This is a genomic window from Chryseobacterium tongliaonense (genome assembly GCF_041224435.1).
Taxonomy (GTDB): domain Bacteria; phylum Bacteroidota; class Bacteroidia; order Flavobacteriales; family Weeksellaceae; genus Chryseobacterium; species Chryseobacterium tongliaoense.
Map to the genome: position 1 here is coordinate 1 of NZ_JBGFFD010000014.1, position 57,671 is coordinate 57,671.

Consider the following 57,671-nt stretch of genomic DNA (forward strand, 5'->3'; position numbering starts at 1 on the left):
AGATTAAAAGATTAAAAGATTAAAAGATTAAAAGATTAAAAGATTAAAAGATTAAAAGATTAAAAGATTAAAAGATTTTCCCTAAACACCAATTATCAATTATGAATTATCACCCCTCACTCATAATTCATAACTTATAACTTATAGCTCATCACTCTTCTTCACCATCACCTTATCAATCCTCGTCCCATCCTTATCCACGATTTCCAGCAATAAATTTCCGATCTTTATCCGGTCACCGGTTTTAGGAACCTTATCCGTAGTACTGATGAACAATCCTGAAATACTGATGAAGTTTTTTTCGATCTCCTCATCTATTTCAATGTTGAAATACTTTTTAAAATCATAAATAGAACATTTACCATCAACCAGCCAGGAGTTTTCAGTTCGTTTGATAATTTCCGGCTCATTGTCGGATCCGTCAGGAATATTGCCGACGAGGTCATCCAGAATATCATTCAGGGTAATAATCCCTTTTGTAGTCCCATACTCATCAATCACAATGGCAACGTGGGATTTATGGTTCTGAAAATTTTCCATTAAAGGATAGATCAATGAGTTTTCACTTACAAATATGGCTTTTCTGAGGTGTTCTCTCAAATTGAAATTACCGTGGTCAAGATCAAACAGATCCCTCATTTTTACAACACCAATGATGTTGTCTATATTATTGTCGTTGGTGACAGGATAAACGGAAAACGAACTGTTTTTAATTTTTTCTTTTACCGTCTGATAGCTGTCATCCGCATCTACCGCGATGATTTTTGAGTTGTGGGTTGCCATAGAGCTCACCTTTCTGTCACCCAATTCAAAAACATTTTTTAAAACATCGTGCTCCCTTTCTTCAATTACACCGCCTTCCTTACCTTCCCGGATCATTGATTTTATTTCTTCCTCCGTGATCGTGTCTTTTGCATCATTCCGGATTCCGAAAAGTTTTAAAAAACCCTCATTCGTTATCGTGAGGAGCCATACAAAAGGAGAAGCCAGCATCGACAGCCAGTACATCGGCCGGGCAATAAACATCGAAATCTTTTCAGGAAACTTAAGGCCTAATCTTTTAGGGATCAGCTCTCCGAAAACAATAGATAAAAATGTAATAACCACCACGACCAGAAATGAAGCGATCTCTTTGGAATAGTGGGAGAATACTTCATATTTTGAAATAAATTCCGCCACATCTTTTGTTATTCTGTCGCCGGAATAAATACCAAGCAGAATTCCTATTAAGGTAATCCCGATTTGTACCGTTGAAAGAAACTGATTCGGATTCTCTGCAAGCTCCATAGCTTTCTTTGCACTGGAATTTCCTTTTTTCTTCTCGGTTTTTAATTTGAAACTTCTTGATGAAACCAGTGCCATTTCAGACATTGAGAAAACTCCGTTGAGCAAAATGAGTAAAATAATGATGATGATCTCCATAATAAATATAATTAAGATCTGAGGTTCTTTATAAATATAAAAATTATTTTAATCAGTTTCAGGGGTTTAGCATTTTTTAACAGAAAAAACAAGTATCTAAAGGGTTTTTGGCATTTTTATTGTCAAAAACAAAAACGTTATCAGAAACCAAAATCAATTATATATTCAATTTTGAAGTGGCCGCTCAGAAGAGTGGCCATTTTTTATTTTATCGATTCCTTTTATTTTATATTTAAAGTCTTGTTTGAATTTTATAATTTTGAAAAATGGAAAGTTCAGAATCATTACAGGAATTCTATCAGCGTACCCGGGCAGAGATTTTTCCTTCCGGCCTTTTAAACTCAGGGTTAGGGCATTTCAATGTTTTTACCCGCGATAACTGTTCGCTGGTAACGCCTTACAGCAGAAGAGATTATTATAAGATTTCACTGATTATCGGAAAAGGTAAGCTTCATTATGCCAACAAATGGATCAAAGTAGACCGGCCCGCTTTGTTATTTTCAAACCCTGTAGTACCGTATTCATGGGAAGCAGATGATGAAAACCAGACCGGATGGTTTTGCCTTTTTACCGATCAGTTTTTGCAGAACGGGAACCGCCTGGGGCACCTTCAGGATTCGCAGCTTTTTAAAATAGGAGGATCGCCGGTATTTTTTGTTGATGAAGATCAGCAGGAATCTGTCTCAAAGATTTTTATCAAAATGACAGAAGAAATACAATCGGATTATGTACACAAATATGATATGTTGAGAAGTTATCTCCATATACTGATGCACGAAGCCATGAAAATGCACCCTGCGGAAAACTTCGAACCTTATCAGAACGCTTCACAACGGGTAGCTTCATTGTTTATGGAACTATTGGAAAGACAGTTCCCGATAGACAGTCCGGAAGCTTATCTGAAGCTGAAAACACCCAATGATTATGCGGAAAGTCTTTCCATTCACGTCAATTCTTTAAACCGTTCTGTGAAAGAAATGACAGGTAAAACCACGACTCAGCAGATTACATCAAGAATAATACAGGAAGCCAATGCGCTTTTAAAACATACAGACTGGAACGTTTCTGAAATTGCTTACGGCCTCGGATTTGAAGAACCTGCGTATTTCACCAATTACTTTAAAAAACAGACAGGAATCACACCCAATGTCCTTAGAAGCAGCCTTGTTTGAATTTTATAATAATTCGTTTGAATTATATATCATAAACGGAAAGCCGTTGTTATAATTTTGTTCCTGTAATTTAAAATCACAAACCATCATGAAATTTAGAAAATTAGGAAACACAGAAGAGCAGTTATCTGCTATCGGTTTAGGATGTATGGGAATGAGCTTTGCCTATGGCCCTACAGATGAGCAGGAAAGTATCAATACTTTACACAAAGCTTTAGATTTAGGGGTGAATTTCTGGGACACGGCAGATATGTATGCCAACGGAGAAAATGAAAAGCTGATTTCCAAAGTTCTCGTTCCGAACCGTGATAAGATTTTTATCGCCACCAAGTTCGGATTCAGGTTTAAAGATGGGAAAGCCAGCCACAGCGGAGCTCCCGGAACCTATTTTGACGGTTCACCGGAGTGGATCAAGCAGGCCGTAGATTTAAGCCTTCAGAGACTCAAAATAGATACAATAGACCTGTATTATGCCCACAGAGTTGATCCGAATATTCCTGTTGAGGAAACCGTAGGAGCAATGGCAGAACTGGTAAAAGCAGGAAAGGTAAGATATCTGGGATTATCTGAAGCTTCTGCAGAATCTATCAGAAAAGCAAATAAAATCCATCCAATTACCGCTCTGCAGTCGGAATATTCTATCCTTACGAGAGATGTGGAAAAGGAAATTTTATCCACGATCAGAGAGCTTGGAATTACCCTGGTTCCCTATTCACCTTTAGCAAGAGGGCTTTTTTCCAATATCAATGAAGCTCAGAATTTCAGTGATGACGATTTCAGAAAATCATTACCGAGATATCAGGCTGAAAGTCTTGAAAACAATAAGAATTTAGCAAAAGAATTCAATGATTTTGCAGCTTCAAAAGGAGTGAAGGGAACCCAGCTGGCTTTAGCGTGGGTGCTTAATCAGGGAGATGATATTATTCCGATTCCCGGAACAAAACGGATCAAATATTTAGAAGAAAATATTGATGCAATTAATATCAGTCTTTCACCATCCGACCTGGATACCATTGATTCCATCCTGAAAAAATATCCTAATATAGGGGAACGATACAGCGAAGGCTCAATGAAACTTGTCAATAACTAAGATATAAATATTAAAATCCGGGTTTCTGATTCATTCGGGAATCCGGTTTTTATGAAAAGATGTAATGAGAGAAAATGAGAACTCTTAAAGAAAAAAATCAGTTTATAGCTACTGTTTTAGCTTTCGCGGTGATTCCGATGTCGGGTCTGGCAACGGATATTTACCTTCCTTCCATGCCGAGTATGGCAACAGAACTTCATTTGCCGGAAAGCAGTATTCAGCTTACCTTATCCATATTTTTAATCAGCTACGGACTGACCCAGTTTTTTGCAGGAAGTGTAGTTGATTCATTCGGACGGTACAAGGTATCCATTTTTTCCCTGGCTTTATTTGTCGTTACCTTTCTGATTACGGCAATTACTCAGAATATTATTGTTATTTATGCGATGCGGGTATTACATGGTGTTTTATCCGGTTTTGCGGTCGTTTCCAAACGGGCTTTCTTCGTCGATGTATATGAAGGGGAAAAGCGGAAACATTATTTAAGCATCATGACAATTGTCTGGTCGGTAGGGCCTATTATAGCACCTTTTATCGGTGGATACCTGCAGAAAAATTTCGGGTGGCAGTCCAATTTTTATGTTTTGGCAGGATACAGTTTGCTGCTTTTGATTTTAGAGCTGATTTTTTCAGGAGAAACTTTAAAAATAAGAAACCCGTTTCATATTGATTTCCTGATCAGGGAATACAATTCGATGTTCAAAGCCAAAGACTTTTTCTATGGAATGCTGATGTGCGGGCTGAGCTATGCGATGGTGATTTTTTTCAATCTTTGCGGAGCCTTTATCATTGAGCATAAAATGGGATATTCTGAAGTGATTGCAGGCTATGTATCACTTATCCTGGGATTGGCCTGGATGACAGGTGGTTTCCTGGGAAAAGCTTTGATCAATAAAGCATTTTTACCTAAAATCAGGTATGCCAATTTTATTCAGCTTATTTTGATTATTGCCATGTTTGCTTTCTCCTATTATGTAAGCAATATTTACAGCCTGGTGGCGTTTGCATTTGCCATTCACGTAACGGCAGGCTTTATATTCAATAATTATTTTTCATATTGTATCGGAAGATTTCCCAATTCAGCAGGAATTGCCGGTGGTCTCACCGGTGGAGTAGCCTTCATCATCACATCAGCGGTAAGCTATGGAATTGTAGCCGTAATTAAGCCTGAAATTCAGCTGCAGGTTGCCGAAGGGTATTTTGTATTAGGCGCTTTAGGGTTATTGATCCTGAGCATGATAAAATTAAGAAAAGCACATATTTGATATGAACAGAAGAGAACTTTTAAAAAACGGACTTTTAGCAGGAGCTTTCAGTGTAATCCCTTTTACGGGAGCTTTTGCCAATACTAAAGAAATGAGTTTGGATCCGGAAAACGACCTTTCAGGATTTAAAAAAATACAACTCGGAGAGCTGGAACTTTTTATTCTCACAGACGGATACATTCATGAAGAAAATTTATTATCATTTGCCCCGCGTGGAACTGTATCTGAATTAAAAACGATTCTTAAAGATAACTTTCGTTCCGAAGATTTTATCGATATGGCGATGAACGTTCTGCTCGTTAAAACTAAAAATAGACTGATTTTAATGGATGCCGGAATGGGTATTTTTGCTGATACAAGAACCGGATTCCTGTTAAAAAGCCTGAAAAAAGCGGGTTTTTCGCCTGCCGATATTACAGATGTATTTTTATCCCATGCTCATCCGGATCATATTGGTGGAGTAGTGGATAAACAAAATAAACCTGTATTTTCCAATGCCAATCTGTTTATTTCCCGGATAGAACATGATTTCTGGATGAAAGCTACTATTAAAGATTTCAGCAACAGCGCTTTGAAAAACCAGCCTGAGTTTCTGAATCAGATCATTCCGGCTGTTCAGAATATTTTAAAAACCATTAAGCCTAAGCTGAAATTTTATGATATTGATAAGACATTGTACGATCATTTCAGTTTTCAGCCGGCTCCGGGTCATACTCCCGGACTGACCTTGGTGAATATAGCTTCAGGAAATGAAAAACTATTATATATCGCAGACCTGATACATTCTGATGTGGTTCTTTTCCCGCATCCTGATTGGGGATATTTCGGAGATACCGATCTCGATATAGCATCTGAATCACGAAAGAAAGTTCTTACCCAATTGGCTGAAACCAAAGCCCGGGCTTTTGCGTATCATTTGCCATGGCCGGGATTAGGCTTTACCAAAAAGAAAGCCGGTGCATTTGAATGGTTTGCGGAAAGTTTTATGAATTAAAAAAATAACAAGTTTAACCATTAAGTAAGATTAAGTTATTAAGAAGATTAAGGTTAAACTTGTTATTTCGTAAATGCATAACAACTGTATCAAAAACGAATATTAAGAATATTGAAATTTAAGATCACTTATCCTGAATTTTTAAGACATAATAAATCTTAAGCAAAGCAAACTTAATATTCTTAATAACTTAATTAAATCCTTAATGGTTTTAAAATATTTTTTAACTAAAAAATCCAGGATTTGTTTTTTTGAGTCAAAGCTTTTATCATTAATTTAAATTTTCTACGACATAGTTTCAACAATAAATCCTCTCTATACCGGGAGGATTTATTTTTTAACTTTCTTGTACTTAATGGTTCAAAACTTATTGAACACTAATATCACTAATATTCCTCACAAATAACACGAATAAATCAGCGTTACATATTGTGCTATTCGTGAAGTTATCAGTGCTATCTGTGGTTAAAAACTATATTTCGCCAAAGACCACTTCAGGACTGTAAAGCTTCCTGAACATTGCATAAGTAATCGAAAGCACCGTAAATGCAACAACAGCATCAATTGTTGCCGGAAACCCGAGGACCGCTACTTTGGAGAAAAATGCGAAGATAATGTCAAAGAACATTCCTGCAAATACCCATTCTTTCAGCCTCAGCAATTTATTAGGAATCAGAAGGACTATAATACCTGAAAGCTTAAAAACGCCAAGAATATAAATAAAATGGGCAGGGTATCCCAATTGCTGCGTAATATCCCATACTACAGGATTTTTTGTAAGTTCAAAGAATCCGCTTGCCCCAAACCATAATGACATAAAAATAGCGCCTGACCAATAGATGATTTTTGTTGTTTTTGTTTTCATTTTTTTATTGTTTAAGTTGTTAATGTTTATATTTTTTGTTAATTGCAAAGGCGCAATGCATGTTCAATATGATGCCTTTTAAGACGCAGGAAAATCATAGATTTTCAATGGTTATAATTCACCATTTTTGTCATTCCGCAGGAATCTAAGCTCTCAATTTTATCCTTAATATTTTATCGCAGATAAAACCCTTGCGTCTTAAAGCATGATCTAGGTAAAAGATTTTGTGCCTTTGCATTTAACCCATTTTCTAGTTAAATAAAGCTTTTGCAGAACCCGTAATTTCTCCCGTCTTAGTATTTTGAAGAAACCCGATAACTTCCCAGTCATTAGCATTGAAATTTTCAGGTAACGGGAATCCGTTTGTTCCTTCCGAACCGTTTTTTAAAGAGATTTGATTTTGTTTGTGCACAATCTGCCAATGAATCAGGTGACGGCCTTCATTTTCCCCTTTAGCAACTTGGGTGGAAGATTTTTTTTCCACTAAAGTGATCAACAGCTTATTTTGAACGTTGGTATCCGATACTTTATAGTTGACTTTAAGTTGTTTAGAGACAGAAGAAGCCGTTAAATCTATTTTGATGTTTTTTGTGCTGTTTAATGCTTTAGAAATTGCGTTTTCTGCAGCATCTCCATCCGAGCCTACAAACTGCTGTTTTCCGTTGACAATCAACTGAGGTGTATAAACCTGTGAATTAAGTAGTCTGCTGTATTGTTGCTGGCGCTCAGAATTTTCCGGAGTACTGAAGCGGTCTTTCCATCCGAGACGGTTCCAGTAATCAACATGGTAAGCTAAAATATAAACCGGTTTTCCTTTCCATTCCTCGTTGATCTGTCCTATTAAGGCGTCTGCCGGCGGACAACTGGAGCAACCTTCGGATGTGAATAATTCCAGAACGGCAAAACCGTCGTTTCCGGACATGTTCTTCTGAATCTTCTTGTTTGTGCTTTTCGTTTGTACAAATGCGGAAATGATGAACATTAACGCTACAAATGCACCTGCTGTAAATAGTTTTCTAGATATCATTTCTTTTAATTTTGATTCAAAAGTAGACATCCGGAAGAGGCAAAAGAATACAAAAAAGGGTCAACCAGACAATTTGAAAGGTGAACCCGGAAAATATAAGATTGAACTTTTTTGTTGACTATCGGTCTTCGAGCCAGGAGAAAAAGCTGTGTGTTTTTTCTTTATTGATAAGCAGCTTTTCAGGAGTTTCCACAGAAAGCTTTACGTAAATTTTTCGTTGAAAATAATGTTCCATTTCTTTGATGGCGCTGAAATTAACGATATACTGCCGGTTAACCCTGAAGAATTGCTTGGGAGAAACCAGCTCAGCCACCTGCCCTAAAGATTGGGTAAGCGGAAACTGTTGCTTGTCAAAAGTCATGAGATGTGTTATTTCATTGTGAATATAGAAGTAAGCAATATTTTCGGTGAGGATGGTGGTGTATTTCTGATTTTTAAAAACGAGGAAACTGCTTTTGGTAGCGGTTTGAGGCTGGCTTATTTTCTGAAGAAGAGCTTCCAGGTCCGGGAGTTCCGTTTTCTGAAAGAATTTTTTCAGTTCGTCAACCTTTCTTAAAGCTTCTGCAATATCCTCACGTGAAAAAGGCTTTAGAACATAATCAACACCCTTGCTTTTAAAAGCATCCAGCATATACTGGTCAAATGCCGTACAGAACACCACCGGGCAAGTGATTTCCACCTGCTTAAAAATTTCAAAAGAAAGTCCGTCCGAAAGGTGGATATCCATAAAAATGAGATCCGGCTTATGATCTTTGGATAGTGCTTCCACACTGGTTTCTATGCTGTCATAAACCCCGGTGACGGAGGTTTCGGGTTTTAGCTCTTTGATTAAATTCTGCAAAGATTTTGCAGCTCTGAATTCGTCTTCAATAATGATGATATTCATGGATTAAAGGAAGTTTTATTTGAAAAATCTGGTTGTTGTCTGTAATATCAATTTCCTGCATTAGCAAATGCTTGTAACGCATATTCACGTTATTCAGTCCGACTCCTAAAGAATCTTCAGCTGCCAATTTGCGCTGTATCGGATTTTCAACAATAATCTTTTGATCAGAATTGTATATTTTGATATGTAATGGTTTGCTCTGTGAAACAATATTATGCTTAATGCAGTTTTCTACCAATAATTGTAAAGTAAAAGGCGGAATCAATGTTTTTAATGTTTCCTCATCCAAAGTGTCGGTAAAAGTAAAGCCGTCACCAAAGCGGGCCTTCTGAAGGAAAAGATAGGCGTTGAGTATTTTCATCTCTTCCTGAACGGTAATAAGATCCAGCTTTCTGCTCTCCAGGGTAAAACGGTAAAAATCGGATAATTTAATGATAAAATCCACCGTTTCTTCATCATGCGTTTCAACCATCGATTTTAAAGTGTTGAGACTGTTGAAAAGAAAATGCGGATTGACCTGCTGTTTCAGTAATTCATACTGAGCGCCGAGATTATCGCTTTTAACTTTTTCCAGTTCAAGATGAACCTGTTGTCCGGCATAATTATTTTGAACCAGATTTAAAAACATATAAAATACCAGGTTGATCAGGATTCCCCTTACTTCTACCATCAGCATTACCGGACCGAAATTAATATGGGATAAGATCAGCTGCTGTACCCATGCAAGGCCAAACATTACCACCATTCCCAGTGCCAGTACAATTAAAAGCCTGGAATAGGAAATTCCCTGACGCCTTTTGCCATTACGGTTCATCAGGTAAATGTTGAGGTACCACATCACAACGGCAAATGCGCTGGTAATTGCAGCATTTACAACAGCTTCCGGCAGATTGAAATCATGGGAGGCAAGCTGGGGAACGGATGAAAGGACTCCCAAAAAGATGGAGCTTATCCAGATGACAGCCTGTGATATTTTTATTTTTTGTTGCTGCATTAAAAAATTACAGATTTTAAAGATGTTAAATTAATATTTTTAAATGAAATTATGGGAAATGAGAATTGGAAAGTGAATGGTGAATGGTCAATTTTGCTGCGCAAGTCAATTAATACATTAAAAAATTCACAAGCGAAGCGAATTGACCATTCACCATTCATACTATCCCCAGATCTACGGCCTTACGACCGGTTTGTAAGTCATGATATAGGCTATCCTTTCTTCTTTGTCAGGATTAATCTTATCTTTTTCTGACAGATTCTGTACCTGATAAGAAATGGTTCCCTTCTGATCTGTCTGAACGGTTTCTATATGTAAAAGCTCACCTGTGATCGTACCCCCTGTATATTGCGGATTTTCATGATATTTCCAGGTAACCAGCTTTAATTCTGAACCTTTGGCGGGGCGGGTATTTCCGATGGATAAAGACTGAAGTGCTTCCCGGTTTCCATACAATGCAGACATGGTTTCCTTCTTTGGATTTAATGAATTGGAAATAAACTGCAGGTTTCCCGGATCGAAAACAATACGCTGCAAATCTTTATCCGGTTCATCAATTTTACAGGCGGTGAATAGGGCTAAGCTTGACAGGAGTATAAATACTATTTTTTTCATTTTTTCTGAAGGTTTTTAATTAATCTTTCTGTATTTACTTTCATGGGAACATCAAACAGGTATCCTGTTTTTTCGGCTAACTGGCGATGGCACGCTATACAGGATTCTTTCGCAAAAGATGCTGTTGTTCCGGTCGGGTGAAGATCATTTCCTGAAAATTTGGCAAATCCCCAACCTTCAGTATCCGTATATTTTTTTGAATCTTTTACCATGAACTGAGCATTGACAAATTCTCCCGGTCTTATTTCCCCGTCAGGTTGTTCCTGTTGTTTCCAAACCGATTTTACAACGATGCTTCCATCCGGCCACGGGTGAAAATTTTCTGTTTCCACTGCTTTTACGGCAATATCATTTCCATAGATAACCCGGATAGAATGGTCAAACAGAGTGCTCATGCTGATCACTTTCCAGTTTTTAAAATCCGGGGTATATTTTACGCCGTTTAGAGATACAGGAAGATTTTCCGGATTGGCAACTGAACCTGTTCTGATATCCTGATGCGGATCTTTTTCTTCTTTTTTTACCGGTACAATACCTGACAGCGAAAGGGTGTACTTCCGGATCACTGCAATATCCTTATTTGAAATTTTAGCTGACGGATGGAGGAGTGTATATTCATGAAGCGGCATTTTGCCGGCCTGCATCATATTCAGAATCGCATACATATTCCCTTTATGCTCTCCCGGAGAAACCTTTTCCCATTCCGAAAAATTCAGGACTTCTCTTGCTCTTTCCACATCTTTATTGACGGCCCAGGAAATGGGGGCAAGCTTGTCGTACCAGCTTAGTTTTTGTTCATTGGAATGACAGTTAAAGCATGATTTTTCCAGAATAGCAATCACTTCACGCGGAGCCTCAATTTTACCGGTAACAGGTTTCCCTTCGATAGGTTGATTGAAAAGCTGTAACCCTGCAAAAATTCCCAATACGGCTAAAAATAGAATAGCGATAGGCTTTACCGTTCTTTTTTTCTTTATTGAATCCATAATAGTTTTTTGTTTTTTATGGTTCAAAAGTAAAGACAGGAAGGAAGGTTTGAAATCTAAAGAACGCTCAACCGGACAAATCGAAAGGTGAATCCGGAATTTTTTAAACTTAGCAGATAAAATAAAAATACCGAAAATAAGAATTACCGGTATTTTTTTAATGGATAAGATTTTTTTACAGGATCATTCCGCCATCAACGATGATTTCAGTTCCGGTGATAAAGCTTGAAATCTGATCATCAGATAAATAGACCACAAGCTTGGCTACATCTTCTGCAGTTCCCATTTTCTTTAACGGGATTTCACTGATCAGCCAGTCATTAATTCCTTCTAAAGTTTTTTCATCTAAACCTGCCTTGTTCAATATTTCAGTTTTAGTAGGTCCCGGACTTACCATATTCACTCTTATCTTTCTCGGAGCCAACTCTGCGGCAGCTGTTTTAGCTATGGAATTCAATGCAGCTTTACTGGCCTGATAAACCGAGCTGTTAGGCTTATAGGTAGAAGCGACAATGGATGATAATACGACTACCGATGCACCATCATTCAATAAGGGAATCAACTTGCTTAAAGTGAAATAAGCACCCCTGAAATTGATATTCATGACACTGTCGAAATTTTCGATGTCCATGTTTTCAATAGAGCTTAATGTTCCTGTAATCCCGGCATTGATAAAGAGAATATCTACTTTTCCATACTGATTTTCTATTTCTTTGTGGAGTAAATTAATATCCTCCAGATTAGACTGGTCTGCAATAAAGGGAATTGCACCCAACTCTTCAGCCGCTTTTTCCACGGCTTCTTTTCTTCTGCCTGTAATGATTACTTTTGCGCCTTCAGCAATTAATTCTTTTGCCGTTGCATATCCGATCCCACTGTTTCCGCCGGTTACTACAGCCAGCTTGTTATTAAATTTATTCATTTCTTTTAAATTTTTGACAAAGTTATTTCAAATTGGTATACTTTTGTAATCAGTATAACGGAGTATACCAGTATCATTAATTATATCACTTAACTTTGCAGATATGGAAAGAGATCAGACAGAAGAATTGAGAGCATTGCAGGATACCCTTTATTTTATCGGGGGAAAATGGCGGATTCCTGTGATTAATGCGATTTGTAACGGCAACAGGCGTTTCCGTGAGATTGAAAGAAGCATCCCCGGAATCACGACAAGAATGCTCTCCAAAGAGCTGAAAGATATGGAACTGAATAAACTGGTGAAACGTACCGTTTATCCGGATACACCGGTTTTAATCGAGTATGAACCTACAGAATACTGCCGGACCTTCGGGAAAATCATTACGGAAATGATCAATTGGGGACGGGAACACAGGAGAGTGATTGTAGAGGATCGGTAGGTTGTAAATAGGTATTAGGTTGTAAGAGAAAGTAAAGAATTATTAAATTAAATCAGCTGGTGCCATGAAAAAAGCCCCTTAAAAAAGGAGCTTTCATTTTATTTTATATTCCGGAGATTAAATTCCGTCAATGATTTCATTTAAAACAGTGCTTGGTCTCATTGCAGCATACGTTTTGTACGTGTCAGTTTTGTAGTAACCGTCAATATCCTGAGGCTTTCCTTGAGCTGCGATTAATTCTTCATTAATTACCGCTTCATTTTCCTCCATTGCCTTTGCAACCGGAGCAAACTGAGCAGCCAATTCAGCATCAACAGTCTGGTTAGCCAGAGCTTCTGCCCAATACATGGCTAAATAGAAGTGAGAACCTCTGTTATCGATTTGTCCTACTTTTCTTGCCGGAGATTTATCAGTAGCTAAGAATTTAGCGTTGGCTTCATCTAAAGCATCTGCTAAAACCTGAGATTTTTTATTTCCCTGAGTCTGGGCTAAATGTTCTAAAGAAGCCTGTAAAGCAAGGAATTCTCCTAAAGAATCCCATCTCAGATAACCTTCCTCTAAGAATTGTTCAATGTGTTTAGGAGCAGAACCACCGGCTCCTGTTTCAAATAAACCGCCACCGTTCATCAATGGAACAATAGAAAGCATTTTTGCAGAAGTTCCAAGCTCAAGGATCGGGAAAAGGTCCGTTAAATAATCTCTCAATACGTTTCCGGAAACAGAAATCGTATCTTTTCCTTCTCTTGCTCTTTTTAAAGTTTCAGTCATGGCATCTTTCACATCAAGAATTCTGATGTCAAGACCTGTCGTATCATAATCTTTAAGATATTTTTCTACCTTTTTGATGATCTCTCTGTCGTGAGCTCTTCCTTTGTCTAACCAGAAAATCGCAGGTGTATCAGATAATCTTGATCTGTTTACTGCCAATTTTACCCAGTCCTGGATCGGAGCATCTTTAGTCTGGCACATTCTGAAGATATCACTTTTTTCTACCTTTTGAGAAAGAAGAATGTTTCCTGCTTCATCCTGAACTTCAATTGTTCCGTCAGCAGTAGCCTGGAAAGTTTTATCATGAGATCCGTATTCTTCAGCTTTTTGAGCCATTAAACCTACGTTCGGAACAGAACCCATCGTAGTAGGGTCCAGCTTTCCGTGAGCTCTCATATCATCAATTACAGCCTGGTAGAAACCGGCATAAGAACGGTCCGGAATGATCGCTACCGTATCTTCTTCCTTACCTTCCTTGTTCCACATTTTACCGCCACCTCTTACTAAAGCAGCCATAGAAGCATCAACAATAATATCAGAAGGCACATGGAAGTTGGTAATTCCTTTATCAGAATTTACCATGGCTACTCTTGGTCCGTTTGCTAAAGCGGTTTCAATAGCAGCTTTAATTTCAGCTTCCTGAGCATTTCCTTTGATTTTTTCAAAAAGATCAGCAAGACCGTTATTAGGGTTGATATCCAGAGACTTGAAAGTATCGGCATATTGAGTGAAAACATCTTTGAAGAAAGTTTCTACAATCGCCCCGAAAATAATAGGATCGGAGATTTTCATCATCGTAGCCTTAAGGTGGGCGGAAAGAAGTACATTTCTGTTCTTAGCTTCTTCAATAGCTTCCTGTACAAAAGCTTTCAGAGCGTTAAGGTTCATTACGGAAGAATCAATAACTTCTCCGGCCTGAAGACCTGCTAAATCTTTCAATAAAGTTTCTGAACCGTCATTTCCTTTGAATACGATTTTATATTGAGTAGCATTTTCAAGAGTGGTTGAAGTTTCTGTACCATAGAAATCTCCGTTGTTCATGTGGGCAACATCAGTTTTGCTGTCAGAAGCCCAGTCACCCATTCTGTGTGGGTTTGCTTTAGCATAATTTTTAACAGCTTTCGGTGCACGTCTGTCAGAATTTCCTTCTCTCAACACAGGATTTACAGCACTTCCCAAAACTTTTGCATATTTAGCTTTGATTGCTTTTTCTTCATCATTTTTAGGCTCTGCAGGATAATTCGGAACTGCGAAACCTTTAGACTGTAATTCGGCAATGGCTTCATCCAGCTGAGGTGCAGATGCAGAGATGTTTGGCAATTTAATGATATTGGCGTCCGGTGTTGTCGCTAACTGGCCCAATTCAGCCAAAGCATCACCGATTTTCTGGTCGTCTTTTAAAAATTCAGGGAAGTTGGCTAAAATCCTTCCTGCCAAAGAAATATCAGGAACCGCAATTTCGATATTTGCTGATTTTGTAAATGCTTTTACAATAGGTAAAAAGGAGTGTGTAGCCAGCATTGGAGCCTCATCCGTTAATGTGTAATAGATTTTTGATTTTTCTGACATTATACTGTTATTTATTATTTGAAATTTTAAAGTCCCACAAATTTAGTTAAAATTTAATTTTTTCAGATTAATCCTAAATAAGATTTTCCACTTTAAGAATTATTTAACCATTATTTCAAAGAAAATACAGCTCAATTTGAGTAAATTTGAAAAACTTAAAAAATAAAATTATGTCAACGACGATCACTTTAAAAGGAAATGAAGTACACACCATAGGAACGCTTCCGGCAGTAGGAAGCACAATCAGGGATTTTGCACTGGTAGACTCAGGTCTCAATGTAAAAACTCTTGAAAACTTTGATGGGAAAAGAAAAGTATTCAACATTTTCCCAAGTATTGATACCCCTACCTGTGCAGCTTCTTCCAGAAAATTCAACGAAGAGGCTTCAGGTTTAGACAATACAGTAGTAATCAATGTTTCTAAGGATTTACCTTTTGCATTGGGAAGATTCTGTGCTGCCGAAGGTTTGAATAATGTTGAAACCCTTTCAGATTTCAGAAGCAGTTTCGGGGATGATTATGAAGTGACTATTACAGATTCTCCTTTGAAAGGCCTTTTAAGCCGTGCTGTGATCGTTACAGATGAAAATAATAAAGTGATTTATACAGAACAGGTTCCTGAAATTGCTGACGAGCCTAATTATGAGGCAGCATTATCAGCTTTAAAATAAACAATAGAAAAATTCAGTTTCTATAAAACCTTATGAAATCTTTCGTAAGGTTTTTTTATTTAATAGCACGATTGCTGAAGTGTTTTCCGATACTATTTTATGGCTTTTTATGGATTAGAATTGATCTGGGTTAAGAGCATTTCTTATGCTGGATTAAGGGACAGTACCATTTTTTGAATGCAACTTTGCATTATAAACATTTAATAAAAAATGCCCTATGAAAGTTCTGACCTTAATTTTTAGCATATGCTTACTGACAACAGTAAATTTTGCGGCTGCTCAAAACAGAAAATCAACCAACAAAAAGAATAGTATAAAAATGGAAAAATCAGCAATCGAGAAACTGCTCTTCAGCTATCAGGATGCTTTAAATGCCTCCGATGTCAACAAAGTTTTACCCTTGTATACCCAGGATGGGATATTTATGCCACAAGGAGGTCCTTCAGCAATAGGACAGGAACAGTTAAAAGGATCTTATGAATTTGTATTTAAAAATTTACAGTTAAATATTAAATTCCATATCGATGAGATCGTAATTGTAAACAATGATTATGCTTTTGCACGCACGATATCAAGAGGTACACAATTGGTGCATGCTACAGGAATAACCGGAGCTGAAGAAAACAGGGAGCTGTTTATTTTACAGAAAGAGAATGCGCAATGGAAAATTGCCCGCTATATTTTCAATAAAATGAAATAATAAAACCCAATACAATGAATAAGCCTTGTGATTTTTGCGTAATTTCACAAGGCTTTTTAATGATAAAAATTCTATGTATGGTAAAAAGAATTGTTGCCAATGTAAAAACCGGAGATTTGTCGAAAGCAGATAGGTTTTATCATGAGATTTTAGATCTTGATATTCTGATGGATCATGGTTGGATCAAAACTTTCGGAAACGATGAAGAATCAAAGGTCCAGATAAGTTTTGCCATTCAGGGCGGAAATAATACCGAAGTTCCGGATCTTTCAATAGAAGTAGATCATGTGGATGAAATATATGAAAAAATGAAAGCTTCAGGATTTGAAATAATATACTCCATTACTGATGAAGATTGGGGCGTACGGAGGTTTTTTGTAAAAGATCCGTTTGGAAATGTAGTTAATATTCTTTCTCATCAATAAAATATAAATATGAAAGCAGAACAGGTTATTCCCATTCTCAGAATTTTTGATTATCAGAAAACGGTTGAGTTTTATGTAGACTGGCTGGGTTTTGAAATTGTGTGGGAACATCATTTTGAAGACAATACTCCCGTGTACATGGAAGTGAAGAAAAATAATATCATTCTTCATCTGAGCGAGCATCACGGAGACGGAACTCCCGGAAGCAGGGTGTTTATCTGGGGTGAGGGCGTAGCAGAATACCATAAGGAACTGATTGACAAAAAATACAAATACAACAGACCCGGACTTGAAAAAGCTTTTTATGATGCGGTAACTTTCACCGTAGATGACCCTTTTGGAAATAAGATTATTTTCAACGAAAAATTTGATGAAAATAAACACAAAGATCTGGAGTTCTGTTCCATTCATTGATTAGTTTTAATCATCAACAGCACTGATATTTTAAGAAAGTGGCGTTAACAGATTAGAGTAATATTGATTGAGATCATCAAAATTTTATAATATTAAAGCTACCTTTACATTCCGAAAATAATTTTATCATTTAGCCCTTTCGCGATTAAAAAAATTAAATGAAACGTTCAGGAACTGCAGATTTACCCTTACACTACGGCAAAGTACCGCCTTGGCTGTATGAACGTATGTCTGTGCTTGGTCTTTCAATTATTGAAGTGATTCTGACGGATTACGGTAAAGATGAAGTTCTTCGCCGGTTGGCCGATCCTTTCTGGTTTCAGAGTTTTGGGGCGGTGATGGGAATGGATTGGCATTCTTCGGGAATTACAACCTCTGTGATGGGAGCTCTGAAACGTTCCATAAATCCCAATTCGCAGTCACTCGGAATTTATATTTGTGGCGGAAAAGGCAAATTTTCCAGAGATACTCCTTCAGAATTAATCCAGATTGCAGATAAAACAGGCTTAAACGGAACGGAACTGGTGCGAGCAAGCAAACTTTCTGCAAAAGTGGACAATACGGCTATTCACGATGGATACCAATTGTATCTGCACAATTTTATACTGGCTGATAACGGAAGCTGGAGTGTGGTTCAGCAGGGAATGCATGAATCAGACGGAACCGCAAGACGTTATCATTGGCATTCGGAAAATATAAAATCCTTTGTGGAAGAGCCACATACCGGGATCAACGGGATTTCCAGAGGAAAAATCCTTAACCTCACCGACTCGGAAGCTTCTGAAAACAGGAAAGGTATTCTGGAAATTTCTCATACGGATTCTGCAGAAATCATGAATGATTTTTCAAGGCTGATTCTTCCCGCACATCACGATGTTTGGGCTTCGGATGTAGATTTAAAACGGTTGGGAGCACTTTTATACGTGACCCGGGAGCAGCAGCCTCAGAATTTTGAAGATCTGTTACTTTTAGAAAGCGTAGGACCCCGAACCATGCAGTCTTTAGCTCTGGTAAGTGAAGTGATCCACGGGGCACCTTCGAGATTTACTGATCCCGCCAGATTCTCATTTGCCCATGGCGGAAAAGACGGACATCCTTTTCCTGTTCCCACCAAAGTATTTGATCAAAATATTAATATTCTTAAATCCGGAATTGAAAAATCGAAACTCGGAAATTCTGATAAGCTGAAAACACTGAACAAACTTCACCAGATTGTGGTGGCAACAGAGAAAGACTTTACCCCTGATTTTGATATTCAGCAGGTAATTGAAGAAGAACGTCAGAACTCATGGAGATTCGGAGGGAAAACAGTTTTCGGAGACGCTGAAAAACCCGGAAAACCAATTCAGTTGTCTTTGTTTTAATTGAGCAAGATTGTCAGTTTTTACCACAGATTTGACTATGAGAGGTTGAAGTGTTAAAACAGAGTTGTTTAATTTTAATGAAAAGATAAAAGTGATTAATATTAAGGTTGCTGTTAGTAATATTTAAACGGTTTTGTTAATTTGTTTAATTTTTTTTCTTCAATTGCAATAAAAATTCTATTTTTAAAATCTTAAAACATTCACCTGATGAGCAGCAAAGCACTGGAAATTTGTTATGATTTTCCATTTTTCTTATCGGAAGAGCTTGAAGAAATATTTCAGGCTCATGAAAAAGTAGTATTTCAGAAAGGAGATTTCATTCTTGAAGAAGGAAAAACTGCGAATGAATACTACATTTTAGAAAAAGGCCTGGCCCGGTCTTATGTGAATGATTTTAACGGAAACGAAGTGACCACCCATTTTTTTGTGGAAGATGAAATCATCATCGATGTTTCCTCTCTTTTCCAGAGAATTCCTACCCAGGAAAATATCGTTTGCATCACTGATTGCGAATGCTGGAAATTTGACTTTGATACTTTTCAGGAATTATTCCATAAGATTCCCAATCTTAGGGAATGGGGAAGAGCATGGATGTCGCACCAGCTTTTCGTTTATAAACAAAGATCGGTAGAGATGTTCACCCTGTCCGCCACAAAACGTTATCTTAATCTTATGGAACAAAAGTGTCAGGTGATACAATTTGCTCCTTTAAAACAAATCGCTTCCTATCTTGGAGTTACAGACACTTCCTTAAGCAGAATCCGTAAAGAATTGGTCTCCCATCCGAAGAAAAATTAAATCTTGCCTTATGGCAAGTTGATTTTCATACCGACTTAGTAATTTTGGTTTAAAGTTTAACCCTAAAAATTATTAAAATGAAAATCAACCAGATTTATGTAAACCTTCCGATAAAAGATGTTCAAAAAACAAGAGAATTTTGGACAAAATTAGGATTCTCCATCAATGAACAATTTTCTGATGAAAAAGCTATATGTGTAATAATGAAAGAGGACCATATTTACGCGATGTTTTTGAATGAAGAATTTTTCCAGACTTTTACCAACAGACCTATCGCAAAAGGAGATACAACTCAGACATTGCTTGCCATTGGTGTAAACAGTCGTGAAGAAGTTGATAATATGGTAAAAACCGCTATTGAAAACGAAGGCTCAAAGTACAGCGAACCTCAGGATCACGGATGGATGTATCAAAGTGCTTTTTCAGATTTAAACGGTCATCAGTGGGAAGTGATGTTTGCTGATGCTTCACAGTTTCCTGCAGAATAATCAATAAATATTTTCAATTAAACTAAACATTAAAAAAATCATAAAATGAAAATCAACCAGATTTATGTGAATCTTCCGGTAAAAGACATTCAGAAAACGAAAGACTTTTGGACAAAAATCGGATTCCCAATCAACGAACAGATCTCTGATGACAGAGCAGTTTGTATAGTGATGAGCGATAATATTTACGTGATGTTTATAACAGAAGAATATTTCCAGACCTTTTCAGAAAGACCAGTTCCAAAAGGCGATACTACACAGGTTTTGGTGGCGATCGGTTTAAGCAGCCGTGAAGAAGTCGATAGAGTGGTGAATACTGCTGTGGAAAATGGCGCCTACCAACATGAAGAACCGCAGGACCACGGATGGATGTATCAGAATTCTTTCTGGGATATCAACGGACATGGCTGGAATGTAACATTTGCAGATCTTTCTCAACTTCCAAAGGAGTAATCCTGATCTAAAACACTAAACCACAATTTATAAGAACTGAAAATATGGAAACGAAATCCACCGATATTGAAATTATAAAAATTCAACTGACCAGCAATTACAAAGTTATTTCATTGAATATTGAAGGAATTACCAACGAAGAAGCTATGATTTTCCCGAATGGTGAAACCAATTGTATGAACTGGATTTTTGGACACTTAATTTATATAAGAAATGCATTTCTGAACGTTTTGGGAGAAGAATCTGTTTGGGATAATGAAAAATTTTCCTGCTATAACAGAGGTGAGATTCCTTTAAACAGGAAAGACGAGTTTGTAACTTTTGAAGAATTAAAATCTTATTTAAAAGAATCTCAGGATAAGCTGGAAGCAAAGCTCAATAATCTTGAAAGTTTTGATCCCAAAACGGTTGAAGATGTTTCAGTTTTATCCTATCATGAAGCCTACCATAGCGGGCAAATAGGATATCTCAGAAGAATCCTCGGAAAGCCCGGAGCAATAAAATAAATCCGTATTTCCTGTAAGATTAATTTAACTACAAATCTCACGAATATTTTCACAAATAACCACAATGATCCGCGCAATCCGTAAAATCTGCGGGAGAAATTATTAAAAATATCCGTGAAAATCTGTGAAATATAAGTTTAACAAAGTCAAATCAGTAAGAAATAAAAAATAAAAAAATGGACACACCAAAATCAAAAAAATTAGACATCATTATTCCGGCTTATCGGGGACACAGTCAGACTTTCCTGATGGTACTCGACGGAATTTCTGAAGAAAATGCACTGAAAAGAATTGAAGGCAGAACCAATCATATTGTTTGGATGGTAGGTAACTTCCTTGATATGCGTTATGCATTGGGAAATATATTCGGAATCAGTGAAGAATTTGAATACAAAGATTTTTTCTTTCAGGGAAAAGCATTGGATGAAAATATCAAATATCCTTCTTTGCAGCAACTTAAAGATGATTTCCACAAAATTTCACCTCTTGTTTATCAGAAATTACTTGAAGCTTCTGATGAAGAACTGGATAAAGCTTTCCCAATGGGAATGAATATTGATTTTTTCCCTGAAAACGTGCTGAATTTTGTAGGAATGTGTATAGGCCGTGAAGATTATCTGTGCGGACAGATCGGACTGATGCGCAGAATTCTCGGATATGAAGGAATGAAATACGATTTTGATAAGGACCTTAAATATTGATCCATGAATCTTGTTGAAAAAGGATATAAGCAGGTGAATGGAATCCGGATGTACTATGAGATCTATGGTTCCGGAAAACCTTTGGTATTGATTCATGGTGGCGGTTCCTCAATTTTATTTGATTTCAAGGAAGTGATTTCAAGACTCGAAACCCAGTTTCAGCTCATCGGAATCGACCTGCAGAATCACGGGATGACGGAACACAGGGATATTCCCGAAACTTTTGAACAGGATGCACACGATGTTGCAGGCCTTTTAAAAGAACTGAATATTGAGAAAGCTTCATTCTGGGGTTTCAGCAATGGTGGAAATACAGTCATGCAGATTGCCCATCTTTATCCTGAAATGGTGGAAAAGCTCATTGTTGCTTCTTCATTTTTTAAAAAAAACGGAATGATGGACGGCTTTTTTGAATCCATGGCGGAAGCCACTTTAGAATCCATGCCTGAACCTCTTAAAATCAATTTTTTAAACCTGAATCCTGATTTTTCAAAGCTTGAAAATCTCTTCGACAAAGACAGTAAAAGAATGCAGACTTTCGAAGATTGGGATGAGAAAATTCTAACATCAATACAATGTCCCACATTATTTATTTCCGGAGATAAAGATGTTATGAAACCCGAACATGCTGCGGAGATGTGGCGTCTGGTCGAAGGTTCCCGGTTAATGATCCTTCCGGCGACTCACGGCTCTTATATGATGGCAGATTTTGACGGAAATACTGATGATAATCTGATCCATCTGACAACGAACGAAGTAAAGAAATTTTTAAATCAATAAGACGCAAACACTTAATTTTTTCTTAACGGTTCAACATTAAAACATAATACTCACTTTTAAAAATTAAATATCATGGCTAAATTAAATCCATACCTAAATTTTGATGGAAAAGCTGAAGAAGCTTTCAATTTTTACAAATCTGTTTTCGGAGGAGAATTCCTTGGTGAAGTTCATAAAATGGGAAATGCTCCCGGAACTGAAAACTTATCCCAGGAAGAAAAAAACAGAGTGATGCACATTGCACTCCCAATTGGAGGAGATTTACTGATGGCTTCAGATATCGTTCCGGGATTCGGACAGAGCCTGACCGTCGGAAATAATAACTATGTTTCTATTTTCCCGGAATCAAGAGATGAAGCAGACCGTCTTTTCAAAGGACTTTCTGAAGGCGGAAATATAGAAATGCCGATTGAAGACCAGTTTTGGGGTGATTATTTCGGAAGCTTTCAGGACAAATACGGTGTTCATTGGATGGTGAACTATAACGAAGGATATACAAAATAATCTTATATTTAAATAAATTTTACAAAGGGTGACCGGGTTTTCGGTTGCCCTTACACACCACATTAAAAATAAAACTATGGATCCTGTTAAAATTGATATCACAATTCTTGCCCCTGTTGAGAAGGTTTGGGATTATTTTAATGCTCCCAGACACATTACAAAATGGAATTTCGCTCATGAATCCTGGCAATGCCCGACTTCTGAAAATGACCTAAGAGTCGGCGGGAAATTCAAAACCAGAATGGAAGCCAAAGATAAAAGTTTCGGATTTGATTTTGAAGGAATTTATGATGAGGTTCTTCCCAATGAAAAAATAAAATACCACCTTGAAGATGGTAGAAAAGTAGAAGTGATTTTTGATAAGGTGGATGACAACACCACAAAAGTTACTGAGATTTTCGATCCTGAAAAACAAAACTCTGTGGAAATGCAGCGTGAAGGATGGTACGCCATTCTTAACAATTTCCATAAATACGTTGAAAATCACTAAAAATCTTTTCTGCAATCATGATCAATTTAATAATAATGGCAAAATGTTTAAGCTCCATTTGCGCTGTTAATCATGTTGCCAATGGTAATTTTCTTGAAGGGATTCTGGCAATACCTGCAAGAAGAGCTTTGGAAAAAGAGAAAATTGATTCTTTGGAAAAGCTTTCAGACTATTCCGAAGAAGAGATTATGCAACTCCATGGCTTCGGAAAGAATGCAATGGTAAAACTGAAAAATCACATGAAAGAACATCAGGTTTCTTTTAAGACATTACACTAAACCACAAGGTTCAGGCTTGTTGAAGGATTTCAAGACATAAATATAAGAAACTTAATATCCTCAACAGCTTATTAAACCTTAATGGTAACGCTCTACACTATTTAAATCACCCTTAAATTTAAAATCATGAATAACGATATTTTTCCTTGTCTCTGGTATGACGGAAACGCAAAAGAGTCCGCAGAATTTTATATCAGAATATTTGGCGGAACAATAACTACAGACACACCGGTTGTAATGAATATTGATCTTTTTGGTCAGAAAATCATGCTACTCAACGGTGGCCCTCAATTTGAAAAAAATCCTTCGGTTTCCTTTATGGTAATCTGTGAGACGGAAGACGAAGTACAGAAATATTGGGATCAGCTAATGGATGGCGGAACAGCTTTGATGGCCTTAGATTCCTATCCATGGAGTAAAAAATATGGCTGGGTTCAGGATCGCTACGGCGTTTCGTGGCAGCTATATCTCGGTGAAAAACAAACCGATCAGAAAATTGTTCCGACCCTGATGTTTATGCATGAAAATAGCGGAAAAGCAATAGAAGCAATGGAGTTCTATACCCGAACATTTCCCAATTCAACAATCGGAAACGTTCTGAGATATGAAGACGAAAGTGAAGAAGCAGGAGAAGCTCCTGAAAATGTTAAGCATGCCAACTTTACAATTGATGGTTACAATTTCTATTGCATGGATTCTTCCTATGACCACAAGTTTGATTTTAATGAAGGTATTTCAATAGTAATGATGACAGACGACCAGGAGCAAACGGATCATCTTTGGAATACCCTTACTTCAGACGGAGGCCGGGAAAGCATGTGCGGCTGGCTGAAAGATAAATACGGCTTAAGCTGGCAGATTGTCCCTAAAAGGCTTATTCAGCTGATGAGTGATCCGGATCAGGAGAAAGCTCAGAAAGTAGTTCAGGCAATGATGCGGATGCAGAAAATCGTGATTAAAGATCTCGAAGAAGCTTATTCCTCTTAAAGTTTGATCAGGTAATTAAATATAAATGTAAAGTTTAAAACGATGAACAATACCATTTTTCCGTGTCTCCTGTATGACGGAGATGCAAGGCAATCAGCTGACTTCTATTCTACAGTGTTTGATGCGAAAATTATCTCTGAGACTCCTTTTGTTGTTGATCTTGATATTTTCGGACAGAAATTAATGCTTCTAAACGGACCTCAGGTTGAAAAGAACAGCTCAGTTTCTTTTCTGATTGCCTGTGAATCTGAAGATGAGGTTCAGAAATATTGGGATCATTTAGCAAAAGATGGAATGGTCTTAATGCCTTTGGATTCCTATCCATGGAGTAAAAAATACGGCTGGATTCGTGATAAATTTAATGTTACATGGCAATTGTTTCTAGGTGAAGATCCGGGTAAACAAAAACTTGTACCGACATTAATGTTTATGCACAAGAATAATGGAAAAGCCATGGAAGTGATGCAATTTTATACCCATACTTTCTCGGATTCGGGCATTGGAAAAATCCTGAAATATAAAGATGGCGGAGAAGAGAATGAAGTTCCTGAAAATATTCAGCATGGCCAGTTTGTGATTAACGGATATCATTTGTTTTGTATGGATTCTTCATATGATCACAAGTTTGATTTTAATGAAGGAATTTCAATGGTTGTGATGACTAATGATCAGGAAGAAACCGATTATTTATGGAATACTCTTACCTCAGATGGAGGAAGTGAAAGCGTTTGTGGATGGCTGAAAGATAAATATGGTTTAAGTTGGCAGATTGTCCCTAAAAGACTGATGCAGCTGATCAATGATCCCGATAAAGAAAAAGCCCGGAAAGTAATGGAAGCCATGATGAAAATGAAGAAAATCATCCTGAAGGATATCGAAGACGCTTACCAATCTTAATTTTTTCGGCTTGCTGTTTGATGCTATTTAGAAAAAGATTTGCTTATGAAAACACAGAACAAGTCACAATCTAAATCAAAAGCCCCTAAAGAAGGGTTGTTCCCTGAAATCATCCGGGAAAACTACCGGGGAAGTAAAAAGCTTCTTAATAAAACAGCTGTTATTTCCGGTGGAGACAGTGGAATAGGACAGGCTGTAGCAGTGCATTTTGCGAGAGAAGGAGCAGATGTAGCCATCATTTATAAGGAAACCGATAAAGATGCCAAAGAAACTCTGAAACTGGTAGAAAAAGAAGGCCGGAAATGCATTGTGCTGAAAGGTGATATTTCCAGAAGCGCTTTCAGAACCAAATGTGTAGACCGGATCAGGAAAGAATGGAAAAACCTGGATATTCTGGTTAATAATGCAGGTGTTCAGTTTCCTAAAAATGATATTGAAAAAATTTCCGATGATCAGATTAAGGAAACCTTCAATGTCAATATTATTTCAATGATTGCATTCACACGGGATTTTTTACCATTAATGAAAAAAGGCGGCCGGATTATCTGCACCACTTCAGTCACTGCATACCGTGGAAGCGACCACCTGATTGATTATTCTGCGACGAAAGGAGCTATTGCAACCTTTATCCGCTCATTGGCAACCAACCTTGGAGAAAAGAAAATTTTAGTCAATGGAGTTGCTCCGGGACCCATCTGGACGCCTCTTGTGAAAGAAACGTTTGACGACCTTTCCACGTTTGGAAAAGATAACCCGATGAAAAGAGCAGGGCAGCCTTCGGAAGTGGCTCCTGCCTTTGTTTTCCTGGCTTCGGAAGATTCCAGTTTTATTACCGGTGAAATTATTCACATTAATGGGGGAGATTTTGTAGGCGGTTGATATTTTAAATCTATCTTTAAACCGTAAAGTCATAAAAGCTTAAGCTAGATCTCACAATACTAAAAATAAAAACATGGAAACATTAGTGTATGAAATTCAAATCAATGCAAGTCCGGAAAAAGTCTGGGATGTACTGTGGAGCGAAATCACCTACAGGCAATGGACGACAGCTTTCACAGACGGCTCTTTTTATCAGGGAACACTGGAGGAAGGAAGCATTGTAAAATTTTTCGATCCTAATAATAACGGAATGTACAGCCGTGTTGAAAAAAATGTACCTAATAAAGAAATGAAATTCTTACATCTCGGTGAAATTTATGACGGGGTGGAAAGTCCTCAGGATTGGGGTGATGCCACAGAAACCTATATTCTCGAAGAAACCGAAGATGGAACCAGATTGAAAAGTGAAATTCATTCTCCGGTTGAGTTCATTGCATTTTTTGAAGATAAATTTCCAAAAGCTTTGGGAATTGTAAAGAATTTATCCGAAAACCAACTTTAATAGTTTGGTGCTTTAACACCCAAGTTCATCTTCCGGAGCGATGTCAAATCTTTGAACTGACGGGATGATTGATATTCGACTTAATAAAAACCAACCACAAAAATTTAAAATATGGAAACATTATCGTACGAAACAATAATCGATGCTCCTTTACAAAAAGTATGGGACATCCTGTGGAGCCCTGAAACCTATGGTGAATGGACAAAATTCTTCAGCCCCGGTTCTCAGATGAAATCCGATTGGAAAGTAGGCGGAAAAACTTATTTCCTGAATGCTGAGAATGAAGGAATGGTTTCTACCATTGACAGCCTTGATGAGCCGAATCAGATTGTATTTAAACATCTGGGAATGGTAGATAAGAATGGTTTGGAAGATACCCAAAGTAAAGAAGTAATGGAATGGAACGGATCTTTTGAAAAATATTTCCTGATCGATTTTGACGGGAAAACCAAACTTCATGCAGAAGTCCAGACTGAGAAAAACTGGGAAGATCATATGAATACCGGTTTTACAAAAGGTTTTGAAGTAGTAAAAAATCTGGCAGAAAATAATTAATTTTATTCCGCAGATTTGATAGATGATCAGGTTAAATTAAATTAATTTATGTTGGGAAAGTCTGTTAAATCTGCGGAAATTTAATAAAATATGAAGTTATTATTAATCCTTTTCGTAACATTTATTCTGGCTTTGCTTGGAACAAAATTATTTCAGGGAAGCTGGAATTTATTATTTTCCGGAAATCTGGGTATGGCGGTTTTCATCATTTTTACAGGATTCTCCCATTTTAAATTCCAAAAGGGGATGGCGATGATGATTCCTGACTTTATTCCTGCCAGGATGTTTTGGGTATATTTTACCGGAGTTATCGAAATTGCAGCCGGAATAGGATTAATGGTTCCTTCCCTTCGCGAAACTACCGCCATTCTGCTGATTATTTTTTATATCCTGGTTTTTGCAGCCAACATCAATTCATCGAAAAAAAGAGTGAATTTGTTCAAGGCAGATTACACAGGCCCCGGAATGGACTATCTTTTTAAAGAAAGGCTTCCGATGCAGATTATTTTAATTGCATGGACCTGGTATTTCGGGATTTATTTAAACTAACTGACAAGTTTTCATCCTCTATAAAAACGGAAAGTATTTTGCTTTCCGTTTGTTGTTTTTATATTTAATGAGCTTTTAGTGAAATTCCTGTAAATGACTGGCTTTGTTTTGATTTTTTAAAGCTTTAAAGAAGTCAATGAAGAATATGATGGATAAAAGAAAAGCTTAAATTCATAAAAATATTTTAAATTTATTAAAGTAAAATAAAAAGACTGATCGTCATAGCAATATGGAGGTTGTCGAAAAAATAGCAATGCCACAGAAAGAGAAAGAAAGTATCATCTCGCAAACCGTTTCAAAGTACGGCGGTAAACTGATGTCTTTCATTCGTCCCAAAGTGAAAAATACCGAAGATGCAGAAGATATTCTGCAGGAGGTATGGTATCAGTTCAGTAGTCTTACCAATCTTTCGGAGATTGTGAATGTAGGCGGATGGTTGTACAGAGTGACTGCCAATAAAATCACGGACCGTTACCGTAAAAAGAAAACAGAAAACCTTGAAGATTTTGTCTATGAAGATGAAGACGGCAGCTTCTCTATAAAAGATATACTTCTGCTGGATGAAAGTGCAGGCCCGGAAGTAAAGATGTTTCAGGATGAAATCTGGAAAAAATTATTCGAGGCCCTGGAAGAGCTTCCTGAAAAACAAAAACTGGTATACATAGAAAATGAGCTGAATGATAAAACTCTTCAACAGATAGCCGATGAACAGGGCGAAAATATAAAGACCATCATCAGCAGAAAAAATTACGCAGTGAAACATCTAAGAAACAGATTGAGAAGATTATACGAAGATTTAAATAGTTAGTAAAGAAGAAAGTTATGAATTATAAACACAAAAAAGGTTGGATTTTTTTTATATTATGTCCGCCATTGATTTTCCTCGGGGTTACATGGATTGTAATGGCCCTCTGGAATAGCCTGCTTCCCGATATTTTAGGTGCAAAGACAATTACCTATTGGCAGGCGATGGGAATATTGATTTTGAGTAAAATTCTTTTCGGAGGATTTCATTTCGGAAAAGGAGTGAGGGAATTTAAGGAGAAAAAGATGATGAGAGACAGAATGATGAGCTTATCTCCGGAAGAAAGAGAAAAATTCAAAGAAGTATGGAAAGATAAATGTGCCGGCGGGTTCTTTAACAGGCATAACAGAAACAACGAATAATTAAAAATTTTTATAGAAGTAGTAAAGTAAAAATTAGAGTTCATTCGTCTATATAAAAAACAAGAAGTAGTAAAATTTAAAATTTTGAAAAAATGAAAAATTCAGCATTAAAAGGTGCTCTTGGAGCATTAGCCGTTGTGGGTGTAGCATTAGTTGCTAAGAAAATGGCAGAAAGAAAAAGATTTGTAAGAGGTATTTTTGATGAATACGGAATCAAAGAAAGATCACCTTTCGGCCTTGCAGATAAAATCAGAGAAATGAATGATGAGCAGTATCAGGAATTAAAAGGTAAGTTTAAAAAAGAATTTGCTTCAAGATGCTGCAGAAAAGATGAGGCTTACGAAGCGTAAGTATTCAAAACTAAATTGAAATTGTTTAATTCCGGCGCGGGAAGCAGAGCTTCCCGCGCCGGAATTTTTTATATGAACTGGTGGCTTCGGGAGCTTCTGAATTGAATTTACTAAGCCTTCACTAAACCTTATAGGTTTTTAAAACCTATAAGGTTTAACAATCAAATATGATGCAATTTAAAACTTAATTGTTCGAAATTATTGATTACGATTTCTTGTGATCTGGAAATACACATTATAAACACCTGGGTGGCTGAGGTTCCCGAAGCCACCTTACTTAAGGCACGCAGCTATTTGTATTTAAAAAAGAAAAATAATTCCTTATTTTTGCAGGGTTATACATGAAAGACTACTATTATTTTCTCGGTATTTCCCAGGATGCTTCAGAAGAAGACATCAAAAAAGCCTATAGAAAACTGTCATTAAAATACCATCCTGATAAAAATGAAAATGATGATTTCTTTGCAGATAGGTTCCGCGAAATTCAGGAAGCGTATGAAACATTAAGTGATCCGGGCAGAAGACGGAGCTATGATCAGAATTTGGAAAGTCATCAGAAAAGTTTCAGATATAATATTCCGCCGGCAATCAAAACGTTTACATCGAATAAAATTCATGCGAAAAAAGGAGAGGAGATTATCATCAACTGGCAGACCAGCAATGCGGATGTTGTGAAAGTGCTTCCTTTCGGGCTTGAGAAACCTTACGGGGAAAGAATTTTTAAAATTACGGAGTTTAAAGACGGTAAATTCCAGCTCTTGCTTCATGCTACCAACTCATTGTTGCATAAAACAGTCGTTCAGGGAATTACAATTACAGAAGTTTTTGAAAACGATTCGGAGAAATTTAAGAGCAGTGTTGAAGAATTATTCAAACCACAGCCGCGTACAGTAATCAACCGTAGAGGGGTGCCAAAAATTATGATGCTGATCTGGGGTATTCTGATCCTGGCGATTGCAATTTATTTTTTAATAAAAAGCTTTAGCTAATTAAGCCATTTTTTTTCTTCCCGGACACTTTTTGCATCTTTTGCCTTTCTTGAATTTTTTGCAGCAAGACTTTTTTTCACAATACATATCTTCATTATTGAATGCATATACGGGAGTTAAAGCAGGAACTTTAAATGGGACGATCATATTCATGATGCAAATATATTAATTTAGAATAAATATAATTAATAAAATTTGAAATAATTTTCAATACTGGTTATTAGAGGGTTATCTTTAAGTTTTGAACCGTCTTTTTAGGATCAGGAATTGAAATTGTCTCCAAAAAATTCTCCGGAAAAATTAGGTTTTTAAAACGAACGGGCATTTTTCGATGATTGATCCGTAATTTTTTGACTGTTGTACAATCCCTTAAAAAATTGTAATTTTACCCATCTTTTTTACAAACAAAATCTAATATAAAAAATGAATACAGAACAGTTTGTGAGCCGTCACATTTCCTTAAACGAAGCCGATAAACAGGCAATGTTGGAAAAAGTTGGCGTTTCAAGTATCGAAGAGTTAATTTCTCAAACCATCCCTTCTTCTATCCGTTTAGAAAAAGATCTTGATATCTCAGAACCGCTTTCAGAATACGAAATGCTTAATCATTCGAAAGAATTGGCATCGAAGAATACTGATTATACAAGCTACATTGGTTTTGGATACCACAATACACTTTTACCGGCGGCTATTCAGAGAAATATTTTTGAAAACCCGAGTTGGTATACTGCTTATACCCCTTACCAGGCGGAAATCGCGCAGGGAAGATTGGAAGCTCTTCTTAATTTCCAGACTGTAGTGTGTGATCTTACAGGTTTTGGTTTGGCGAATGCTTCATTATTGGATGAATCAACAGCTGCTGCTGAAGCCATGCACATGTTCTTTAACAACAGAACAAAAGATCAGAAAAAAGCGAATGCCAATAAATTCTTCGTTTCAGACCTTGTTTTACCTCAAACAGTTTCTGTATTAAAAACAAAAGCTGAAGGTTTAGCGATCGAAATCGTAGAAGGTGATCACAAAACACATCAGTTTGACGGTTCTTACTATGGAGTTTTATTACAATATCCTGGTAAAAACGGGATCGTTTTAGATTATACGGAAGATATTGCAGAATATAAAAAATTAGATTTACAGGTTGTTGTCGCTTGTGATCCGATGGCTTTGGTTAAACTAAAATCACCTGCTACAATGGGAGCAGATTGTGCGGTAGGAACTTCACAGAGATTTGGTATTCCATTGGGTTACGGAGGTCCTCACGCAGCATTTTTCTCTTGTAAAGAAGATTATAAAAGAGATATTCCCGGAAGAATTATCGGGGTTTCTCAGGATATGTACGGAAAACGTGCATTGAGAATGGCTTTACAAACCAGAGAGCAGCATATCAAAAGAGAAAGAGCAACTTCAAACATTTGTACAGCTCAGGTTCTTTTGGCGGTAATGGCTGGGATGTATGCAGTTTATCACGGTCCGAAAGGATTAAACTATATCGCTGATCAGATTCACTTTAAAGCCAATGCTCTAAAAGGCGGTCTTAAAGCTTTAGGATACCAGACGGTTGAAGAACCGATTTTCGATACGGTGAAAATCATCATGAACGAAGATGAAAAAGGAAGATTATCAAGAATGATGCTTGATCACAAGCTTAATCTTAACTATTTCACAGAAGGCGTTGTAAGCATTGCGATCAATGAAAGTACAACATTAGATAAATTAAATGTTCTGATGGCTTCTTTTGCTCAGTTCAAAGATAAGCAGACTTTCAAATTAGAAATAAAAGAAGGATACAGCATTCCTGAGGAGAATTTAAGAAAAGACGAAATTCTTACAGAAGAAGTATTCAACAAATACCACACGGAAACAGAGTTGATGCGTTACATCAAACGTCTGGAAAGAAAAGATTTATCATTGACTCATTCAATGATTTCTTTGGGATCTTGTACGATGAAACTGAATGCAGCAGCAGAAATGTTACCGCTTTCATGGGACAACTGGGGAAGTATTCACCCGTTTGTACCGGTTGACCAGGCTGTAGGTTATCAGGAAATGATCCGCGAACTGGAAAAAGATTTGGCTGAAATCACCGGTTTTGCAGGAACTTCTCTTCAGCCGAATTCAGGAGCTCAGGGAGAATATGCAGGATTGATGGTGATCAGAGAATATCATATTTCAAGAGGGGAAGGTCACAGAAATGTAGTATTGATTCCTCAGTCTGCACATGGAACAAACCCTGCTTCTGCAGCAATGGCAGGAATGAAAATCGTGGTTGTTAAAAATCTTGAAAACGGAGAAATTGATTTCGAAGATTTAAAAGCAAAAACAGAAGAACATTCAGCTAATTTATCTTGTGTGATGATCACTTATCCGTCAACTTACGGATTCTTTGATGCCAACATTATTGAAATTACAAACTTAATCCACCAACATGGCGGACAGGTATATATGGATGGTGCAAATATGAACGCTCAGGTAGGATTTACAAGTCCTGGAAACATCGGAGCAGACGTTTGTCACTTAAACCTTCACAAAACTTTTGCGATTCCTCACGGTGGTGGAGGTCCCGGAGTTGGCCCGATCTGTGTGGCTAAGCACCTGGTTCCTTTCTTACCTACGAATGCGAACATCAAAATAGGTTCTAAAGATGCTATTGAAGGTATTTCTGCAGCACCTTACGGTTCCGGTCTGATACTGAACATTTCTTACGCTTATATTAAAATGTTAGGAGCTTCAGGATTGAAAAAGGCCACGGAACATGCAATTTTAAATGCTAATTATTTAAAAGAGGTTTTAGCAGAGCATTTCCCGATTTTATATTCAAACAAAAACGGAAAAGTAGCTCACGAATGTATCGTAGATTTCCGTCAGTTCAAATCATTGGGAATTGAAGTGGCAGATGTGGCGAAAAGATTGATGGATTATGGTTTCCATGCTCCTACAGTTTCTTTCCCTGTTGCAGGAACTTTAATGATCGAGCCTACAGAATCTGAAAGCAAAGCGGAGATCGATCGTTTTGCAGAGGCTTTAATTGCGATCAAACATGAAATTGATGAGATTGCAAACGGTGAAGCTGATGCAGCGAATAACGTATTGAAAAACGCGCCTCATACAGAGCAATTGGTTATCTCCGATTCATGGGACAAACCTTACAGCAGAGAAAAAGCAGCTTATCCGTTAGAATGGGTGAGAGACCACAAATTCTTTGCTTCTGTTTCCAGAGTGGATGAAGCTTATGGTGACAGAAACCTGGTTTGTACTTGTGAGCCGATTGAAGCTTATATGTAATCGAATTTTTTTCTAAATAATAAAAAAATACCGCTCAGATTGAGCGGTATTTTTTGTTTGTTACATTATATTTTCTACTGTCTTCTCTTCACAGTGTATGCTGCAGCAATGGCTATTCCCATTGTAAGAGCGGTTATAATTGAAATAGTTTCAATTGAAGTTTCACTTTTTACTTGTGATGTGTTTTTTTTATCGCATGAAAAAAAGAATAATACTGTCATTAAAAGACAGCCAGATAGTATTTTTTTAATCATAATGTATTTGTTTGGTTATTAATTTTTTATGATCAAAAAGTATACCGAATTTATAGACTAAAAAAATAGCTGTTTTTACTAAGATTAATGTCCGGTTTTAGCCATTTGCATTCATTATATTATCATTAGCAATATTTAAAAGAGGTTTGCTTTCAAATTTTGGCAGAAAATTCCTTTGCCTCCAGCTTTTTAATCAAAGCGGATTTGACTAATGTAAAAGCATGATCTTTGGCTTCCGCAAAAGAAATGTCGTATTGACGATCAATAGTCCTTAAATCCTCAGGAAACTTAGACAAAAGGCTGTCATAGAATCGGTCTAAAAATTCCCGGGATGGCATTTCATACTTAATTCTCAATTGGAAACGTCTCAGTAAGGCCGTATCAATAATTTCGGCATGATTGGTCGCACAAAGGAGCAATGCATTTTCAGGATAATAATCAATCAGCTGAATCAACGTATTCACAAGCCTTCTCATTTCGCCCACATCCTTATCATCACTGCCTCTCGCTTTCCCGATCTGATCCAGTTCATCAAGGAAAAGAACCGATCTTTCTCTCGAAGCTTTATCGAAAATCATTTTAATATTCTGCGAAGTTTCCCCAATCCTCGATGAAATGATATTGCTTAAATTCAGGATGATAATATTTTTGCCTAAAGCATTGGCAATCGCTTTTGCCGTCATTGTTTTCCCACATCCTGAGCTTCCCTGCAGTAAAACCTTATTGTTGACCGGAAGCCCGTATTCCAGAAGTTTTTTGCTGTAAGTCTGCTCTTTGATGAGCTGTACAAACTGCTCTCTGTTAGTTTCAGTAAGGAATACATCATTAAGGGTTACTTCTTCTTTGTCCTGGATTATAAGGTTGTACAGATTCATGCTCAGAAAAATGTTTAGAGGTACAAAGATAAAGCTTTCCTGAAGTTTATAAAAAAGAAAAGCCGGACATAAAGCCCGGCTAAACTATGATATTAAAATTTGTTACGTAATAAAATTGTATTTTATGCTTTTGGGCCCTTTTACTCCCGATGAGTAAAAGAGCTGCAATCTGATATGATCAGACCGAAAACATAAAACAATACAATTAGTAAAAGTTCTCTATAAGTTTTTAAACCTGATAGAGTCTTTAATTAATTTCTTTCTCTTCTAACAGTCATGAAATAAGAAGTGAATACTACTGCACATGTTGCGAAAAAAGCGTAAGTTACCATTTTTGTTTTATTTTTAATTATTTGACTTTATTTTGATGATTTCTTATTTGCAATATTACAGCTTTCAAATTACATGCCAAAACAAATAATCATGATGTTTATCAGTGAGTTATGTTGTTTTATTGTTCATTTTATGTACATGTTTGTTTACATAAATTTAATATATTATTAAAAATTTTTGTGTATTTTTATTGTCTTATCTGTAAAAAAGTATGAATCTGACAATTGTTTTTAGCTTTACATTTCAGACTTGATAATACAAACAATAAAGAATGATCTGCATAATATCCCACTTAATTGTGAATCGAAAGGTTGAAATTATACTCTAAAGATCTCTAATGTTAAGAAAAATTATTTTTTATTCTAACCAGTGTGAAATTTGTGTGTATTTTTTTGTCAGTATTCATGGCTTAAATGACAGTGAAAATGTGGCATAAAAATAAAAAACTGCTTAATTTTCCTATTTTTGTCACAAGTATAAACAGTATCGGACGCAGCTACCTATATCTTCTTTTAGCCATTGTTTTTGAAATTATTGCGACTACATTTTTGAAAAAATCGGAAGAATTTTCTAAGCTTTTGCCTTCAGTGGTAACTGTAATTGGATATTCGGCAGCTTTTTACTTTCTGAGTTTAACGCTCCGTCAGATTCCTGTAGGGATCACTTATGCGATATGGTCCGGAATAGGGATTGTATGTATTACGATTATTGGAATAATTGCTTTTAAACAGGTTCCTGATCTTCCTGCGGTCATAGGAATTGCTTTAATCATTATCGGGGTTATTGTTATTAACCTGTTTTCAAAAATGGGAAGTCATTAGTTAGATTAATGAAATTAGATTTTAAACCATTAAGGATTTAATTAAGCTATTAAGAATATTAAGATTGCTTCGCTTAAGATTTGTTTTTTAAAATCAGAATGATTGATCTTAACTTATCTTAATTCTTCAATCTTCTTAATGGTTCGAGAATTTAATTTTGTTATTTAAAATAGCAGCTGCTCAATAAGCTCCAGTCTTTTTACAATACTTTCTTTATCTAATATTGTACCCGGTGACAACACGGCATTGGCTCCGATTCTTGAACCATCACCAACCAGCGAACCAAATTTCACACTTCCTGTTCTGACAATTTCACCATTAAAAAGAATTGAAATTTCTTTGTTTTTCCTTTCGTTGTAATGATTGGCACATATGGAACCGGCTTCAAAATTAATTCGGTTACCAATGATGCTGTTTCCTATATAATTGAAATGGGCAACAGCCGTTTCATTAAAAATAATGCTTTGTTTAATTTCACTTCCCGGACCTATTTTTACATTCTTTCCGATATAAACAGGACCCCGCAGATAAGCATTGGCACCAATAACGGTATTTTCTCCGACGATAATTCTGCCTTTTAAGATGATATTCTGTTCTACGACTGCTGTTTTATGAATAGCAATATCCCCGGAAATGATATAATTCTCCCCGATATCGCTGAACTTTTCCTGAAGAAGATCATCCAGGTTATTGATGATTTCCCAGGGCTGAAGTGCCACATCTGAATTGAAAACGGAAAAATTTTCGATAAAATCGCTGATGTTGATCATGTAACCGGATTAATATTTAGATGAATACTGAACGCAAATTTAAATATTAATCTGATTATAATTTCACAAGGCTAGATTTTAATAATATCCTGTGTCGTCTGCTTTTGCTTCCAATGCTCGGCTCTCTTTTCATACAGGAAGAATTTTCCCAGCTTATATTTGAATTTCAGATATCCCCGAAATTCAATTCCTTTGAATAACCTGTGGGGTACATCCGGATTTTCATTCAGGCTTTGCTGAATAGCTTCGCTAAATACGGTAGGCCCTGTTGTAGCATGGATATCATGAGGATAGCGATGCGTTTTTATATTATCGAGCATCAGCTCTAAGGTTTTTTTTAGAAAAGGATGATTCTTATTAAAGATTAATCCCCATTGCACATATAAATCAGGATGTCTTTCTCTACTGATCACAGCTTCATCATTATCTTTTATCAGATATTTTAACGGTCTTGTAATGGCGCTGTCAACATCCAGATAAATCCCGCCTTTTTTATATAAAATAGCATATCTGAAAAAATCGGCTTTTGCAGCACCAATAGTTAATCTGTTATAATTTTCTATGTATTCCGGTGGAAATTCTTCGGTGATAAACTTCTGTATATCATGATCATCATAAAAATAATAACGATACTCAGGGTTTTTTCTTTTCATATTCCATATGTGAAGCTTTGTAAGCCATGGAAGCTTTTTCGACTTAAAAGTTTGAAATATTTGTTTTGGTATGGCCATATTTAACAAGTTAAAAAAGCACAGATATATTATTCACTCAATAGTAATGCAGGGATGAATAACAGGTTCTGTGTGAGAAAATTCAATACGTGGTAGTTGTGTTTAGATAAATTTTTTAATAAAAGTTAAATATTACCTTAAAAAAAAATTAAAATTTATTTCGTTGTATCAGTCAGAAATAGGTTAAGCGTATTGTAATTATGTTGTTATGATTAATATTTTCTTAAACCAAGACTGTTTTGATATGTAGAGAATTAAAATTATTTTGATCTCGGCCTTCCAAAAGGATTATAAGAAACCCCGATATTGAAATAGAAAGAAGGTTTTGTAGTAGCTTCGAAAATATAATCGTTAAAAGATTCCTCTTTATCAAATATCCTCGCTCTCGGCGTAAGCCTTAAACCGGTTTTGAGGGTTCCGATAAAATTAGAGCCTAAGTTATGCTCATAAATAGCTCCTGAATTGATGGCAAGCTGTCTGAATTCATAGGTCTTATCTGAATTATAGAGATAAAAAGAAGTATTACTCATTTCCGAACCTAAAGAAATCCGGCCGTTTGAGAAAATATTTTTTCTCATCAGTAGCTTTTGGGGCAGGATAATATCAGCAGTCCAGCCGTTATCAAATTTATGTTCATAAGTAAAAACGGGAAGTACGGGAATTTGTGTGCTCCGATCGATCATAACGGCTAATCCTACAGACATTTTTGTTTTGGCGTTGGCCTTTAAAATGATATTTCCGGTTGCCATTCCACGAACTCTTTCAAAATGCTGATCACTCCCGTCTACTGAAGCTGTAGCTGAATATACGGCGATCTTATTGAATAATTTTGAAAAATACGTAAAGGTTAATGCTTCCGAATGATAATGGAAATTTCCCTTATTGCTGCTTTCTCCGGAAAATAAAGAGGTCGGATTTTCAGTTTCTATGGAAGTGAAACGATAATTTAAAGCCGTACTCAGCATCCATTTTCTGTTTTTAATAAAATAAATATTGGCATTAGCATTGACCTGGCTAAAGTTTTTGACTTTATTATCCGGAAGATCCATTCCCTGAAATGCTGAAGAATAATGATAAGGCGTAAGCTGGGTGTATTCAATATTAAGGTCACGGGTTTGTGGAAATTTATCGGTAACAAAAGCAACTACTTTATGCGGAATGCTGTCTTTTTTCTGTGCCGACATCGTATTCTTAAACGGAAGTATGGCCAGCGGAACTAGAACTTTTCTGATGATTTTCATAATTTATTTCAGGATATTAATTACTGACTGGAAAAAATTGAAAAGGAATATTTTATCATAGAAAATTTCGATGCTGTTTTCGATGATAAAATCAGTGTGACGACTGGAATCCCGGTTCATTTCTTCTTCTACAAAAACAAACCATAGCTCCTGTAAATGCTGCCGTTTTTTAAATTCTTCACAGGCATTTAAATCCAAAGGCATTGAATGTTTCAGGTCATAAAATAAAATTCCTTTTTTAATGCCGTCTTCTTCAATAATGTTAACGGAATGATGGAGGTAATCAAAGATCTTTATCTTTGAATTGTAGCATTCTACAAAATGATGCAGATCGATAAGTTGAATTACTTTTTCTTCCTGCTGTGAATCGGTCATAAAGAAACACTCCAATGTTATCTTTTCAGTTAGTTCCTGGAAAACGGCTAGGTCCATAGATGATAAATTAAACAGGGCAAAGGAATAGAGAATTCCTTCTTATATTTATTTTTTTATACGAAACGGATGATATTTTATACAAAATCCGGAGTCGAAATTTTTGGTATAATAAATTCCCGGGTTTGTATAATATTATACCCTTTATTTCCGTTATTAGATATTTTTGTCTTTCTTTAAAACCCGTTCAGATCATATGAAGTGTAGCCCACAGGAATTGAAAAATGCAATAGTTATCGATTTTCTCGTAGAAGACCGGTATCGGGTTTTGCGTCATGTGGTATTTCTGATCTTCTTTTTTCTGCTGTTGTTTTTTACCAGTTTCTGGGGCTGGTATTCAGGAATCTATAAATACTATGTTTTGTTCTTTGTGTATACTTCACTGATCATTATGGTATACATAAATATTTACATACTGGTGCCTTTATTCTTTTTTAAAACCCGGTACACGACCTATTTCTTTTTATTGGTTTTAATGGGAGTTATCGGGCTGAATTTTATAGGCTATTGCTTTAATCACTATTTCTCAGACTATAAGATAGAAGCGATGAAAAATATTGGCCGTAAGGGCGGAATGTACGAAGGCATTATGATGTGTATCCCGATTATTCTGATCAGTACTACTGTAAAATTACTCCAGAAATGGACCCGGGATAATAAGAAAATCGTTGAACTCAGCAATCTTACTCTGAATATGGAGCTTAATGAACTGCGCAATCAGATCAACCCCCATTTTCTGTTTAATATGCTAAATAATGTAAAAGCTCTGATAAGAACCGACCCTGAAAAAGCCTCGACGGTTATCGTTAAATTATCCGAATTTTTAAGATACCAGTTGTATGAAAACGGAGAAGAAAAAACATTGCTGTCTTCAGAGATCGATTTTTTATCCAACTTTCTTAATCTGGAAAAAATAAGAAGAGAAAATTTCTCTTTTGAAATCGAAAGCAAAACCGATAAACGAATCCTTAACAGCACTTTTATTCCGCCGAATTTATTTACCACCTTCGTAGAAAATGCTGTGAAGCACAGTGTAGATATGAGTAATAAAGAATCCAGTGTGAACATACATATTGAAATACAGAATCAGAAGCTCTACTTCGTCTGCTGGAATTCCCGCGATCCGGATTATCCTGCTTCAGATGAACATTACAGCGGATTAGGATTAGCCAATATTAAAAGAAGGCTCGAGCTTTTATATGAAGATACCCATAAGCTGGAAATAATTTCCACAGAAAAAGAATATATCATTAATTTAATTATTCCTGTATGAATTGTATAATAGTAGATGATGAGCCATTGGCAAGAGCAGAAATGCGCTCGCTGATTAATGAAGTTTCAAAAATTGAGATTCTTGGAGAATTTTCCAATGCCCCGTCAGCACTGGATTTTTTAAAAACAAATAAAGTTGATCTTATCTTCCTGGATATTGAAATGCCTTTGGTGACCGGCTTGGAATTTGCTGAAATGCTGCCGAAAAACACGCTCATTATTTTCACGACAGCCTATTCACAATATGCCCTGAAAAGTTATGAACTGGATGCCATAGATTACCTGTTAAAGCCTATTGATAAGCAAAGACTGGAAAAATCTATAGAAAAAGCAGTGCTTTACACTGAGCTGTTATCAAAAGACACGGTAAAAAATACGGTTGAATCCAATACATCTGAGTTTTTATTCATCAAAGCAGAAAGAAGGTTTTATAAAATCAATTTTTCAGAGATAAAGTTGATAGAAGGGCTGAAAGATTATGTGGTCATTCATACCCAAAATCAAAAGCTGATCACAGCCATGAACCTGAAAACAATCCATCAGAAAATTTCGTCAGATTCATTTTTAAGGGTAAGCAAATCTTATGTTGTAAATATTGATTATATCGACTCATTCGACAGTCATAATATTTACATCGGTGACTCGGAAGTTCCGTTGGGTGAAGTTTATAAATCTGAGTTTTTTGCAAAATATGCAGGCGGATTCCTTAATACCGATCTGTAAACTTTCAGAAATAAGACATCACTATTTCTTTTGTCCGACAAACCTGATTACTGAGCCTGTTCCGTTGTGGAATAAGCCTTCCTGAAGTTCTGTTTCGGTTTCTGCCAGTTCTATAATATCATAGTCAGGAAAATCGGACCTGATCTCATCGACGGAAAATAATGAATCTATATCTTTAGGACCACCCACTTTTTCATTCTTTAAAACATAATCGAGATGGCTTTTACTGAAAGCTTCAAAAATAATAAAGCCTCCTTTACGCAGGTATTGATCCAGCATTTTATGAACGGATGATTTAATTTCGGCAGGGAAGTGGGCATAAATAAGTGCAATGGCATCAAACTGCCCTTCCTGAAAATCCAGAGTCTGTAATTCGCCTACCTGATAATCGATCTTCACATTATTGCTTTCTGCCAGTTGTAATGCTTTGTTTTTCCCTTCAGAGCTGATATCAAAAGCAGAAACCTTCCATCCGAGTTGAGCGGCAAAAACGGCATTTCGACCTTCACCCTCAGCCGGGAAAAGAATAGAGCCCGGATTGAGTTTTTCCAGTTGGGTTTTTAAATAATTATTGGGTTCTGTGCCATAGGCAAATTCTTCATTGCTGTATCTTTCATCCCATCGGTCAAGCCAGGTTTTATCAGTCATTATATCGTTTTTAAACTTTTATAAATGTAAAACATTTTCTCGCTTTTAAAAACATGATTTTTAATATAATTTCTGATCTTTTTCACAATAAAAGCTCCGCCTTTTTCCAAGTCCGGTTTGTTTCTTAATGAGTTTTTCCCCACATTTCGGACATGTACTTTTCGTGTGAACCAGCCAATGTTTTTTCAATACAAAATCCCTTTTCCAGTCCAGAAAATCAAAGCTATAGTTTCTGGCTTCAGCGATCAGTTCTTTTCGTTTTTTCGGAGGTAAATTTCCAACAATACTTTCAGGCTGTACTCCAATTCTGAAAAGTACTTCATTTTTAATGATATTCCCGACGCCGGAAAAAATATCCTGGTTCATCAGGGCATCACAAACCATCATTCCAGGCTTTGCCTTCAGTTTTTTTTCTGCATTTTCAGGACTCCAGTCATCACTCAGTACATCGGCTTTCCAATCGATTGTATTGAGAAATTCCGGTTCAACGGTCTTTACAGAACAGGTGTAAAAGTACATTGCTCCTTTTTCAAAATGTAGGGCTAATCTTAGACTTTTGTCTGGCTTTGTCTGCTCATCAACACCATAAGAACCGAACATCAGCAAATGAATTCTGATGCAAATGTCATCAAAAACAAGATACGTCTGTTTTCCGAAAGTACGGATTTCATGCAGGATTTTACCTTTTAACGGGTCTTTATCGAATTTTGCATTCCCGTTGGCATCAATTACTTTACGGCCTACAAATGGTTGCAGGCTTTCTTTCATAAGTAGTATGGAAGGACCTTCTGGCATAGCTTTATTTTTCTATAAAAGTTCAAATAGTATTCCGTAAAAGTAAAATTTGAAGTAATTTTGGCGAATGATGAATTTAAACCGGATTTTCACCAATCAGCGTACAGGAAATAACCCCAATACTATAGCTTCAAGAACTGATTTTCAGAGAGATTTTGACAGAATTATTTTCTCTTCAGCTTTCAGAAGGCTACAGAACAAAACACAGGTTTTTCCTCTTCCCGGAAGTGTTTTTGTACACAACCGCCTTACGCATTCATTGGAGGTTTCATCAGTAGGAAGGAGCTTGGGGAGTGTGATCGGAGAATTTATTTCCGAAACTTTTAAAAGCGACCTTACAGAAGATTCCAGGAGTTTTTATCTTCATAATTTAGGAAATGTAATTGCTGCTGCATGTTTGTGCCATGATGTTGGAAATCCTGCATTCGGTCATTCGGGAGAAGATGCGATTGCAAGTTATTTTGAAAAAAATGAAAAAGATCTGAAGCCTAAATTTTCCGAAAAAGAATGGGCAGATCTTGTTAATTTCGAAGGAAATGCCAATGCAATACGGGTACTGGCCCATCAGCAACAGGGTAAAGATCAGGGCGGAATTCAGCTTACATTCAGCACACTGGCAAGCATCGCTAAATATCCGTGTGAAGCCATTGCCAAACAAAAAGGGATTATCCACAGAAAGAAATTCGGTTTTTTCCAAAATGAAAAAGAAACCTTTTTAGAAATCGCAAAAGCAACACAGCTGATTTCTGAAAGTGAAGAGCCTCATATTTTTAAAAGACACCCTTTTGTATGGCTGGTGGAAGCTGCCGATGACATCTGTTATAATATTATCGATATGGAAGATGCCCACAGATTGGGTATTGTATCCACTGCCGACTGTAAAAACCTGTTTTTTGAGCTGGTAAAATCCGAAACGGATGATGTAGACCGGGTGAAAAGAAAGCTGGATTCTATCGGTAATGATAATGAAAAGATTTCCTATCTGAGAGCTAAGGTGATCAATGCTTTAATCAATAAATCCATTGAATTATACAAGCAGAATTTCACAACGATTCTTGAAGGAAATTTAGATAAAGCGCTTTTGGATATTTATAAATCGGATAACAAAACATTACAGGATATTGAAAGTTTTTCGATCGAGAAAATCTACAATCATAAAGCTGTAGTAGAGATTGAAAATGCGGGCTACAACGTAATGTATGAATTACTGGATCATTTTATCCCTTCTATTCTGAAATCTAAAGAAGAAAGGAAATCTTATGATAAAATGGCTTTGAAACTGCTTCCCAACCAGTTTGTTTATGAAAACGGATCAGAATATCAGAAAGTGCTTGGAGTGATTGATTTTGTTTCTGGAATGACAGATAACTATGCCACTGACCTTTACAGGAAAATTAAAGGAATTGATATCGGAATGACGATGTAATTTTAATGAAATTATAGTATGAAAAATTAACAAACCCGTATTTTATACGACTAATCAAATAAAATTTTATACTATGACATACTTAGGCATTATTGTTTTCATCGGGCTTGTTACCTTATTTGCCTCTTTTTTTACGGTAAAGCAGGAAACAGCAGCCATTGTTGAACGTTTAGGGAAGTTTCATTCTGTACGCCATGCAGGTTTGCAGCTTAAGATCCCTTATCTTGACAGGATTTCCAAAAGAATGAATCTCAGAATTCAGCAGCTTGATGTGATGATCGATACCAAGACACTGGACAATGTTTTTGTGAAAATGAAAATTTCCGTGCAGTTTCAGGTGATCAGAACCCAGGTGGCCGATGCTTTCTATCGTCTGGAAAGTCCGCATGACCAGATTACATCCTATGTTTTTGATGTTGTGAGAGCTGAGGTGCCGAAGCTGAAGCTGGATGATGTTTTCTTAAAAAAAGATGATATTGCTATTGCCGTGAAAGCAGAGCTTCAGGAAGCGATGCAGAGCTACGGATATGATATTATTAAAGCATTGGTAACGGATATTGATCCCGATGAGCAGGTAAAGCATGCGATGAACAGAATCAACGCTGCCGAAAGAGAAAAAACAGCGGCAGAATACGAATCTGAAGCTCAGAGAATCAGAATTGTTGCCGTAGCCAAAGCAGAAGCGGAGTCTAAAAAACTACAGGGACAGGGGATTGCTGATCAGAGAAGAGAAATTGCAAAAGGCCTTGAAGAATCTGTAAGAATGCTGAATAATGTAGATATCAATTCTCACGAAGCATCGGCCCTGATCGTTGTTACGCAGCATTATGATACTTTACATTCGGTAGGAGCGAGCAACAGAAGTAACCTTGTGCTATTGCCTAATTCCCCGACGGCTGCCAGCGGAATGCTCAATGATTTAGTGGTAGCAATGACGACCGCCAATACCGTAGGAGAGGCTACTAAAGGAAATTATCCGCCGCCGGCAAAAGACCACGAACATTAAAATTTCCAATAAAAAAACCTCCGGACCCGGAGGTTTTCTTTTTATATATTGTATACTTATTTTTTTGTTTTTGAAACTTGTTTCACTAAAGTATATTTAATGGAAGAACCGTCAGCAGGCGGGTTTTCAATTTTTTCAGTTTTTACTTTTAAAATGTATTCATAGCCGGGCTCATACGTGAAGCCTTCAATATTACTGTAAAAATTAGTCCAGTTTTCAGAAGCATTTTCTTTTACCTGAAGACATTTCATCGGAGCAACTCCTGTACAGTCTACCGTTTGAGGTCCTACAATAAAGGTTTTTTCATCTCCCCCGGAAGCAGATGCCGAAGTTGTACATTGGGTAAAAGCTAAAAATGCTACAACAGGAAGAGCTCCCTTTAGAATTGTTGTTATACTTTTCATAAGTTTGATTTTAATCTTACCCGACAATTACCGTGCCGTGATTTATAAAAATCATCGTTGTTCTACTCTTGTTTTTTATTTTTTTATTCTTTAATTTCAACCCCCTGTAAGTATTTATACCAAATAAACATAAATAGTAAAATTATAATATGGAAAATCCAATTCAAATTGAGAATTATAAAATTCAAAAGCCTGAACCCTGGGCGACAAATGTTGATGATCAGCAGCTTATTGAAAAAATAAAAGAATCTGATTTTTCCAACAGGCAGATAAGCGAAGGAAGAGATTACTGTTATTTTCTTGATAAAATCTACTACACCAGCAATAAAGAAAACAATGAATATGTATGCATGGCTTATACTCTTAATGAGCCGTCCAATTTAGAGCGGGCTTCGGTGATGGATATTGTCGTGGAAGAAAATGAAGTATACCATATTCACAGGATCAGTGTTTTAAGGGAAGGTGTTTTAATCGATAAGATTCCGGATACCAAAATCAAGGTTTTAGACAGTGAAAATCAAAGCAGTGGCGGAATCCTTAGCAGTAATAAAAAGATCAACATTACCATCAAAGATTTAAGACTGTATGATGTTTTAATCCTTGAAGATTCCCGTGTGAAAGCTTTTACAGACCGTGATTTTTTAAGAAAGGAATTTTCCAAATACGTTTGGGTGAGTCCTGATAATTATTGGGCTTACGGTAATTTTAAATTCACGTTTGTGAATGACCGTGAAGAACCAGTTGCCTATAAAAAAACGTTTTTCAGAGATGAGAAGGGAAATGTTTTGGAACCGGAAATTAATTATTTAAAGAAAGGAGAGCGGTTTGTGATTGAAGAGGAAGATTATATCAATCCGGTGGATGCAAGCCGCGAGATATTTCCTTTTATAGATTTTGCCACGGAAAGCAACTGGAAAGATTTATCCAATTATATAGCTCCGATGTATGAAGAGATTTACAGTAAATCAAGCTTACAGGAATTTGCTCCGAATCTGGTTCAGAAACTGGATGCGATCACTGATCAGGATGAAAAGCTTCAGTTTGCCATTGAATATGTACAGAATAACATCTACTATATTTTCAATGCAGATGAAATGAACGGGCATAAGCCACAGGAACCGGCAGTGACCTATGAAAATAAGCAGGGTGACTGCAAAGCAAAAAGTGTTTTGTTAAAAATTATTTTAGATTATATAGGTGTCAATGCTTCTGTAGTATTGGTGAATTTCCACACAGATTTTTATATCAAATATTACCTTCCGTCTCTGCTTACATTTAACCATGTGATTGTAAAGGTAGATTATAAAGGGGAAGAATATTTTGTAGATGCCACGATCCGTGATGAATTCGGGATGATTGAAAACAGAGGTGCGACTTATTTTATGCATTACCTCGAAGTAAAACGTGATCAGGAATTAAAGGAAAGAAAACCATTCAGATTCCCTTATTACTGTATTGATGAAAAGGTAGATTTCAATGCCCAGAATACTACAGGGAAATTAAAATTATCAACAACTTACAGGGGAAACCGTGCCAATGCCATGAGAAGGTATTTTAAAAATACCAACAAAAGAGAAATTGTTGACAGCTGGAATAACTTCCTGTTCTACAGCTTAAACTATTCTAACGACAGAAACGGAACTGATGTGAGGAATATTTTCAAAGACGCTTCCATCGATATTGTAAGCGATGATAAAAAATTGAATGAGTTTAAAATTCAATATACGGCAACTATTGAAAACCCATATTATACAGATCAGCAGAAAAACCGATTCCTGATGTATTTTGACCGGAATGTTGTGAAGGCGAGCGCCAGGGATTTTATGCATAAAGACTTACCTTTCTGGCATAATTTTGACAGTGAGAAATACGAAATCAGTCTCTATACAGACCAGAAAATAGATACGGAAGAGAAGTATACGGTACAGGAAAGTACCATCAATAATCCGTATTTTGATTTTACGAGTCGCAAAAAAGTTTCAAAAAACGGAGCGACAGTATATATCGATTACAAGCCTCTGGTAAATCTGGAAATTCCCCAGAATGATTTTGAAGCTTTCAGAACGGCGCATCATACTGTGGCAGACAGCAATTTCGGTTTAGGTATTGATATTATTGAACCGGGATTAATGAACCGGCTTAAATTCAGCTTTAAAAAGAAGTTTAAATAAAGTCTAGGGTTTAAAGTTTAAGGTTCAATGTTTAATATTTAAAGATTGAGTTTCGGCGGGGTTTGCGAAGCAAACCCCGCCGAAACTGTTTTATTTATGAAAAACCGTTATCAGTTCGGGTAAATTCTGCAAAAAATCATATAAAAAACTTTTACAATTAAGTTATTGTGGCTTGTAAAAATTGAAGTAAATAACAATCTTAATCATCTGTGCAAATCTGTAAAATCCATGGTTAAATAAATCAGTTTTGCTTACAAATGATCCTCGGCACACTCACTTCCACCGTGTTATTCAAAGTGACGGAACATCTAATTTCCACTAAACTTCTGCTTCCCGATCAGCAGCTCAAAAAATAACCTGAAATCCGAGATCAGCGACCAAAGCGGATATTTAAAAGTAGCCGGTTTATTCTTTTCAATGATAGCATGGCTGAACCACGCAAAACCATAACCGAAAATCGGAACGTACCATAAAAATCTTTCTTTCCCTGAATTGATCACATACGCAATTACGGCAAATACAAGCAGCGTTCCTATAAAATGAAAAATGCGGGTGCCCGTCTTGCGGTGCTCAGTAAGGTAGAATTGATAAAATTCACTGTAGTTTTTTATTCTTTCAGACATGGCGGTATTAGTTTAAAGTTTCTGTGAAACTGAAAGCAATTATTCCGCCAATCTTTAAATGCAAAAAAGGTAGATCCGGAAGTCCCGAATTTACCTTTTTTTATATTTTGAACCGACTTTTAAGCCTTTCCGTTATTTATTGTCTTTTAAACAGATTCTTTTCCCAGCTTACTGTTTCGGTATCCGTAGCAGAAGTAGATCACAAGGCCTATCGCAAACCACAATCCGAACCAGAACCAGTTTTCATGGCTCATTCCCGTAAGAAGATATAAACAAGAGCTTAAACCGATTAAAGGAATTAAAGAAAAGTTTTTAATAAAAGTAAAGACACACAGAATCAGGTTGATGATAATGAAAACAAAGATAGAAGCTCTGAATTCACCTTCTTTAGGATCATTCCAATCCATCAGGTTATGGAAAAACTCCGGTTGCCAGAAATAGAAGCCGATGATTCCACCGATAAAAATTACCGGGAATATGATCTTGCCGTTGATATAAGGAAGGTGAAACCTGCCTTTGATCTTTTCTTTTTCAGGAAGCATCAATACTCCCGCACAAACCAGTACAAAAGCGAAGATGGTTCCGATACTTGTAAAATCCAGAATAAAGGTTTTATCCGTAAACAGGATAGGAACGCCCACTGCAATACCGGTGATGATGGTAGCAAAAGAAGGGGTTTTATATTTCGGATGTACGGTTTTAAATTTTTCAGGCATTAATCCGTCACGGCTCATTGCATACCAGATTCTTGGCTGTCCCATCTGGAATACCAGCAATACGGTAGTGATCGCAACGATGGCTACAAATGAAACCACAAGTTCCATCCAGGCTACATTGGCATTTGATTTTTCAAATATAAATGAAAGCGGATCTCCGATGCCATCGAACTTTCTGTAATCCACCATACCTGTCAGTACCAATGTCAGGGCTATATAAATTACCGTACACAATACCAGGGAAACGATCATCCCTTTCGGTAACGTTTTTTGAGGATCTTTTGTTTCTTCGGAAAGCACACTTAACGCATCAAAACCGATATATGCAAAGAAAACCCCGGAAACCGCACTCATCACGCCGGCAAAACCGTTGGGCATGAAAGAAGCTACCTGTGTTTCAGGATTTACAGGAGTCCAGTTATCTGTATTGATATAAGCGAAACCTACCAGAATAACTAAAACAATAACCGCCAGTTTTAAAATAACCAAAGAATTATTGAAGTTTTTACTTTCCTTTACTCCGATATAGCAAAGCCATGTAATCAATCCGTTGATCACTAATGCAGGAATATCAACAATGAATTTTAAACTGCCGATTAACGGGGCTGTTTTCCATGCATTAAGCAATTCCTTGTTTTCAGAACCGTTCAGGAAGGCCTTTTTCGCTTCAGTATAGCTGCAGGTGAGGTAATCCGGAATATGCATTCCCAGACGCTCTAAAAAGCTTGTGAAATAATCTGACCACGAGAAAGCAACATAGATATTTCCGAAAGAATATTCCATAATCAATGCCCATCCGATGATCCAGGCGATCAGTTCTCCGAAACTTGCATAAGCATAGGTATAGGCAGAACCTGCTGTTGGAATCCTGCTTGCAAATTCAGCATAGCATAATGCCGTAAACCCGCAGGCAAAGCCACAAATCAAATATAACAGAATAACTCCGGGGCCACCTCTGAAAACCGCTTCACCTAAGCTGCTGAAACTTCCGGCTCCAATAATGGCCGCAATACCAAAAAAAACGATATCCCAAACACCTAAAACCCTTAAAAGACTGGTAGATGTATCTGTTTCTGAATAGTTTTTCCTTCTGAAAAGTTGATTCATTCAATGTTTATATTTGAGTTTGAAAAAAAGCAAATGTAATGAAATTTTATTTTGATGTTAACAGTAGTTAAAATATTTAAGTAAAAATGCAACAGTTTAAGCAAATCAACAGTTTTTATTCTTTATAAACCGGAATTTCCACATAGCTGTCATTATACCATTTTATTTCTAAAGGTTCACCGGAATCCTGTATCGTTTCATCACTTACATCTTTTCCCGATCCGTAATTGATCTGCCAGGCAGGACTTTTGTTAACTCCGACTACCAATAGCAATTTACTTCCTTTTTCAACCTTCTTACTGATGAATATTGAATTTTTGATAGGGATTTGTTCAGTTTTTCCGGGCTCAAGCAGCTGTCGGACGGCATTGTCTTTTGCATAGCTGGCCCTTACCATGTGAGTGGATAATAAAAACGACTTACCGTCCGGCTGTATCTGGTATAAATAAGTATCGGTATCAAAATCTTTTTTATTGATCGCAACATTAAAGATTCCGGCCATATTTCCGCTGATGATAAGATCCTTATCTAAAACTTCACTTTCAAAATAAACCGAATGCGTTGTTTTTATGCTGTCTTTTTTACTGACAAGATAATACGAATCCTTTTCATCCCGGTTTTTAAAATCAACAGTTTGTTTTGTGAAACTTTTATTCACAGGTTGGGTAAAGACAGATGGACTGTTCTTATGATCCTGAAGATAAAATTTAATCGTTGATGAATGCATTTTATCGAGATCCGGAACGTGCTTCCATGTATTCGTATTCATCACCTGAAAATTGACCTTATCCTTCAAAATTTCGGGCTTTTTACCGTTTTTTAAAATATAATCAAACCAAGAAAAAGCAAGGTCATCAATACTGATTCTGGCTACAGGATCTATCGCGTTACCATTCACTACCGTAAATCCGAAACTCTGCGCGCCTCCGTGATTATAGGGCCCGATCACTAAATAATGATCTGCATTTTTGTTGTATTTATAATGTTCCTTAAAATAATAGAGAGCACCTATCTGGTCATCATCATAATATCCGGTAGTGGTAAGTATGGGAATGTTTATTTTAGCAAAGTCCTCTCTGTAAGGCACCATCTTCTGCCAGTATTGGTCGTAGCCGGGATGATCCAGCCATCTCTGGAAAATTTTATTCGGCTTACCGCTTATTGAATCTAAAGCCCTGAATGATTTCCCGCTTTTGTACCATGCGGTATTAATGGAATCCCATTTCGTAAAATTATTAAAATCAGCTTCATCAGTTAATTTGTTGTTGGTGACATAATTGATCCATTGCAGCATATAACTCATGAAAATATTATTTTGAGCAGGGTAGTCGATTCCGATTCCCACGGCAACCTGCGGAACTATTGTTTTTAAAGCCGGATGTAATTTCTTTACAGCTCCCCACTGGCTGAACCCCAGATAGCTTCCGCCTATCATTCCCACTTTTCCATTACTCCAGGGCTGTTTGCTGACCCAGTCGATAACATCATAAATATCCTCTGATTCGTGCTCAAAAGGCTCATTTATATCATTGCTGTTTCTTTTTCCACGCGTATTGACAACAGCTCCTACGTAATTGTAAACGGCAGCTCTCTTTCCAAAAAAAGCATCAAACTGCCCTGCATAGATATTATTCGTGAGAATAACAGGAAGTGGGGACTTGTTTTCTTTTTTTCTGACAACGGTAATCGTAAGAGTGTGTCCGCTGTTTGTTTTTATATCTTTGGTTTCAATAATGAATTTTTCCCGGTCCTTTAATGCCAAGAACTGCATAATCTGCGGTTTAATACTCGAATAGGTCTTGTAATTTAAATAACTTTTGCATAGAGCCAGGGCGGAAGCATAATCTATGCTGTCTTTATCTTTTTGTTTGCTGAGTGCCTTTTTCAGAAGTTTTCTGGTATCATTTACATCACCGTCAAAAGCAATTCCTATTTTAGTAATTAATTGATCTGATAGACTGTTGTATTTTTGATTGAACGCTTTTTGCAGCGCATCAGGGAAAGTGGTCTTTTCTTTCTGTTCATTTAATCTGGCCAGGCTATAGATTTCCTGTGCAATGTATTTATTTCCGGCCATATTATGATCGGCATACTGCTTCCGGTACTCCGATAAGGTGTTTATAGACCTTGTGTAATCTTTTGCTATAATTTCCAGACGGAAAAGATGGTCTAAAAAATCAACCCGGTTTTGCTGTTTCTGCTTTAGTGCCTGTTTTGCGATGACTTTTGAAGCAAGCGCAGGCATTTCTTTTTCCAGAATAATGGTGTCTTCCACGGCTGTTCTCGGGAAGTGAAATTTTTGAGCCTGTACCAGATTGACAAATAATAATGCTAAAAGTATCTTAATTTTCATGTAATGGTATATTTTTAGATGGTGTAAAACAAGGGTCTAATCAAATTTTTTTTCTGATCATTTCGTGCTAAAATTTTTTAAACTTTTGGCATACTAAATTAATCAATTTTTATCATGCTATAGTGAAATGTATCGGAATTGATATTTTAGATTATTAACCCTTTTAAAACTTGCTTAAACAATAAGTTTTTAATATTTTCGTTAACTTATATAGACTAATTTTTTTATTCAAATAAAGAATGAAATCAAAAAAAATACTTTTAGCAGCTGCTGTGTTTTATTTCGGAGTCTCCGAAGCTCAACAGTCTCAATACTTTACCCAGAAAGAAAATTACAGGTTTAATCTAGCCGAAAATCTTTACCAGACCAAAATATATAATGCTTCCCAATACGAATATGCAAGACAGTATTTCTATAATCAGAATCTGTCGAGGTCGAAAAAGGAAGCTGCGCAGTTTTTCGATAATGTAATCGGGGTGATCCTGCAGAAAAACCATGCAGAAGAAGGATTAACCGCTTTTATGAAAGAATATCCGAATTCTGCTTATTTTGCTCAGGCGAATTTACCTTTAGCAGATTACTATCTGGCGAAAAAAGATTTTGAAAAAGCCTTGGAAACTTTGAAAAAAGTAAACCAGTATCAACTTTCAAAAGAAGAAAATACTCAATATATCCTGAAATTAGGTTATGCCAAATTTATGATGGGAGATTCCAAAGGAGCGACTGATGCCCTGGAAGAAGCTTACAAAACAGCCGATGAATCTCAAAAAGGGGATATTGCTTATATGCTGGGACATCTGTATTATTCCAACAGGCAGAATGACCAGGCTTTCCAGTATTTTGACTCTATAAAAGATCAGCCTAAATACTCAAAGCTGGTTCGTCCTTATTATGTGCAGATGTATTACAATGATAAGGATTATGATAAAGCCATTTCGGAAGGAAATTCTTTATTGAATGAAAATCTTTCCGATTCTTACAAAGCTGAAGTTCATAAGATCATCGGAGAAAGTTATTTCATGAAGAATGATTATACTTCGGCTTATCCGCATTTAAAAGATTATCTGAGTGTTCAGCAAAACCCTTCTGAAAATGATTTATATGAAATGGGGTTTGTGGCAGCACAGCTTAAAAAATATGATGAAGCGGTTTCTTATTATAACCAGCTGATCAACAGTAATTCCGCATTAGCTCAGAATGCATACTATCAGTTGGGAAATGCTTACTTAGCGGTAGGTAAAAAGCAGGAAGCGCTCTCTGCATTCCGTTCTTCTTACCAGATGGATTATGATGCGAATGTGAAAAAGCTGGCTCATGAGCAATATGCAAAATTGGGATATGACATCGGTAACCCGTTTGAAAACCCGTCAACGGTGATTCAAAGCTACATCAATGAAAACCAGAATGCTCCTAATGCAGCAGAAATGAGATCGCTTTTGGTGAAATCTTATCTGTATTCCGGAAACTTTAAGGAAACACTGAATGCAATCGACAGGCTTCAGAATTCAACACCTGATATTGATAAGGTAGACCAGGAAGTTTCTTATTTACTGGGAACGGAAGAATTCAACAAAGGGAATTTTGATGAAGCTGAAAAATATTTCCTGAGAAGTTTAGAATTCAATATCAATAAGGAATTTAACAGCAGGGCTTTATACTGGCTGGCTCAGACCTATTACCAAAAAGGGAATTATCCTTCTGCGATTCTACGTTATGAAAAGCTTCTTAACGAAACTTTCCCTGAAAAGCAGCAGTTGCCCTATGATTTAGGATATGCTTATTTTAAATCTAAAAAGTTTGACCAGGCCCAGACCTATTTCAAACAGTATTTAAGCAATCCGAAACCTGAATTTAAAAATGATGCGGAACTTCGTCTGGCAGATATTCACTATGCGAATAACGACCTGAATGAAGCGATCGCCATTTACGATAAAAATGAAGATGCCACAGATTATACTTTATACCAGAAGGCAATGGCTTTAGGATTTAAAGGCGATACACAGGCAAAAATCAATAATTTAAAGACACTTTTATCCAAATATCCGGATTCAGAATATTATGATGATTCCCAATATGAAATAGGAACGGCTTATGCCGATCAGGATGATTATGTCAATTCAAGTGATTATTTCTCAAAGCTGATCAAGACATCTTCCGATAAAGATTTAATTGCTAATGCTTCTATTTACAGAGCTCAGAATTATATCGATCAGAACCAGAGCGATAAAGCGCTTTCTGAACTGAAATCTTTGGGTGAGCAGTATAAAAATACAGCATACGCACAGAAAATCGTACAGGCTGCCAAACCGATCTTTACAAAGAACGGTGATGTTTCGGGATATGAAAGTTTCGCAAGAAATATCGGGGTGAATGTAGATGCTGCCGAAATAGATGAAATCAACCTTTCAACAGGCAAGCAGTATTTCACGAAGAAAGATTACAAGAATGCTATTTCCTACTACGAAAAATATTTAACGCAAAATCCAACGGGAGAAGGTCTGTATCAGGCTAAATATGAATTGGGAGAAAGCTATTATCAGACGAATGATACAACCAAAGCATTATTGGTATTACAGGAAGTGGCCAATGTTCAGAATGATTACCAGGACGATGCGGAAACCCGTTTAGCACAGATCTATGTTGCTCAGGGGAATACTGCTGAAGCTAAGAAATACCTTGAAAATATTAAAAATTCTTCGAACATCAATGTTAAGAACTACGCCAATGTAGAGCTGATGAAGATGTATGCCGAAGAAAAGAATTTCTCGGAAGCTGAAAAACTGGCAGATGCTGTCATTGCCAACAATAAAAACTCTGCAGCGGTAATAGAAACCGCAAAAGTGATCAAGGCGAGAAGCCTTATGAATGCAGGAAAAGATAAAGATGCCCAGAGCGCCTATACTTCCCTTGAGAAATCTTCAAATACAGAAGTGGCAGCAGAAGCTTTATATGCAAAAGCATTCTACCAGAATAAAGGAAAAGCCTTTAAATCTTCTAACGAAACGATATTCAAGCTGGCCAATAATTATGCTTCGGAAGAATATTGGGGTGCAAAAGCATTGGTATTGCTGGCGAAAAACTATATCGGCCTGAAAGACAATTACCAGGCAAGTTATACCTGCGATCAGATCATCAGCAATTATAAGGATTTCCCTGAGATTGTTGCAGAAGCAAAAGAGGTTAAGAAAATGATTAAGAAATAAAAGTGTACTGTCGTATTCATGTAAAATGTTTTTATGAAAAATCATTAATGCGTTTTACTTAAATACATAAATACAATCAATAATGAACAAAAGAATTCAATTATTATCCATATTACTTTTAGGGGTTTCGCAGATTGCGTTTTCCCAGATCAAAGAAGAAAAACTGGTTCTTAATAAAAAAAGAGAGCCGGAAGTTAAAAAAATCGAAAAGAAAAAAACTTCCGTGGAAGCCACTAAGAATTATCCGCCGGAAGAGAAATCACAGAACCCTGTACAATATAAGATTACAGATGTACCTGCGGTTTCCGATTTTAAAACTTCCACCATTCAGGGTGAAGATGTGGCTCCGAAATTTCAAGGAAGTGCCCAGAACAACTATATACAGTTCGGGATGGGGAACTTCGGGAAAATCTTAGGGGATGCCAACATTTCAAAAACGCTGGACAATAAACTGGAAGTTGGGGTAGATGCTCATTTCCTTTCCACTCAGGGACTGAAAAAAGAATATCCCTGGGATTCCAAGCAAAGCTCTACCACACTGGGTGCTTTCGTCAATTCTTACGGAGATAAAGGGAAATTTAACCTGAATGCAGAATATGGCTTAAACAGCTATAATTATTACGGTATTTATGCTTTACAACCGGGAGATGTTGATCTTGACCAGAGAGTGAATCAGTTTAAAGTAAACGGATATTATGATTTCTACTCCAATGAAATTTTAAATGATGTAAGAGTAAAATCTTCATTTTTGAAAGATCATTTTGATGCACAGGAAAATCAGGCTTCCATTCTGGCTAATTTATCCAAACATGCGATTGAGATCGGTAAATCCGGGATTAATCTGAATGCAGATTTAGGAATCGGTATGGAAACGGTAAAAACTGATTTTGCGATCAGGGAGAAAAATTCATCCAACTTTTTCAATACAAGCTTATCTCCGAAAGTTACTTTCAGAAAAGGAGATTCCTATTTAATGCTTGGTTCTTCATTCTCATTCCTGAATGCTAAAAATTCGAGTGATGTGATGGAGCAGGTGAAAAATAATAAAACGTATTGGTTTCCACAGGCTGAGTTTCAGTTTGCAGCAGCAAAAGAATTCAAGTTCTACGGCGGGGTAGACGGTGGTTTAAAGCTGAATACGTACGGTGATTTGCTGCAGCAGAATCCATTCATTGTTTCAGATCAAATGTTGAGACCTACCCAAACGAAATACCATTTTTATGCAGGTTTAAGAGGAGATATTGATGAAACGGTGAAGTATGATGTTTCGGCGGGTTACGGAAAAATGAGAGATATTCTTTTCTACAAGGCGAATGACCTGTTTAATAATGACTTTACATTGAACCGTTCTGCGTATAATTTCGCAAATACATTCTCTGCCATTTATGATGACGGAAATGTAAGTGATATTAAGGGAAGCATCCAGTATTTCCCATTGGAAAACCTTGTTTTGGACGGGGAGGTTCATTTCACCAAGTATGATTTGAAAAATTATGAAGATATTTACAACGTTCCATTACTTAATGCGAGTATAGGGGCGAAGTACACCATGTTGGAGAAAAAACTGATGTTAGGCTTCAAGGGAATTTTTGCAACTGACAGAACCACAAATTCTTATGGGATTGAAGCAGTTCCGGATGCCAATGCTCCAACCGGAATGGTATACCAGTCAACAGAGGACAGAAATGACAAAGTAGGAGGATATGCAGATTTAAACCTTTCTGCAGAGTATAAAATTCACAAAAATTTTAGTATTTTCGCGCTCGGAAATAATCTTCTAAGCTCAAAATATCAGACGTACAAAGGATATAAAGTTCTGGGTGCTCAGATTGTGGGTGGTGTGAAAATTAGTTTCTAAAGTATGAATGATAAGTAATCAGGGATTACGTATCACTTATGAATACGGCTGCATAGTTTAATGGATAGAACTTCGGATTTCGGCTCCGACAGTGAGGGTTCGAATCCTTCTGCGGTCACTTTTTAATGAAAAGAGAATTTGTATATTATTGAAAATTAAATAATTG

General features: G+C 36.7%; 59 protein-coding genes and 1 tRNA gene. 39 read left to right on the forward strand and 21 right to left on the reverse strand.

Features of this window, described 5'->3' with window-relative positions; translation table 11 throughout:
• Positions 1–141: 141 nt before the first annotated feature.
• Positions 142–1,422 (reverse strand): hemolysin family protein, encoded by a 1,281-nt coding sequence (locus AB8P06_RS19455; RefSeq protein WP_369844120.1) that lies wholly within the window; start codon positions 1,420–1,422, stop codon positions 142–144.
• 266 nt (positions 1,423–1,688) lie between these two features.
• Between AB8P06_RS19455 and AB8P06_RS19460 the strand changes: the two genes are divergently transcribed.
• The 4 genes from AB8P06_RS19460 to AB8P06_RS19475 all read left to right on the forward strand — a co-directional run bounded on the left by AB8P06_RS19460 (position 1,689) and on the right by AB8P06_RS19475 (position 5,943).
• On the forward strand, positions 1,689–2,594 hold the full coding sequence (locus tag AB8P06_RS19460) for a helix-turn-helix domain-containing protein (protein ID WP_369844122.1): 906 nt from the start codon (positions 1,689–1,691) through the stop codon (positions 2,592–2,594).
• 88 nt (positions 2,595–2,682) lie between these two features.
• Complete coding sequence (locus AB8P06_RS19465; protein WP_369844124.1) at positions 2,683–3,684, forward strand: aldo/keto reductase; 1,002 nt, start codon at positions 2,683–2,685, stop codon at positions 3,682–3,684.
• 74 nt (positions 3,685–3,758) lie between these two features.
• Positions 3,759–4,949: an MFS transporter gene (locus AB8P06_RS19470; protein ID WP_369844125.1), complete on the forward strand. Its 1,191-nt coding sequence runs from the start codon at positions 3,759–3,761 to the stop codon at positions 4,947–4,949.
• A 1-nt stretch (position 4,950) separates the two neighbouring features.
• Positions 4,951–5,943 (forward strand): MBL fold metallo-hydrolase, encoded by a 993-nt coding sequence (locus AB8P06_RS19475; protein WP_369844126.1) that lies wholly within the window; start codon positions 4,951–4,953, stop codon positions 5,941–5,943.
• Positions 5,944–6,415: 472 nt separating this feature from the next.
• Here the strand turns inward: AB8P06_RS19475 and AB8P06_RS19480 are convergent, their stop codons facing one another.
• The 7 genes from AB8P06_RS19480 to AB8P06_RS19510 all read right to left on the reverse strand — a co-directional run bounded on the left by AB8P06_RS19480 (position 6,416) and on the right by AB8P06_RS19510 (position 12,238).
• Positions 6,416–6,808, reverse strand: coding sequence for a DoxX family protein (locus AB8P06_RS19480; RefSeq protein ID WP_369844127.1), 393 nt, complete (start codon positions 6,806–6,808; stop codon positions 6,416–6,418).
• Between the two features lie 250 nt (positions 6,809–7,058).
• A complete protein-coding gene (locus AB8P06_RS19485) occupies positions 7,059–7,835 on the reverse strand; it encodes a DUF1223 domain-containing protein (RefSeq protein ID WP_369844128.1) in 777 nt (258 codons plus the stop codon).
• Positions 7,836–7,953: 118 nt separating this feature from the next.
• Positions 7,954–8,721: a LytR/AlgR family response regulator transcription factor gene (locus AB8P06_RS19490; protein WP_369844129.1), complete on the reverse strand. Its 768-nt coding sequence runs from the start codon at positions 8,719–8,721 to the stop codon at positions 7,954–7,956.
• The gene (locus AB8P06_RS19495; protein ID WP_369844131.1) at positions 8,702–9,715 is read right to left on the reverse strand and encodes a sensor histidine kinase; all 1,014 of its coding nucleotides are present in this window, start codon (positions 9,713–9,715) and stop codon (positions 8,702–8,704) included. The genes AB8P06_RS19490 and AB8P06_RS19495 overlap by 20 nt, the downstream gene beginning before the upstream one ends.
• A gap of 174 nt (positions 9,716–9,889) precedes the next feature.
• Positions 9,890–10,330 (reverse strand): hypothetical protein, encoded by a 441-nt coding sequence (locus AB8P06_RS19500; RefSeq protein WP_369844133.1) that lies wholly within the window; start codon positions 10,328–10,330, stop codon positions 9,890–9,892.
• Entirely contained in the window at positions 10,327–11,316 is a 990-nt protein-coding gene (locus tag AB8P06_RS19505; protein ID WP_369844135.1) for a heme-binding domain-containing protein, read from the reverse strand. Before AB8P06_RS19505 ends, AB8P06_RS19500 begins: the two co-directional genes overlap by 4 nt.
• Positions 11,317–11,491: 175 nt before the next feature.
• Complete coding sequence (locus tag AB8P06_RS19510; RefSeq protein ID WP_369844137.1) at positions 11,492–12,238, reverse strand: SDR family oxidoreductase; 747 nt, start codon at positions 12,236–12,238, stop codon at positions 11,492–11,494.
• 103 nt (positions 12,239–12,341) lie between these two features.
• Here AB8P06_RS19510 and AB8P06_RS19515 point away from each other — a divergent pair, with 103 nt between their 5' ends.
• A complete protein-coding gene (locus tag AB8P06_RS19515) occupies positions 12,342–12,677 on the forward strand; it encodes a winged helix-turn-helix transcriptional regulator (protein WP_369844139.1) in 336 nt (111 codons plus the stop codon).
• 117 nt (positions 12,678–12,794) lie between these two features.
• Here the strand turns inward: AB8P06_RS19515 and AB8P06_RS19520 are convergent, their stop codons facing one another.
• Positions 12,795–15,014: an NADP-dependent isocitrate dehydrogenase gene (locus AB8P06_RS19520; RefSeq protein ID WP_369844141.1), complete on the reverse strand. Its 2,220-nt coding sequence runs from the start codon at positions 15,012–15,014 to the stop codon at positions 12,795–12,797.
• A gap of 170 nt (positions 15,015–15,184) precedes the next feature.
• Here AB8P06_RS19520 and tpx point away from each other — a divergent pair, with 170 nt between their 5' ends.
• The 25 genes from tpx to gcvP all read left to right on the forward strand — a co-directional run bounded on the left by tpx (position 15,185) and on the right by gcvP (position 33,743).
• Complete coding sequence (gene tpx, locus AB8P06_RS19525; RefSeq protein WP_369844143.1) at positions 15,185–15,685, forward strand: thiol peroxidase; 501 nt, start codon at positions 15,185–15,187, stop codon at positions 15,683–15,685.
• Positions 15,686–16,004: 319 nt separating this feature from the next.
• Positions 16,005–16,385, forward strand: coding sequence for a YybH family protein (locus tag AB8P06_RS19530; protein ID WP_369844145.1), 381 nt, complete (start codon positions 16,005–16,007; stop codon positions 16,383–16,385).
• Between the two features lie 77 nt (positions 16,386–16,462).
• Complete coding sequence (locus tag AB8P06_RS19535; protein ID WP_369844146.1) at positions 16,463–16,810, forward strand: VOC family protein; 348 nt, start codon at positions 16,463–16,465, stop codon at positions 16,808–16,810.
• 9 nt (positions 16,811–16,819) lie between these two features.
• Positions 16,820–17,224 carry a glyoxalase superfamily protein gene (locus tag AB8P06_RS19540; RefSeq protein ID WP_369844148.1) on the forward strand — a complete coding sequence of 135 codons (405 nt, stop codon included), beginning with the start codon at positions 16,820–16,822 and terminating at the stop codon, positions 17,222–17,224.
• Positions 17,225–17,382: 158 nt separating this feature from the next.
• A complete protein-coding gene (locus tag AB8P06_RS19545; protein WP_369844150.1) occupies positions 17,383–18,588 on the forward strand; it encodes a DUF763 domain-containing protein in 1,206 nt (401 codons plus the stop codon).
• A 207-nt stretch (positions 18,589–18,795) separates the two neighbouring features.
• Positions 18,796–19,386, forward strand: coding sequence for a Crp/Fnr family transcriptional regulator (locus tag AB8P06_RS19550; RefSeq protein ID WP_369844152.1), 591 nt, complete (start codon positions 18,796–18,798; stop codon positions 19,384–19,386).
• Positions 19,387–19,463: 77 nt separating this feature from the next.
• Positions 19,464–19,874 (forward strand): VOC family protein, encoded by a 411-nt coding sequence (locus tag AB8P06_RS19555; protein WP_369844154.1) that lies wholly within the window; start codon positions 19,464–19,466, stop codon positions 19,872–19,874.
• A gap of 45 nt (positions 19,875–19,919) precedes the next feature.
• The gene (locus AB8P06_RS19560) at positions 19,920–20,327 is read left to right on the forward strand and encodes a VOC family protein (RefSeq protein WP_369844156.1); all 408 of its coding nucleotides are present in this window, start codon (positions 19,920–19,922) and stop codon (positions 20,325–20,327) included.
• A gap of 44 nt (positions 20,328–20,371) precedes the next feature.
• Positions 20,372–20,833: a DinB family protein gene (locus tag AB8P06_RS19565; protein ID WP_369844158.1), complete on the forward strand. Its 462-nt coding sequence runs from the start codon at positions 20,372–20,374 to the stop codon at positions 20,831–20,833.
• A 176-nt stretch (positions 20,834–21,009) separates the two neighbouring features.
• Positions 21,010–21,534, forward strand: coding sequence for a DinB family protein (locus AB8P06_RS19570; protein ID WP_369844159.1), 525 nt, complete (start codon positions 21,010–21,012; stop codon positions 21,532–21,534).
• Positions 21,535–21,537: 3 nt separating this feature from the next.
• Positions 21,538–22,314: an alpha/beta fold hydrolase gene (locus tag AB8P06_RS19575; protein ID WP_369844161.1), complete on the forward strand. Its 777-nt coding sequence runs from the start codon at positions 21,538–21,540 to the stop codon at positions 22,312–22,314.
• 72 nt (positions 22,315–22,386) lie between these two features.
• Positions 22,387–22,818, forward strand: coding sequence for a VOC family protein (locus tag AB8P06_RS19580; protein ID WP_007840253.1), 432 nt, complete (start codon positions 22,387–22,389; stop codon positions 22,816–22,818).
• A gap of 76 nt (positions 22,819–22,894) precedes the next feature.
• On the forward strand, positions 22,895–23,308 hold the full coding sequence (locus AB8P06_RS19585; RefSeq protein ID WP_369844164.1) for an SRPBCC family protein: 414 nt from the start codon (positions 22,895–22,897) through the stop codon (positions 23,306–23,308).
• A gap of 35 nt (positions 23,309–23,343) precedes the next feature.
• Entirely contained in the window at positions 23,344–23,586 is a 243-nt protein-coding gene (locus tag AB8P06_RS19590; RefSeq protein ID WP_369844166.1) for a helix-hairpin-helix domain-containing protein, read from the forward strand.
• A 126-nt stretch (positions 23,587–23,712) separates the two neighbouring features.
• Entirely contained in the window at positions 23,713–24,573 is an 861-nt protein-coding gene (locus tag AB8P06_RS19595) for a VOC family protein (protein ID WP_369844167.1), read from the forward strand.
• Positions 24,574–24,615: 42 nt separating this feature from the next.
• A complete protein-coding gene (locus AB8P06_RS19600) occupies positions 24,616–25,470 on the forward strand; it encodes a VOC family protein (protein ID WP_369844169.1) in 855 nt (284 codons plus the stop codon).
• Between the two features lie 45 nt (positions 25,471–25,515).
• Positions 25,516–26,349 carry an SDR family oxidoreductase gene (locus AB8P06_RS19605; RefSeq protein WP_369844171.1) on the forward strand — a complete coding sequence of 278 codons (834 nt, stop codon included), beginning with the start codon at positions 25,516–25,518 and terminating at the stop codon, positions 26,347–26,349.
• Between the two features lie 73 nt (positions 26,350–26,422).
• Positions 26,423–26,851: an SRPBCC family protein gene (locus AB8P06_RS19610; protein WP_369844173.1), complete on the forward strand. Its 429-nt coding sequence runs from the start codon at positions 26,423–26,425 to the stop codon at positions 26,849–26,851.
• Between the two features lie 111 nt (positions 26,852–26,962).
• Positions 26,963–27,406: an SRPBCC family protein gene (locus AB8P06_RS19615; protein WP_369844175.1), complete on the forward strand. Its 444-nt coding sequence runs from the start codon at positions 26,963–26,965 to the stop codon at positions 27,404–27,406.
• A gap of 90 nt (positions 27,407–27,496) precedes the next feature.
• Positions 27,497–27,955 carry a DoxX family protein gene (locus AB8P06_RS19620; RefSeq protein ID WP_369844177.1) on the forward strand — a complete coding sequence of 153 codons (459 nt, stop codon included), beginning with the start codon at positions 27,497–27,499 and terminating at the stop codon, positions 27,953–27,955.
• 229 nt (positions 27,956–28,184) lie between these two features.
• Entirely contained in the window at positions 28,185–28,763 is a 579-nt protein-coding gene (locus AB8P06_RS19625; protein ID WP_369844179.1) for an RNA polymerase sigma factor, read from the forward strand.
• Positions 28,764–28,777: 14 nt separating this feature from the next.
• The gene (locus AB8P06_RS19630; protein WP_369844180.1) at positions 28,778–29,122 is read left to right on the forward strand and encodes a hypothetical protein; all 345 of its coding nucleotides are present in this window, start codon (positions 28,778–28,780) and stop codon (positions 29,120–29,122) included.
• 92 nt (positions 29,123–29,214) lie between these two features.
• Positions 29,215–29,472, forward strand: a complete 258-nt coding sequence (locus tag AB8P06_RS19635) for a hypothetical protein (RefSeq protein WP_369844182.1) — start codon at positions 29,215–29,217, stop codon at positions 29,470–29,472.
• Positions 29,473–29,813: 341 nt separating this feature from the next.
• Positions 29,814–30,461 carry a J domain-containing protein gene (locus tag AB8P06_RS19640; RefSeq protein ID WP_369844184.1) on the forward strand — a complete coding sequence of 216 codons (648 nt, stop codon included), beginning with the start codon at positions 29,814–29,816 and terminating at the stop codon, positions 30,459–30,461.
• 423 nt (positions 30,462–30,884) lie between these two features.
• The gene (gene gcvP, locus AB8P06_RS19645) at positions 30,885–33,743 is read left to right on the forward strand and encodes an aminomethyl-transferring glycine dehydrogenase (protein WP_369844185.1); all 2,859 of its coding nucleotides are present in this window, start codon (positions 30,885–30,887) and stop codon (positions 33,741–33,743) included.
• Between the two features lie 74 nt (positions 33,744–33,817).
• On the opposite strand, the gene AB8P06_RS19650 is transcribed toward gcvP, so the two are convergent.
• Entirely contained in the window at positions 33,818–33,997 is a 180-nt protein-coding gene (locus tag AB8P06_RS19650; protein WP_369844187.1) for a hypothetical protein, read from the reverse strand.
• 152 nt (positions 33,998–34,149) lie between these two features.
• Positions 34,150–34,872 (reverse strand): AAA family ATPase, encoded by a 723-nt coding sequence (locus AB8P06_RS19655; protein WP_369844189.1) that lies wholly within the window; start codon positions 34,870–34,872, stop codon positions 34,150–34,152.
• Between the two features lie 758 nt (positions 34,873–35,630).
• Between AB8P06_RS19655 and AB8P06_RS19660 the strand changes: the two genes are divergently transcribed.
• Complete coding sequence (locus AB8P06_RS19660) at positions 35,631–36,026, forward strand: DMT family transporter (RefSeq protein ID WP_369844191.1); 396 nt, start codon at positions 35,631–35,633, stop codon at positions 36,024–36,026.
• A 164-nt stretch (positions 36,027–36,190) separates the two neighbouring features.
• On the opposite strand, the gene AB8P06_RS19665 is transcribed toward AB8P06_RS19660, so the two are convergent.
• From AB8P06_RS19665 to AB8P06_RS19680, 4 genes are all read right to left on the reverse strand, one after another.
• Positions 36,191–36,796 carry a DapH/DapD/GlmU-related protein gene (locus AB8P06_RS19665; protein ID WP_369844192.1) on the reverse strand — a complete coding sequence of 202 codons (606 nt, stop codon included), beginning with the start codon at positions 36,794–36,796 and terminating at the stop codon, positions 36,191–36,193.
• 71 nt (positions 36,797–36,867) lie between these two features.
• Positions 36,868–37,527 (reverse strand): glycosyltransferase family 32 protein, encoded by a 660-nt coding sequence (locus AB8P06_RS19670; protein ID WP_369844194.1) that lies wholly within the window; start codon positions 37,525–37,527, stop codon positions 36,868–36,870.
• Positions 37,528–37,787: 260 nt separating this feature from the next.
• On the reverse strand, positions 37,788–38,768 hold the full coding sequence (locus tag AB8P06_RS19675) for a hypothetical protein (protein ID WP_369844197.1): 981 nt from the start codon (positions 38,766–38,768) through the stop codon (positions 37,788–37,790).
• 3 nt (positions 38,769–38,771) lie between these two features.
• A complete protein-coding gene (locus AB8P06_RS19680) occupies positions 38,772–39,200 on the reverse strand; it encodes a hypothetical protein (RefSeq protein WP_369844200.1) in 429 nt (142 codons plus the stop codon).
• A 196-nt stretch (positions 39,201–39,396) separates the two neighbouring features.
• Here AB8P06_RS19680 and AB8P06_RS19685 point away from each other — a divergent pair, with 196 nt between their 5' ends.
• Positions 39,397–40,473: a sensor histidine kinase gene (locus AB8P06_RS19685; RefSeq protein WP_369844202.1), complete on the forward strand. Its 1,077-nt coding sequence runs from the start codon at positions 39,397–39,399 to the stop codon at positions 40,471–40,473.
• Positions 40,470–41,195: a LytR/AlgR family response regulator transcription factor gene (locus AB8P06_RS19690; protein ID WP_369844204.1), complete on the forward strand. Its 726-nt coding sequence runs from the start codon at positions 40,470–40,472 to the stop codon at positions 41,193–41,195. The genes AB8P06_RS19685 and AB8P06_RS19690 overlap by 4 nt, the downstream gene beginning before the upstream one ends.
• Before the next feature lie 21 nt (positions 41,196–41,216).
• On the opposite strand, the gene AB8P06_RS19695 is transcribed toward AB8P06_RS19690, so the two are convergent.
• Together AB8P06_RS19695 and AB8P06_RS19700 are read right to left on the reverse strand one after the other, a co-directional pair.
• On the reverse strand, positions 41,217–41,843 hold the full coding sequence (locus AB8P06_RS19695) for a class I SAM-dependent methyltransferase (protein WP_369844206.1): 627 nt from the start codon (positions 41,841–41,843) through the stop codon (positions 41,217–41,219).
• A gap of 60 nt (positions 41,844–41,903) precedes the next feature.
• Entirely contained in the window at positions 41,904–42,638 is a 735-nt protein-coding gene (locus AB8P06_RS19700) for a DNA-formamidopyrimidine glycosylase family protein (protein WP_369844208.1), read from the reverse strand.
• Positions 42,639–42,708: 70 nt separating this feature from the next.
• Between AB8P06_RS19700 and AB8P06_RS19705 the strand changes: the two genes are divergently transcribed.
• The gene (locus AB8P06_RS19705; RefSeq protein ID WP_369844236.1) at positions 42,709–44,064 is read left to right on the forward strand and encodes a deoxyguanosinetriphosphate triphosphohydrolase; all 1,356 of its coding nucleotides are present in this window, start codon (positions 42,709–42,711) and stop codon (positions 44,062–44,064) included.
• Positions 44,065–44,137: 73 nt separating this feature from the next.
• Positions 44,138–45,070: an SPFH domain-containing protein gene (locus tag AB8P06_RS19710; protein WP_369844210.1), complete on the forward strand. Its 933-nt coding sequence runs from the start codon at positions 44,138–44,140 to the stop codon at positions 45,068–45,070.
• A gap of 56 nt (positions 45,071–45,126) precedes the next feature.
• On the opposite strand, the gene AB8P06_RS19715 is transcribed toward AB8P06_RS19710, so the two are convergent.
• The gene (locus AB8P06_RS19715) at positions 45,127–45,474 is read right to left on the reverse strand and encodes a DUF4377 domain-containing protein (protein ID WP_369844212.1); all 348 of its coding nucleotides are present in this window, start codon (positions 45,472–45,474) and stop codon (positions 45,127–45,129) included.
• 149 nt (positions 45,475–45,623) lie between these two features.
• Here AB8P06_RS19715 and AB8P06_RS19720 point away from each other — a divergent pair, with 149 nt between their 5' ends.
• Positions 45,624–47,645, forward strand: a complete 2,022-nt coding sequence (locus AB8P06_RS19720) for a hypothetical protein (protein ID WP_369844214.1) — start codon at positions 45,624–45,626, stop codon at positions 47,643–47,645.
• 308 nt (positions 47,646–47,953) lie between these two features.
• On the opposite strand, the gene AB8P06_RS19725 is transcribed toward AB8P06_RS19720, so the two are convergent.
• The 3 genes from AB8P06_RS19725 to AB8P06_RS19735 all read right to left on the reverse strand — a co-directional run bounded on the left by AB8P06_RS19725 (position 47,954) and on the right by AB8P06_RS19735 (position 52,444).
• A complete protein-coding gene (locus AB8P06_RS19725) occupies positions 47,954–48,268 on the reverse strand; it encodes an Mpo1-like protein (RefSeq protein WP_369844216.1) in 315 nt (104 codons plus the stop codon).
• Positions 48,269–48,414: 146 nt separating this feature from the next.
• Positions 48,415–50,091 carry an APC family permease gene (locus AB8P06_RS19730; RefSeq protein WP_369844218.1) on the reverse strand — a complete coding sequence of 559 codons (1,677 nt, stop codon included), beginning with the start codon at positions 50,089–50,091 and terminating at the stop codon, positions 48,415–48,417.
• A 115-nt stretch (positions 50,092–50,206) separates the two neighbouring features.
• Positions 50,207–52,444 (reverse strand): CocE/NonD family hydrolase, encoded by a 2,238-nt coding sequence (locus AB8P06_RS19735; RefSeq protein ID WP_369844220.1) that lies wholly within the window; start codon positions 52,442–52,444, stop codon positions 50,207–50,209.
• Positions 52,445–52,683: 239 nt separating this feature from the next.
• On the opposite strand from AB8P06_RS19735, the gene AB8P06_RS19740 reads away from it, so the two are divergent.
• The 3 genes from AB8P06_RS19740 (at position 52,684) to AB8P06_RS19750 (ending at position 57,623) form a co-directional block, all read left to right on the forward strand.
• The gene (locus AB8P06_RS19740) at positions 52,684–55,647 is read left to right on the forward strand and encodes a tetratricopeptide repeat protein (protein ID WP_369844222.1); all 2,964 of its coding nucleotides are present in this window, start codon (positions 52,684–52,686) and stop codon (positions 55,645–55,647) included.
• An 82-nt stretch (positions 55,648–55,729) separates the two neighbouring features.
• The gene (locus tag AB8P06_RS19745; RefSeq protein WP_369844225.1) at positions 55,730–57,505 is read left to right on the forward strand and encodes a TonB-dependent receptor; all 1,776 of its coding nucleotides are present in this window, start codon (positions 55,730–55,732) and stop codon (positions 57,503–57,505) included.
• A 46-nt stretch (positions 57,506–57,551) separates the two neighbouring features.
• Positions 57,552–57,623, forward strand: a tRNA-Arg gene (locus AB8P06_RS19750).
• Positions 57,624–57,671 lie beyond the last annotated feature (48 nt).

Bases quoted from the DNA above. Each gene is read 5' to 3' on its own strand.
- AB8P06_RS19560 (WP_369844156.1), top strand. From the start codon at position 19,920: ATGAAAATCAACCAGATTTATGTGAATCTTCCGGTAAAAGACATTCAG.
- AB8P06_RS19745 (WP_369844225.1), top strand. From the start codon at position 55,730: ATGAACAAAAGAATTCAATTATTATCCATATTACTTTTAGGGGTTTCG.
- AB8P06_RS19530 (WP_369844145.1), top strand. From the start codon at position 16,005: ATGGAAAAATCAGCAATCGAGAAACTGCTCTTCAGCTATCAGGATGCT.
- AB8P06_RS19495 (WP_369844131.1), bottom strand. From the start codon at position 9,715: ATGCAGCAACAAAAAATAAAAATATCACAGGCTGTCATCTGGATAAGC.
- AB8P06_RS19625 (WP_369844179.1), top strand. From the start codon at position 28,185: ATGGAGGTTGTCGAAAAAATAGCAATGCCACAGAAAGAGAAAGAAAGT.
- AB8P06_RS19555 (WP_369844154.1), top strand. From the start codon at position 19,464: ATGAAAATCAACCAGATTTATGTAAACCTTCCGATAAAAGATGTTCAA.
- AB8P06_RS19620 (WP_369844177.1), top strand. From the start codon at position 27,497: ATGAAGTTATTATTAATCCTTTTCGTAACATTTATTCTGGCTTTGCTT.
- AB8P06_RS19640 (WP_369844184.1), top strand. From the start codon at position 29,814: ATGAAAGACTACTATTATTTTCTCGGTATTTCCCAGGATGCTTCAGAA.
- AB8P06_RS19505 (WP_369844135.1), bottom strand. From the start codon at position 11,316: ATGGATTCAATAAAGAAAAAAAGAACGGTAAAGCCTATCGCTATTCTA.
- AB8P06_RS19720 (WP_369844214.1), top strand. From the start codon at position 45,624: ATGGAAAATCCAATTCAAATTGAGAATTATAAAATTCAAAAGCCTGAA.
- AB8P06_RS19650 (WP_369844187.1), bottom strand. From the start codon at position 33,997: ATGATTAAAAAAATACTATCTGGCTGTCTTTTAATGACAGTATTATTC.
- AB8P06_RS19740 (WP_369844222.1), top strand. From the start codon at position 52,684: ATGAAATCAAAAAAAATACTTTTAGCAGCTGCTGTGTTTTATTTCGGA.
- AB8P06_RS19520 (WP_369844141.1), bottom strand. From the start codon at position 15,014: ATGTCAGAAAAATCAAAAATCTATTACACATTAACGGATGAGGCTCCA.
- AB8P06_RS19615 (WP_369844175.1), top strand. From the start codon at position 26,963: ATGGAAACATTATCGTACGAAACAATAATCGATGCTCCTTTACAAAAA.
- AB8P06_RS19725 (WP_369844216.1), bottom strand. From the start codon at position 48,268: ATGTCTGAAAGAATAAAAAACTACAGTGAATTTTATCAATTCTACCTT.
- AB8P06_RS19490 (WP_369844129.1), bottom strand. From the start codon at position 8,721: ATGAATATCATCATTATTGAAGACGAATTCAGAGCTGCAAAATCTTTG.
- AB8P06_RS19550 (WP_369844152.1), top strand. From the start codon at position 18,796: ATGAGCAGCAAAGCACTGGAAATTTGTTATGATTTTCCATTTTTCTTA.
- AB8P06_RS19535 (WP_369844146.1), top strand. From the start codon at position 16,463: ATGGTAAAAAGAATTGTTGCCAATGTAAAAACCGGAGATTTGTCGAAA.
- AB8P06_RS19660 (WP_369844191.1), top strand. From the start codon at position 35,631: ATGTGGCATAAAAATAAAAAACTGCTTAATTTTCCTATTTTTGTCACA.
- AB8P06_RS19565 (WP_369844158.1), top strand. From the start codon at position 20,372: ATGGAAACGAAATCCACCGATATTGAAATTATAAAAATTCAACTGACC.
- AB8P06_RS19460 (WP_369844122.1), top strand. From the start codon at position 1,689: ATGGAAAGTTCAGAATCATTACAGGAATTCTATCAGCGTACCCGGGCA.
- AB8P06_RS19570 (WP_369844159.1), top strand. From the start codon at position 21,010: ATGGACACACCAAAATCAAAAAAATTAGACATCATTATTCCGGCTTAT.
- tpx (WP_369844143.1), top strand. From the start codon at position 15,185: ATGTCAACGACGATCACTTTAAAAGGAAATGAAGTACACACCATAGGA.
- AB8P06_RS19510 (WP_369844137.1), bottom strand. From the start codon at position 12,238: ATGAATAAATTTAATAACAAGCTGGCTGTAGTAACCGGCGGAAACAGT.
- AB8P06_RS19475 (WP_369844126.1), top strand. From the start codon at position 4,951: ATGAACAGAAGAGAACTTTTAAAAAACGGACTTTTAGCAGGAGCTTTC.
- AB8P06_RS19735 (WP_369844220.1), bottom strand. From the start codon at position 52,444: ATGAAAATTAAGATACTTTTAGCATTATTATTTGTCAATCTGGTACAG.
- AB8P06_RS19695 (WP_369844206.1), bottom strand. From the start codon at position 41,843: ATGACTGATAAAACCTGGCTTGACCGATGGGATGAAAGATACAGCAAT.
- AB8P06_RS19715 (WP_369844212.1), bottom strand. From the start codon at position 45,474: ATGAAAAGTATAACAACAATTCTAAAGGGAGCTCTTCCTGTTGTAGCA.
- AB8P06_RS19545 (WP_369844150.1), top strand. From the start codon at position 17,383: ATGAAACGTTCAGGAACTGCAGATTTACCCTTACACTACGGCAAAGTA.
- AB8P06_RS19455 (WP_369844120.1), bottom strand. From the start codon at position 1,422: ATGGAGATCATCATCATTATTTTACTCATTTTGCTCAACGGAGTTTTC.
- AB8P06_RS19610 (WP_369844173.1), top strand. From the start codon at position 26,423: ATGGAAACATTAGTGTATGAAATTCAAATCAATGCAAGTCCGGAAAAA.
- AB8P06_RS19575 (WP_369844161.1), top strand. From the start codon at position 21,538: ATGAATCTTGTTGAAAAAGGATATAAGCAGGTGAATGGAATCCGGATG.
- AB8P06_RS19690 (WP_369844204.1), top strand. From the start codon at position 40,470: ATGAATTGTATAATAGTAGATGATGAGCCATTGGCAAGAGCAGAAATG.
- AB8P06_RS19540 (WP_369844148.1), top strand. From the start codon at position 16,820: ATGAAAGCAGAACAGGTTATTCCCATTCTCAGAATTTTTGATTATCAG.
- AB8P06_RS19675 (WP_369844197.1), bottom strand. From the start codon at position 38,768: ATGAAAATCATCAGAAAAGTTCTAGTTCCGCTGGCCATACTTCCGTTT.
- AB8P06_RS19705 (WP_369844236.1), top strand. From the start codon at position 42,709: ATGAATTTAAACCGGATTTTCACCAATCAGCGTACAGGAAATAACCCC.
- AB8P06_RS19685 (WP_369844202.1), top strand. From the start codon at position 39,397: ATGAAGTGTAGCCCACAGGAATTGAAAAATGCAATAGTTATCGATTTT.
- AB8P06_RS19680 (WP_369844200.1), bottom strand. From the start codon at position 39,200: ATGGACCTAGCCGTTTTCCAGGAACTAACTGAAAAGATAACATTGGAG.
- gcvP (WP_369844185.1), top strand. From the start codon at position 30,885: ATGAATACAGAACAGTTTGTGAGCCGTCACATTTCCTTAAACGAAGCC.
- AB8P06_RS19470 (WP_369844125.1), top strand. From the start codon at position 3,759: ATGAGAACTCTTAAAGAAAAAAATCAGTTTATAGCTACTGTTTTAGCT.
- AB8P06_RS19635 (WP_369844182.1), top strand. From the start codon at position 29,215: ATGAAAAATTCAGCATTAAAAGGTGCTCTTGGAGCATTAGCCGTTGTG.
- AB8P06_RS19600 (WP_369844169.1), top strand. From the start codon at position 24,616: ATGAACAATACCATTTTTCCGTGTCTCCTGTATGACGGAGATGCAAGG.
- AB8P06_RS19655 (WP_369844189.1), bottom strand. From the start codon at position 34,872: ATGAATCTGTACAACCTTATAATCCAGGACAAAGAAGAAGTAACCCTT.
- AB8P06_RS19480 (WP_369844127.1), bottom strand. From the start codon at position 6,808: ATGAAAACAAAAACAACAAAAATCATCTATTGGTCAGGCGCTATTTTT.
- AB8P06_RS19585 (WP_369844164.1), top strand. From the start codon at position 22,895: ATGGATCCTGTTAAAATTGATATCACAATTCTTGCCCCTGTTGAGAAG.
- AB8P06_RS19580 (WP_007840253.1), top strand. From the start codon at position 22,387: ATGGCTAAATTAAATCCATACCTAAATTTTGATGGAAAAGCTGAAGAA.
- AB8P06_RS19515 (WP_369844139.1), top strand. From the start codon at position 12,342: ATGGAAAGAGATCAGACAGAAGAATTGAGAGCATTGCAGGATACCCTT.
- AB8P06_RS19465 (WP_369844124.1), top strand. From the start codon at position 2,683: ATGAAATTTAGAAAATTAGGAAACACAGAAGAGCAGTTATCTGCTATC.
- AB8P06_RS19665 (WP_369844192.1), bottom strand. From the start codon at position 36,796: ATGATCAACATCAGCGATTTTATCGAAAATTTTTCCGTTTTCAATTCA.
- AB8P06_RS19485 (WP_369844128.1), bottom strand. From the start codon at position 7,835: ATGATATCTAGAAAACTATTTACAGCAGGTGCATTTGTAGCGTTAATG.
- AB8P06_RS19700 (WP_369844208.1), bottom strand. From the start codon at position 42,638: ATGCCAGAAGGTCCTTCCATACTACTTATGAAAGAAAGCCTGCAACCA.
- AB8P06_RS19500 (WP_369844133.1), bottom strand. From the start codon at position 10,330: ATGAAAAAAATAGTATTTATACTCCTGTCAAGCTTAGCCCTATTCACC.
- AB8P06_RS19595 (WP_369844167.1), top strand. From the start codon at position 23,713: ATGAATAACGATATTTTTCCTTGTCTCTGGTATGACGGAAACGCAAAA.
- AB8P06_RS19605 (WP_369844171.1), top strand. From the start codon at position 25,516: ATGAAAACACAGAACAAGTCACAATCTAAATCAAAAGCCCCTAAAGAA.
- AB8P06_RS19630 (WP_369844180.1), top strand. From the start codon at position 28,778: ATGAATTATAAACACAAAAAAGGTTGGATTTTTTTTATATTATGTCCG.
- AB8P06_RS19710 (WP_369844210.1), top strand. From the start codon at position 44,138: ATGACATACTTAGGCATTATTGTTTTCATCGGGCTTGTTACCTTATTT.
- AB8P06_RS19730 (WP_369844218.1), bottom strand. From the start codon at position 50,091: ATGAATCAACTTTTCAGAAGGAAAAACTATTCAGAAACAGATACATCT.
- AB8P06_RS19670 (WP_369844194.1), bottom strand. From the start codon at position 37,527: ATGGCCATACCAAAACAAATATTTCAAACTTTTAAGTCGAAAAAGCTT.
- AB8P06_RS19590 (WP_369844166.1), top strand. From the start codon at position 23,344: ATGGCAAAATGTTTAAGCTCCATTTGCGCTGTTAATCATGTTGCCAAT.